Here is a 57,671-nt window from a genome sequence, read left to right on the forward strand (position 1 = left end):
CGGTGCGCGCGAGCGTGATCCCGTGCTCCCGGCAGGCGTCCTCGACGTCGGTGGAGCGGATCGACCCGCCGGGTTCGGCGACGGAGGTGACCCCGTGCCGGTGCGCGTGGTCGACGTTGTCCCGGAAGGGCAGCGCGCCGTCCGAGGCGAACGCCACCCCGGTCAGCTCCGCTAGGGCGTGTGGCGAAAGTCCCGCCTGCCCGACGGCGCCTGGCACGCACGCTCGCCGCGTTGTCGGGATCACCCCGATACATCCAGTATCGGGGCGACCCTCCGCCTTGCGATCGCACGCACCAGGCGCCGTCGGGCCCGCCCTTCGGGCGGCCGGCGCTACTTTCGCAACACGCCCTAGCCACCCGGCACGCTGCTCGTCGGTGAGATCGGGGGCGGGCACGGACAGGGCCCCGGACAGGCGTGCGCGCTCGTCCGGGGTGAGGTCGCCCTCGACGAACCGGATCTGCCAGTTGATCCGGTCCTGCCGGCGGACGCCCGGCCGGAAGGCGAGCGCGCGGACGGCGGGGTGGCGGCGCAGCCACCACGTGTCGGTCTTCGCGCCCGCCAGCCGGGTGCAGTCGACCCGGGACTGCCGCCCGGCGCCGATCCCCAGCGTCGCCCCGCCGCGCACGTAGCAGACGGAGTTGGACTGGGTGTGGCGCAGCACCGCGAGTCCGAGCAGCAGGTCCTCCGCGGCCGCCGTCGTGAGCTCACCGCAGACGAGGTCGTCCAGGAGGGCGGGGGAGAGCGGCACGTCGTCGCGCTGCTGGGTCAGGCGCATGCCGAACACCTCCCGGGCCTCCTGGCCCGGCGGGGTGAAGCTCTCCTCGGCCTCCATGACCAGGAAGCGGCCGCTCTTCTTCCGGCTGAGGGTCCCGACGGTGCCGGGTGCGTAGCCGGGGGCGATGACACCGTCGCAGACCACCCGGGTCAGCAGCTCGGCGAGCTCGGCGTCGACCGGGTGCGAGACGGCGGCGAAGTCGCCGTACGAGGACTTCGGATCGGCGTCACGGGCCCGCAGATAGGCGCTCGTGAGCGCGCCGACGCCGTCGCGGTCGACGCCGTACAGCTCGGCGGTCACCTCGTCGACCGGCCCGGCCACCGCCGCTCCGGCCGGTGAGACGTGCTTGAAGGAGGCGGCGGCCGGCCGGCCCAGGACACGGCTCGCCTCCCGGGCCAGCTGCCAGCCGTTCAGCGCGTCGAGGAGGTTGATGTAGGACGGGCTGCCGTTCACCACCCGGACCGGCCGGCTCCCGGGCTCCACCGGCACGGCGGTCGCCACCAGCTGCTGGGGATTGATGCCGTAACGCAGTTCCATCTGAGGACCTCCTGGGTCAGCGGGACATCACTGACGCAGGCGCCCAGGCGGTCGACGCGCACGCGGGGAAAGCGACCAACTGCCGCTCCCCGGTGGTGATCCACCTTCGCCAGTCGCGGCGGGCACGATGCTACCCGCGCGCCGGAAACGCGGCGCGCCGCACCCCCCCCGTTCGGGAGGTGCGGCGCGCCGCCGTGCTGTCGGTGCCGGGGATCAGACCGCCGGGACCGGGAAGGTCGGGTACTCCACGCCGGAGACGTGCTGGACGACCCGGATGACCTGGCACGAGTAGCCGAACTCGTTGTCGTACCACAGGTAGAGGATCGCGTTGTCGCCGTCGACCTTGGTCGCACCGGCGTCGACGATGGACGCGTGGCGCGAGCCGACGAAGTCCATCGAGACGGCGTCGGGGGCCGTGGTGAAGTCGATCTGGCGCTTCAGCGGCGAGTGCAGCGAGACGTCGCGGAGGTACTCCAGGACCTCGTCGCGGGTGGTCTCGCGGCCCAGGCGCAGGCTCAGGATGGCGATCGAGACGTCCGGGACGGGGACGCGGATCGAGCTGCCGGTGATGGGGGCCTTGAGGTCCGGCAGCGCCTTGGCGACGGCCGAGGCGGCACCGGTCTCGGTGATCACCATGTTCAGCGGCGCGGAGCGGCCGCGACGGTCGGCCTTGTGGTAGTTGTCGAGCAGGTTCTGGTCGTTCGTGAACGAGTGGACCGTCTCGACGTGGCCGCGGAGCACGCCGTACTCGTCGTCCATGGCCTTGAGCGGCGGGACGATCGCGTTGGTCGTGCAGGACGCGCAGGACAGGATCTTCTCGTCCGGCTTGACCGTGTCGTGGTTGACGCCGTGCACGATGTTGGGCACGTCGCCCTTGCCGGGCGCGGTGAGGACGACCTTGTCGATGCCGGGGCGCAGGTGCTTGGAGAGGCCCTCGCGGTCGCGCCACTTGCCGGTGTTGTCGATGAGGATCGCGTTGTCGATGCCGTACGCCGTGTAGTCGACCTCGGAGGGGTCGTTGGCGTAGATCACCTTGATCGTGTTGCCGTTGGCGACGATCGTGCTGTTCGCCTCGTCGACCGTGATCGTGCCCTGGAACTGGCCGTGGATCGAGTCGCGGCGCAGCAGCGAGGCGCGCTTGACGAGGTCCTGCTCGCCACCGCCGCGGACGACGATCGCGCGCAGCCGCAGACCGTTGCCGGAGCCGGCCTTCTCGATGAGGAGGCGGGCGACGAGGCGGCCGATGCGGCCGAAGCCGTAGAGGACGACGTCGCGTCCGTCGCGGCGCTCGATCTTGTTCTCACCGATGGCGCCGGCGACGGCCTCGGCCGTGAACTCGGCGACGGAGAGACCGCGGTCGTCGGTCTTGTAGTCCGCGGCCAGCACGCCGATGTCGATCTGGCACGGGCCCAGGTCGAGGGTCGTGAGCGTCTGGAGGAAGGGCAGCGTCTCGGTGACCGAGAGCTCCTCGCCGTCGATCTGCCGGGCGAAGCGGTGGGTCTTGAGGATGCTGACCACCGACTTGTTCACCAGGGAGCGGCTGTGGACCAGGACGGTGACGTCCTGCTCCCGGTGCAGCTTCCCGATGATCGGGATCATCGACTCCGCGATCTCCTCGCGGTTCTTCCAGCTGGTGAACGAGTCGTCATTGACAGTCACAAGTTTATCTTTCGAGCTAGGCGGCGCTCATATGGTAACCCCAGGTCCCCGCCGTGCTTCAGAGGGGTGGCGCATCACACGTTCGCCCGCGGTGAGCAGGCTCGCAGAGTCCCGCCGCGCGAGCACCTCCGTTCCACGGGCTGGTCACCACCCGCCGGGACACGACCCCGCCGTCAGCGGAACGCGAGCGTCCGGAAGGCGTCGCGGACCCGGGCCAGCGGACCGGGGTCCCGGGTGAAGTACAGCCGGTTCGTCAGGAGCACCGCCCAGCGCCCGCGCGCGGGCGAGACCCACAGGCCCGTGCCGGTGAAGCCGAAGTGCGCCCAGACGTCGTCCGCGGGGTCCGTGCCCGGCGCCGGGTGCCAGAAGAGTCCGCGCTGCGGGGTGAGCGGGCCGGTGCGGACGCGCAGCGAGGCCGCCGTCCAGTCGGCGGAGAAGGTGCCGGGCACCGGGACGAGGACGTGGCGGAGGAAGCGGCCGATGTCGCCGGCGGTGGTGAAGACGCCGGCGATCCCGCAGGCGCCGCCGAGCAGCCGGGCCGAGAAGTCGTGCACGGTCCCCCGGAGCGGGGCGCCGCTCTCCTCGTCGTACTCGGTGGGCGCGCACCGCTCCACGTCCCCGGCGGGCAGCGGTCCGTACCGCGTCTCCGTCATCCCGAGCGGCGTCCAGACCCGGTCTCCCGCCAGCCGGGTGAGCGAGCGGCGCGTGAGGTGCTCGGCGAGGTAGCCGAGGATCAGGGCCGCCCGGTCGGTGTAGGCGACGGCCTCCCCGGGCCGGTGCCGCAGCGGCTCGGAGAGGACCCCGTCCCGGACGTCCTGCGGGTCGGAGCCGTACAGGGGCCGCAGATTGGCGCGCAGCGGCAGCCCGGCAGTGTGGGTGAGGAGGTCGAGGGCCGTCACGCCGGCGAGGGGCCGCCCCGCGGCCTCCGGCCAGTACGCGCCGAGCGGCGCCTCCGGCTCCAGCTTCCCCGCGTCGACGAGGGTGCCGATCACGGCCCAGACCGCGAGGATCTTGGTCAGGCTCGCCACGTCGAAGAGCGTGTCCCGGACCATCGGCTCGCCCGGCCGCGCGGGGTCGAGCGCCCCGGCCGCCCCCTCGGAGAGGGTGGTACGGGCATCGCCCACGGCCCACACGGCGCCGGGGTACACGCCCGCGCGCACCCCGTCGTCGAGGAGCCGCTCGTAGGGGTCGCTGCGCTGGGCCAAGGCGTGCCTCCCGCGGGTCCGGGCGGGCCTGACCGGGCGAGCGGGCGGGCGGGACCCGTCCGCTCCCTGACGGGCCGCGCTCCGGAGTCATGCCCGGACGGTGGGGGAAGACACCCTTCCGTCAGCTTCTGTCCCAGGACCTCACTTGCACGTGACCTCGTCACGCGGGGTGTAGTGCGTCGTGAAGGTCTCGCGCTTCACCTCCGCGCCGCCGTCCTTGAAGACCCGGTCCACCGAGATGTCGAAACCCGCCAGCGGCGGCTGCGGCACACAGGCCTCGCCGGTGCCCTCGCGCTTCGCGGGCTCCTTCTCGTTCGTGTGCGGGCCCGCCACCGCCTCCACGGAGTCGTACTTCTTCGTCCCGAGGAAGCTCACGGTGACCGAGGAGTCCGTCGCGCCGGCCTTGATGTAGATCGGCTTGCCCGAGTCGTTGCGGAACTTCAGGTCCAGGCTGCCCCAGGCGACGGTGGCCTCGCGGCCGGCCGGGTAGCGCTCGATGTAGAAGGAGTGGGCGCCGTACTCGACGGGCTTCACCCCGGCGAAGAACATCGCGTTGAAGACGGTGGTCGCCATGGCCGAGACGCCGCCGCCCGGCGCGGACTGGTACCGGCCGTCGAGGATCATCGTGCCGTCCACGAAGCCGTTGTCCGGGGTGCGCTCCCCGACCGTCTCGTTGAAGCTCCACACCTCGCCGGGCTTCACCACGGAGCCGTTGATGAGCTCGGCGGCCCGGCCGATGTTCGTGGTCCGGTAGGGCGCGGTGGGGAAGTTCACGGTGAAGGTCGACATCTGCTCGGTGATCCCGAGGCGGGCCAGCGAGTCGGCGGTCAGCTCCGGCTGCGTGACCTTGGTGGCCACCGCGGCCGTACGGGCCGCGGCGCCGTCCTTGGCGAGGAGCGGGCGCACGGCGTCGCCCAGCGCCTTCGCGGTGACCTCCTGCCCCGGCCTGCCCTCCGACTCGACGACGACCTTGCCGTCCCGGACGCCGAGGGTCGCCTCGACCGGGGCGCCCGTCATGGCCGCGAGCGGCTCCGCGACGTCCGGGTCGCGCAGCAGGGCCTCGGCGTCGAGCGCGGCGCCGAGCCGGCCGTTCTCGGCCTTCACGGAGAGGTGGTCGCCGAGGGTGGCGGGGGAGATCCGCAGCCGCTCGGTCCCGACGGTGAGCGTCACCGGACCGGAGACGGCCTGCTTCGCGTACGCGTCGAGGAAGCGGGTGACCTCGGAGTCGCCCAGCTTCGGCTCGGTGAGAGCGACGGGCAGCGTCACGGCGGCGGCGCCCGAGGTGGCGGGGTAGGCGGCGCGCAGGGTCTCGACGGCCCGCCCGGTCTCCAGCTTCTGGCCGGTCACCGCCCGGGTGGCGACGGCCTCGCCCGAGCGGAAGGCGACGGAGCCCTCGCGGACCTTCCGGTCGTTCTTCTCGGCCAGTTCGGCCACGGCGGCCTTCGCCTTGGCCTCGTCGTAGGCGAACACCGGCCGTATCTCCCGCTCGCCCGAGGAGAACAGGCGCCCGATGACGGTCACGGGATCACGGGACGGGTCGGCCGCGAGCTCGGCGGTCTTCTCCACGTCCACGGTCAGGCCCGCGGCGGCGGGGGAGACGGTGGTCTCGCGGTCCCCGACCTGGACCGGTATCGGCGCGGTCCAGGCGGCCGGGGCCTCGGCCGCGAGCTTCGCCCGCGCCTCGGCGCGGCTCATCCCGCCCACGTCCACGCCGGCGACGCTGGTGCCGGCGGATATGTCGTCCCCGGCGGTGAGCAGCCCCGCGACGTACAGTCCGCCCGCGGCGACGGCGACCACACCCGTGGCGATCGCCGCCGTCCGGAGGCGCGGACTGCGCCCCTCACGGGGCGTCGGGACATGGTCGGTCCTGGAGCGGGGCACACGCTCTCCCGGGGCATCGAGGATGGAGGGATCTCCACGACGGTACGCCGAAAGAGTGTCAAATGCACATAAGGCAGGTTTGGCCTGCGGGGATACGGTGCGGATCGACGCCTGTACGGAGCGTGCCGACGGCTCCGCGGGAAGAACCCGCGACGAGGCCCCGGAGGCGGCCCCGCCGGGTGGCCCGCCGTCCGGCCGCGACCCTCGGAGGGGCTGCGCCGCACAGGCCCTAACCTGGAACGATGCCCGCCACCCCCAGCCCGAGCCCCGGCCCCCGGACCGTCGACCGGGCCCTCGCCGTGCTCGACGCCGTCGCCGACGCCGACCGGCCCGTCACGGCGAAGCACCTGGCCCGTCGGCTCGGCTGCGCGCTCTCGACCGTGTACCACGTCACAGGGCCGCTGCTCGCGCGCGGCTACCTCGTCCGCACCGCCGAGGGGTACGCCCCCGGGCCCCGCGTCCCCGCCCTCCACCGCTCCCACCAGCGCCACCACGGACTCGGCACCGGGACCGGTGAGCTCCTCGGCCGGCTCCGCAGGGCCACCGGAGCGGAGGCGTACCACACCGCCTACCGCGACGGCCTGATCACCGTCGTCGACACCACCGCCCCCGTGACCGACGCAGGCCACCCCTTCACCCCCGGCCCCGAGGACCGCGCCCACGCCACCGCCCACGGCAAGGCACTCCTCGCCGCGCTCCCGCGCCCGCTCCGCCGCCGCTACCTCGCGGAGCACGGCATGGCCCGCTTCACCGAGCGGACCATCACCAGCGCCGAGCGCTTCGAGGCCGAGGCCACCCGGGTACGCGACCAGGGCTTCGCCGTCTCCGTCGGCGAGGCGGACCTCGCGTACACCTGCCTCGCCGTCGCCCTGCCCGAACGCGGCGACGGCATCGTGCACGCGCTCTCCGTCTCCCTCCCCACCGCCGGCTTCGCGCGCCGGCAGGGCGAGCTCCGCGCGGCGCTCGCCCGCGCCGTACCCGAGTTTCCGGCCCTGTCGGAATCCTGACCGGCCCGGCTGGTCCGCCCCGGCGGGCCGGCCGCACCGTGGACGCATGATCTTCATCGCCGTTCGCTTCACCGCCCGCCCCGACCACGCCGACCGCTGGCTCGACCTCGTCGCCGACTTCACCCGCGCCACCCGCGAGGAACCCGGCAACCTCTTCTTCGACTGGTCCCGCAGCGTCGACGACCCCCACGTCTTCGTCCTCCTGGAGGCCTTCGCCGACGCCGAGGCCGGCGCCGCCCACGTCGCCTCCGCCCACTTCGCCGCCGGCCTCGCCGCCATGGCCGGAGCCATCGCCACCACCCCCGAGATCATCAACGTCGAGGTCCCGCAGCAGGGCTGGGGCGCCATGGCCGAGCTCTCCCCGACCGGCGCCTGAGCACCCGGGGCCGCCGCCCGCCCGCCTGATAGGTTCACGGCAGACGCAGGCGGGGCGGCGGCCCGAGGGGAGAACCGGCACATGGCGGGGAGCGGACGGCAGACCGGCAGGCCCACCCTGGAAGAGGTCGCGGCCCGGGCCGGAGTCGGCCGCGGCACGGTCTCCCGCGTCATCAACGGATCCCCGAAGGTGAGCGAGCAGGCCAAGGCCGCCGTCGAGCGGGCCGTCGCCGAACTCGGCTACGTCCCCAACCGCGCCGCCCGCGCCCTCGCCGGCAGCCGCACCGACGCCGTCGCCCTCGTCATCCCCGAGACCGAGGCACGGCTCTTCGCCGAACCGTACTTCCTCGACATCATCCGCGGCGTCAGCGCCGAACTCGCCGAGGCCGACAAGCAGTTGCTGCTCACCCTGATCCGCAGCGACCAGGAGCGCCAGCGCTTCGAGCAGTACCTCGCAGCCCAGCGCGTCGACGGCGTCCTCCTCGTCTCCGTGCACGGCGACGACCCGCTCCCGGACCAGGTCCGCGCCCTCGGCCTGCCCGCCGTCCTCAACGGCCGCCGCCGCGAGGACGAGCAGGTCTCCTTCGTCGACTCCGACAACACCGGCGCCGGCCGTACCGCCGTCGCCCATCTCGCCGCCCGCGGCCGGCGTTCGATCGCCACCATCACGGGCCCCCTCGACATGTACGTGGCCCGCTGCCGCCTCGACGGCTACCGCGAGGGCCTGGCGGAGGCCGGACTCGCTCCCGACGAGGCCCTCGTCGCCGGCGGCGACTTCACCGAGGAGGGCGGCCGCGCCGCCATGCGCGAACTCCTCGACCGCCGTCCCGACCTCGACGCCGTCTTCGCCGCCTCCGACGTGATGGCCGCCGGGGCGCGCACCGTACTGCGCGAGGCGGGCCGCCGCGTCCCCGAGGACGTCGCGCTCGTCGGCGTCGACGACTCGGCCGTCGCCCGGCACATGGACCCGCCGCTCACCAGCGTCCGCCAGCCCATCGAGGAGATGGGCCGCACGATGGCACGCCTCCTCCTCCAGGAGATCGCCGCGCCCGGCGAACCGGACGAACAGCCCCGCCGGATGCTCCCCACCGAGCTGGTGGTCCGCGCCTCCTCCTGACCGCACCCGCCCCCGGTCCTCCCGGGCTCCGAGGTGCAGCCCGCTCCGGCCCCCCGGAGAATGGACACCGTACGGCGGTCCGAATCCGCGACCAGGGCGCTCCACGGCGTCCGACCCGCTAGGGGGCGGTCGACGATGGCGTTGCGTCAGCCGATCCGGTCACGCAGGACGTCCGGGTCACTCCGCACGTGGACGCTGGTCTATCTCCTGGTCGTGACGCTGCTGACCCTCGCGTACCTGCAGTTCCCCGCCCGTCACACCGTCCTCTGGGCACTCATCGGACTCGGCGGCGTCGCCGCCATCCTCGTCGGCGTCCATCTGCACCGGCCCGCCCGCCGCTGGCCGTGGCTCGTCCTCGCCGCCGCCAACTTCGCCTTCGTCGCCGGCGACACCGCCTACAACGCCCTGGAGTCCTTCTTCGGGCAGACCAATCCCTTCCCCTCCGTCGCCGACGCCCTGTACCTGGCCACCTACCCGCTGTTCGCCATCGGCCTCTTCGGCTTCATCCGCTACCGGGCCGCCGGCCGCGACCTCGCGGTCGTCCTCGACGCGCTGATCCTCACCTCGGGACTCGCGCTGCTCTCCTGGGTCAACCTCATCACCCCGCTCGCCCGGAGCGAGGACATGACCTGGACCGAGAAGGCCATCTCCATCGCCTATCCCCTCGGCGACGTCCTGATGCTCGCGATGCTCGCCCGGCTGCTGTTCCCCGGCGGCCTGCGCTCCCGGTCGGTCCAGCTCCTCACCCTCGGCACCTGCGGCATCCTCGCCTCCGACGTCATCTACGGCACCCTCCAGCTCAAGGGAACCTGGCAGGTCGGCACCCCCCTCGACCTCGGCTGGGTCGTGTTCTTCACCGCCTGGGGCCTCGCCGCCCTCCACCCCTCGATGACCGGACTGACCGAGCGCGCCCCCGAACCGGCACCGCGCGTCGCGGAACGCCGCCTCGCCCTCCTCGCCGGCGCCTCCCTCGTCGCGCCCGCCCTGCTCCTCTTCCAGTCGCTCCGCCACGACAGGGACCAGGACATCGCCGTCATCGCGATCTTCTCGGCGCTGATGTTCCTGCTGGTCCTGGCCCGGCTGTGGAGCATGATGAGCGCCCACGGCAAGGCCGAGGCCCGCGAACGCAGCCTCCGGGTCGCCGCCGCCTCCCTCGTCGCCGCGCTCAGTCCGCGCGAGGTCGCCGGAGCGGTCGAGACGGCCTCCGCCACGCTCTTCGGCCCCGGCACCGACCACCGGGTCCTCCTCTTCACCCGGGACCGCCGGAGCGGCCTCACCGCCGTGGCCACCGAGGCCCACCCGTGGAGCTGCCACACCGACACGCTGACCCGGCCGCCCGCCACGTCGTGGCCCGAGCTCATCGCCCACGGCGCCCGGCTCGTCCCCGTGCACCGCCTCGACCCCGCCGTCGCCGCCGAGGCGGCCCCCGAGTCCCACGTACTCCTCTGCCCGCTGGAGCTCCAGACGCCCGCCGGACGCGAACCGCTGCTCGGCGTGCTGCTCTTCGCCGGACCCGAGAAGAAGCTCTCCGAGATCGGCGGACCTGCCCAGTCCCTCGCCTCCCAGGCCGCCCTCGCCCTGGAACGCTTCGGACTCAGCGAGGAGGTCAACCGCCGCACGAGCGAGGCCTACTTCCGGACGCTCGTGCACAACACCTCGGACGTCATCCTCATCGTCGACGACGACGACACCGTCCGGTACGCCAGCCCGTCCGCCGAGTCCATGTTCGGCCACTCCCTGCTCCCCGGCACCCCGCTCACCGAGCTGCTCGCGCCCACCGACAAGGCCGGCGCCCTGCGCGTCCTCGCCGACGCCCGCACGCGCGAGGAGGTCGACGCCCGGGCCGACTGGAAGCTCCTCCACGGCGGCCCCGGAGGCCCCGGCAGCTCCGCCGACCTCCAGGTCGAGGTCCGGTGCAGCAACCTCCGCAACGAACGCACCGTGCACGGCCTCGTCCTCACCCTCCGGGACGTCACCGAGCAGCGGAAACTGGAACGCGAGCTCACCCACCGGGCCTTCCACGACTCCCTCACCGGCCTCCCCAACCGCGTCCTGCTGCTCGAACGGATCGAGCGCGCCCTGCTCCGCGGCCGTCGCGAATCCACCCTGACCTGCATGCTCTTCGTCGACCTCGACGACTTCAAGGTCGTCAACGACACCATGGGGCACTCCGTCGGCGACGAACTCCTCGTCGCCGTCGCCCGCCGCCTCACCTCCGTCCTGCGCCTCACCGACACGGCCGCCCGGCTCGGCGGCGACGAGTTCGCCGTCCTCATCGAAGGGGCCAGGGAACCCAGCGACGCCGAGACCCTCGCCGCCGAGATCGTGCACACCCTCAGCCAGCCCTTCCACCTCACCGACGGAGCCGTCTCCGTCTCCACGAGCGTCGGCATCGCGACCGTCCTCGACAGCGCGCACGCCGAGGAGCTCCTCGGCCACGCCGACCTCGCCCTGTACGCGGCGAAGGCGGCCGGCAAGAAGCGCTGGCGGCTCTTCCACCCCGAGCTCCACTCCCGGCTCGTCGCCCGGCACGAGCTCCAGGCGGGCATGGACACGGCCATCGCCGACCACGCCTTCGCCCTGCGCTACCAGCCCATCGTGGAGGTCGACGGCGGGGCGCCCGCCGGCCTGGAGGCCCTCATCCGCTGGCCGCACGCCCGGCGCGGGATGGTGCCGCCCGACCAGTTCATCACCCTGGCCGAGGAGAGCGGGCACATCATGCCGCTCGGCGCCTGGGTCCTCGAACACGCCGCGCTCGACATCGCCCGCTGGCAGCGCTCCCATCCGCAGCAGCCGCCGCTGTACGCGAACGTCAACGTCTCGGCCCGCCAGTTCCGCGACCCGGGCTTCCTCGAAGAGGTACGGCGCACCCTGCGCTCCTCCGGGCTGGAGCCGGGCTCGCTCGTCCTGGAACTCACCGAGACCGTCCTCATGCGCCAGGACGCCCAGATCCGGACGACCATGGCCGCGCTGAAGGACCTCGGGGTCTCCATCGCCATCGACGACTTCGGCACCGGGTTCTCCTCGCTCAGCTATCTCCGCGAGTTCCCCATCGACATCCTCAAGGTCGACAAGTCGTTCATCGACGACATCACGACCGACCCCCAGCAGGTCGCCCTGGTGGAGGGCATCGTGCGCATCGCCGACGTCCTCGGCCTGCTGGTCGTCGCCGAGGGCATCGAGCGCGAGGAGCAGCGGCAGCTCCTCGCCGAGATGGGCTGCCGGTACGGGCAGGGCTACCTCTTCGCCCGGCCGATGACCGCCCACCAGGCCGAGTCGTACCTGCACCGCGCGCCGGCCCCCGGCGTTCGCCCGGCCGGGCCCGCCGTCGCGGTCTCCGTGACCTCCTCGGCCGCCCGAGGCTCCCCGGCCGGCCGGGGTCCCTCAGCCGCCCTCGGGCCCGCTGCCGCCGTCGGCGCCGCGCCCGCCGTCGCCGGGACCGCCCCCGCCCGGACCGCCCGGCCGCCGCGCCCGTCCCGCTGGCGCGACCTGGAGCACCTCCAGCGGACCAGTCTCATGTGCGACGCCGTCATCGACCAGGTCGACGGCCGCCGCATCCGCGTCGGCGAGGACTGGCTCGTCGACTTCGCCTCCTGCAACTACCTCGGCTTCGACCTCGACCCCGAGATCATGGCCGCGATCGAGCCGGAGGTCAGACGCTGGGGCACCCACCCCAGCTGGTCCCGGCTCATCGGCAGCCCGCGGCTCTACCCGCGCATCGAGGAGCGGCTCACCGAACTGCTCGGCGCCCCCGACACCCTCCTGCTGCCCACGATCACCCTCATCCACCAGTCCGTCATCCCGCTCCTCGCCGGCACGGGCCAGATCTTCGTCGAGGCACAGGCCCACCGCACCGTGTACGACGGCTGCGTCGTCGCCCGCGGCCAGGGCGCCGAGATCCACCGCTTCCGCGCCGACCGCCCCGACGAGCTGGCGACGCTGCTCCGCGGCGCACCCGGCGACGCCGGCCGGCTCGTCTGCATGGACGGGGTCAACAGCATGACCGGCAACTTCCCGGACCTGCCGGCCCTGGCCAGGGTCTGCCGGGAGAACGGCGCCCTGCTGTACGTCGACGACGCCCACGGCTTCGGCGTCATCGGCGAGCGCTCCGCCGACGAGAGCAGCCCGTACGGCTCGCGCGGCAACAGCATCGTCCGCCACCTCGGCGAGACCTACGACGACCTGGTGCTGGTGGGCGGCTTCTCCAAGGCGTTCTCCTCGCTGCTCGCCTTCCTCGCCGTCCCGAAGTGGCTCAAGGACCACCTGAAGGTGGCGGCGGCCCCGTACCTCTACTCCGGGCCCTCGCCGACGGCCTCGCTGGCCACCGCGCTCGCCGGGCTCGACGTCAACGAGGAGCGCGGCGAGGAGATCAGGGCCGACCTCTACCGCATGACGGCCCGGGTCCTCGCCCACGTCCGGAGCCTCGGCCTCGCCACGCCGAACACCGACGGGCTGCCGATCGTCGAGATCCCGCTCGCCGACGCCGAGGACCTCGACGCCGTCGCCGCGTTCCTCTGGGAGCACGGGATCTACGTGACCCTCGCCTCCTACCCGCTCGTCCCGCGCGACCGGGTCGGCTTCCGCATCCAGATCACCGCCGCCAACACCGACGAGGAGATCGACCAGCTGTGCGCGGCCCTCACGGCGCTCGCCGAGCGGTTCACCCTCCAGCACACCGGGGCCCCCGGCCCCGGTCCCGTCGCGGCCGGCCGCCGGCCGCCGGAGCGGTGATGGACAGGGCCGGCTCGCCCGGCCCGTCGGCGCGTCCGCAGGACCGGGTGCTGGGACCGCGCCGCAACCGGGACGCCGACTGGAACGCCTGGCCCGTCGCCGACTACCTCGCCGAGAACTACCGCAGGCTCCACCCCTGCGACGTCGGCGTCATCCGCCACCACGCCGCCGTCTACCGGACCATCGCCCCCGGCGCCCTGTGCCGCACCCTCGAACTGGGCGCGGGGCCCAACCTCTACCCCCTCATGCAGGCCGGCGCCGCCAGCCTCCAAGTCGACGCCCTGGAGCCGAGCGCCGCCAACGTCCGCTATCTGCGACAGCAGCTCGACAACGGCCCCGACGACAGCTGGCGGCCCTTCTACACCCTGTGCCGCAGTCTCGATCCCGCACTCCCGGAGAGCTCCACGGAGGCGCTCCGCGGGGTACGGGTCGTGCCCGGCGTCGCGGAGGACCTGACGGACGGCACGTACGCCCTCGCGTCGATGAACTTCGTCGCCGAGAGCGTCACCGAGGACTTCGCCGAGTTCACCGCCCTCTGCGACGCCTTCGTCCGGGCGGTCCGCCCCGGTGGCCGGCTCGTCGCCTCCTTCATGGAGCGCATGCCGAGCTACCGCATCGGCACCGGACCGGTCTGGCCGGCCTGCCCCGTCGACGGGGACGCGCTGCGGACCGTCTTCGCCCCGCGCACCACCGGCCTGCGGATCGAGCGGCTCGCGAAGGACCGCACCCTGCCCGAGTACGGCGACACCGGCGTGCTGCTGCTCACCGCGCTGCGGCGCGACCCCGCCACGCGGTAGTTCCGTCCGGTGGGCCGGAGTTCCGTCCGGTCAGCCCAGCAGCTCCCGGTAGAGCGCCGCGTACCGGGCGGCGAACCGCTCGGGACCGAAGTGGTCCTCGGCCAGCGACCGGCCCCGTTCCGCGAGCACGTCCCAGGAGCGCGGCTGGTCGAGCAGCCACGCCAGCTGCTGCCCGGTGCGGCGCGCGTCGCCCGCGGGCGCCCGCAGCACCGCGTGGCCGAAGTCCGCGAACTGCGGCAGGTCGCTGAGGATCGCCGGCCGCCCGGAGGCCAGCGACTGGAGCACGGTCAGGGGGATGTCCGCCTTCCCGCCGAGCGAGTCCGGCGGATGGAGCAGCACGTGCACCGAGGTGATCAGGCTCCGCATGTCCTCGACATGGCCCAGGACCTCGACGTCGGGCAGCCCCGCCGCACCGGCCCGCTCCCGCAGCGCCTCGTCGAGGAGCCCGGCGCGCTGCCCCGGCCGCCCGCGCACCGCGAGCACGAGCCGGAACCGCGCCCCCTCCCGCCAGGCCTCGGCCGCCGCGTCGATCACCGTCTCCGCACCCCCGTGCGGCCCGTGGTGCCCGGCGAAGAGGACCACCGGATAGCCCTTCGGGCGCGGCAGGTAGGGCCAGGCGTCCAGGTCGATCATGGGCGGGACGACCCGAACGTCCCCGAAGTCCGCGGCCCGCAGCCGCCGCGCCATCGACTCCGACAGGGCGACCGTCGTCCCCAGGGGCCGGGAGCGGTCCAGATGGCGGGGGTCCATGATCCCCGTCACGGTGTGGACGACCGGCCGCCCTCCGAGGAACAGCGGGCGGAGCCGGGAGTAGGCGGGGAAGGCACGGCCGATGGTGAGGAAGACGTGGACCAGGTCGACCCGGCGCGCGAACACGACCCCGGCGAGCGCGGCCTGCACCCGGTGCGGGACGTCCGAGGCGCCGCGCCGGACGAGGATGCGGACGGGGCGCCCGCGGCGCGGCGGGTCCTGGTCGTGGTCCGGCCACTGGGCGAGCCGGCGGAAGTCGACGTCGGGCAGCGCGTCGAGGACGTCGGAGGCGAGCCGGACGTCCGAACCCTCCACACCGTCCAGCGGGCGACTCGTCAGGAGCAGGACGCGGGGCCGCTCACGGAGGACCATCACGCACCTCCGCCCCCGTCGGGACCCGGTGGACCGTCACGACACGCCTCCGGCGGTACGGGCCCGGCGCCGGGCCCTCACGGCGGCCGGCCGGGCACGGCCGGGCGCGGTCACCGCCGGATCGGCGGGCGCGGCCTCGGCCGCGGGCAGCAGGTACACCTCGGGGACGCACGGGATCCGCCCCTCGGGGAACAGGGCGTCGGCCTGCGTCCGGTAGCCCCGGACCAGTTCGGCCTTCCGGTCGAGACCCCGCTCCCAGTCGTGGGCCACGAGCCGGTGCAGCGCGGTGAACCCGGCGTCGGCGACGGCGCGCTGGTTGTACGGGAAGTCGCTGTAGTAGACGACCCGGCGGCCGCTGAGCTCGGCGGCGGTGCGCACGAGGACGTGGTCGGCGTGCCCGCCGACGCCCAGCGGGGCCAGGAGGACGCCGCCGGAGCGCGCGGGCAGCAGCGCCTCGACGGTCTCGCCGACCGCCCGCAGGACGTCGGCATCCCGCTCGGAGACCCGGCCCCGGGCCAGGTGGAGCCGGTACGTCGGGTAGACATGGGCCAGTTCGGGCAGCAGCCGGGCGAGCCGCTCCGTACCGGCCCGCGGGCGCGGCAGGCGGCGGAACAGCCCGTCGACGAGCCCGACGTGGCGCGCACCGGCGTCGAGCAGGGCCAGGACGTGCCGGTCCTCGGCCCGCCGGGCGGCGTACAGCTCCTGCGCGTCCTCGGTCCCCGTCCGCCGCAGGTACTGCCGGGCCGCGAGGGTGTACGGCGGTGGCCCGGCCTCCGTGAACAGCGTCGCGACCGTCACCGGCGCCCGCCGCCCCGCCCAGCCGAGCAGCCCGCCGCAGGAGAGCACGGCGTCGTCCAGGTGCGGCGAGAGCACGAGGATCGGGGTGCCCGATCCGACGACGGTCCGGACGAAACCGGTCAGCGGGTCGATCGGCATGACGTCCCCCTCCTCTGCCGCCGTGCGGCCGCGGGTGTGTCGAGGAGCCGGTGGGCCAGGGCCAGATAGCGGCCCGTGGTCTCGTCCCACGTGTAGTGCTGGGAGGCGAGCACGGAGCGCCGCCCCAGGCCGCGGCGGAGCGCCGGGTCGCGGGCGAGCTCGCCCATCCGCTCGCCGAAGGCCACCACGTCGAAGGGCGGGACGGCCACGCCGCCGCCGTCGCGCAGCCAGCGCAGCGCGGGCACGTCGAAGTGGAGGACGGGCTTGCCGTACGCCATGCCTTCGAGGGCCACGCGACCGAACGTCTCGTGGCGGGAGGGCAGCACCAGGAAGGCGCTGTCCCGCAGGAGCTGCCGCTTGCGTTCCTCGTCGGCGTACCCCACCCAGTGGATCCGGGGATCCGGTCCTTGGCCGTAGGCGGCGACGAGCACCGCGAGCCGGCGCTCCTCGGCGGGCGTGCCGCTGCCCGCGAGCAGCAGATCCAGCGGCGGGCGGGCCCGGTCGTAGGCGTCGAGGAGCAGGTCCAGGCCCTTGGCCCAGGTGTCGATCCGCCCCAGGCAGAGGATGAACTGCCCGCTGCCGAGCCGGGACTCGTCGAGCAGCCCGGGCTCCGTTCCCTCGGCGAAGACCTGGACGTCGGCCCGCGGGCTGAGCCGCCGGATCGCCGAGCCGTCCGCAGCGCTCGTCGCCACGATGTGCCGGTAGCGGCGCAGCCCGAGCCGCTCGAACAGGAGGAACGGGACCGGGGCGCGGCGCCGTGGCACATCGGCGCCGCGGCCCCGGTCGATGCCGACGACGGGCGCGCGCGTCGCCAGCGGCAGCAGTCCGGTCGAGAACGGGGGAGTGAAGCTCTCCAGCCACAGGTCGTGCCGGATCCGGCGCGCCACGAACGGCAGCAGCGCCAGGAACGCCAGACGCCCGGCCCGCGGCCCCGCCCGGCGCACCGGCAGCCGTACGTACCGGACGCCGTCCCGGTACTCGGTCCCCGCGCGGCGGCCTGCTGTCACGACCGTCACCCGGAAGTCCTCCGCGAGCCTGCGGGCCACCCTGCCGACGACCAGGGAGTCCCCGTCGCTCGGCCGGTCGCGGTCTCCGACGTCGTCGTAGACGGACACGACGACGTGCGGAGGCACCTCACCTCCGCGCTCGGTGCCTCCGCTCCTCGGGGGTGTCTCGCGGACCGGGCCGGGGTCGCGGCCCTCGGCGCCGCTCCCGGGTCCGGCCTGACCGGCAAGACACCCCCTGGGGCCCCCGAGCCCGGTGCCCGCGCTCCTCGGGCCCCTGTGCTCGGTGGCGCTCCTCGTGCCCCCGCTCGGCCCCCCGTCGGTCTCCTCCTCCTCGGTCTCCCCGCCGTTCGCGGCCCGCTCCCGGACGGTGTCGAGGACCTGCTCCAGGGCGGTGGCGGCGATGAGCGACGGGGCCCGGCCGCCGTCGAGGCGTGCCACCCGAGGCAGCCGTACGGACCAGGACCGGTAGCGGTACCAGCGGGCGGCCGGAGGGTTCGGGAATTCCCGCCGGCCGTGTCCGGGCGGCGTCTCGGGTCCGGTCTCGACGAGCAGCGTCAGACCGTACCGCTCCGCGATCCGGCGGAAGGCCCGCGCGCCCACCGAGGAGGCGGGCGGGTCGAACGTCGCCAGGCCGTCGAGGGGCCCCCGGTCGGTCAGGACCACGGCCTGCCGGCCGTGCGCCCGCGCGGCCGCCGTCAGCAGGGCGGCCGTGATCCGTACCGCCGACTCGGCGGCGTCGAGGGACGCGTGGGCACGGCGGACCAGGGATCCGCGGCGCTCGGGATCCGAGGCCCGTCGTGCCCACCGCTCACCCGGTTCCCCCGTATCCCTCACCCGTGGCGGAACCGGGAACCTGCGGCACAGGAAGCAGCCGTGGCACGGCGCGGTGACGACCGGGACGCTCCGTTCGCGGAGCAGCGTCGCGAGCCGGCGGACCAGCGCGGACGTGCCCGCGCCGTCCGGACCGGACACCGCGACGAGGACGACGCTCCGTGCGCTCCTCACGGCACCCGCCGCCTCACCGGGACGAGCGCCGCCGCACGGCCGCGTCGACGCCGGCCGCCGTGGGCGACCGGAGCGGTCGGGGAAGCAGGACCGGGGGAGGGGGCCGTCGGACCGTCGGATCCGGCCGGACCGCCGGAGCCCGTTGGGCCGCCGGAACCGGCGCGGCGCGGTGCGTGGGTTCTGACCGTACGGGCGCGTCGGCGACGGGCGGCGCCACGGGGCCTGCACGCCCGGCAGGCGGGCGCGGGCGCGGCGGCGCGGATCCGGTCGGAGTCCCGGCGGGCCGGGTGGACGGTCGGACGGTGCGGGGCGCGGCAGACACGACGGCGCCGGGCCTCGGAGAGCGGCCAGTCGGTCACCCGCCGCAGGGGATGCGGAGCGGGTTCCGCCGGCACGCGGTTGATGTGGAGTGAGGTCACGACGAGCCTCTTCCGGCAACCGACCCGACCGAGGGTCTGCACGGGACGAAGATGATGCTGTTTCCAGCCTCAGCCCGCGGGGTGCGATTCGTCAACCGGAGCGGGACGGGGGCCGGTGCGGGCGCGCCGGAGGCCGCCGTGGGCGAACCGCGAGAGCGCGTTGTGGGGCCGTTCGTCGAGGAGCGTGCCGAGGATGCGGGCGCCGTCGCGGACCGTGCGCGGGTGCGAGGGGCCGTGCAGGCGCGGCAGTTCGCGACTGGGCACCTCGGCGACGCGCAGCCCGTAGTGCAGGGCGTGCGTCACGAGTTCGGCGCCGAGCTCGACCCCGTCCTCGCGCAGGTCGAGGAGGTCGACGAAGCCCCGCCGGAACGCGCAGAACCCGTACCAGAGATCGGTCAGCTGCTGACCGTACAGCCGGCGTGCCACGCGCAGGAGGGCGCGGTGGCCGAGGCGCCGTCCGAGCGGATAGTCGGCGACGGCCCCGCCCGCGATGAATCGGGAACCCTTGACGAAGTCGAATCCGCTTTCCAGATAGTGCAGGTAGTGCGGAATCTCGTGCGGCGACATGCTGCCGTCCGCGTCCATCAGCACGATGAGGTCGCCGGTGGCGGCGCGCAGCCCCGCGTGCGGAATGTCGCCCCGGGTGAAGTCCCAGGGCCCGAGCGTCCGGACGGTCATCCCCTCCCGCGCGGGTCCCGTGCTCGTCGGCCGGCCGATCAGGACCACGTCCCGCACGTCCTCCGGGACCTGGCCGAGCAGCAGGTCGAGGCCCTTGCCCGGGTCCTGGCCGTCGGGGCGGACCGTCAGGACGAGGCTCACGGTGGCCTTGCCCGAGCCGGGCACCCGGCCGGTGGACCGGCGGAGCGGATGCGCGTCACTACTCATGGGTACGCCTTCCGCGCGGCGGTCCGCGGCCCTGCCGCACCCTGTGCGTCGCCGCACACCGCGCACTTCAGAATCCTGCGCCGAGGGCGACGGCGTCAAGAAATGCGGAAGAATATGCGGCGGGCGTTGAAGGAATACCGCCGGATCACCGCCGGATCACCGCCGGATCACCGCCGGATCACCGCCGGAACACCGCCGGGAAACGACCGGAATTCCCTTCCCCGGCGGCCCTGTTTCTGCGCCGGAATCCTGAACGACATACAATCCGGTCATGGCAGGGCGAATTGAGGACTACGCCCTCGTCGGGGACCTGGAGACGGCCGCGCTCATCGGGACCGACGGGTCCGTCGACTGGTGGTGCACGCCCCGCTTCGACTCGCCCGCGTGTCTCGCGGCCCTCCTCGGGGATCCCGCCCACGGCCGCTGGCTCCTCGCCCCGGCCGGCAGGACCCGCTGCACGCGCAGGAGTTACCGGGGCGACACCCTCGTCCTCGACACCGTCTGGGAGTCCGCCGCCGGTACCGTCCGCGTCACGGACTTCATGCCCCCGCGCTTCCAGGGCTCCCCGGGCTCCGGGCGGGAGGGCGGTCCGAGCATCGTCCGTGTCGTCGAGGGGATCTCCGGACGGGTCGCCATGCGGGGCGAGTTGAGGCTGCGTTTCCACCACGGCAGCATCGTGCCCTGGACCCGGGTGGTGGGCGGGCGCACCGTCGCCTCCGTCGCGGGACCCGACGCCGCCTACCTCTCCTGCGGCCCCGGCATCGACCCCGTCGTCACCGCCGACCGGACGACCGTCGAGTTCACCGTCCCCGCCGGGAGCCGCGTCGCCTTCGTCCTCGGCTGGCGCCCCTCGCACTTCGCCGTGCCCCCCACCGCCTCGCCCGCCGAGACCGACGCCACCCTCCTGCGCACCCTCGCCTTCTGGAACGACTGGGCGGGCGCGCTCCGTTACGAGGGACCGGCCAGGGACGCCGTCCTCCGCTCGCTCCTCACCCTCAAGGCCCTCACCTACGCCCCCACCGGCGGCATCGTCGCCGCCGCCACCGCCTCCCTCCCCGAGAGCATCGGCGAACAGCGCAACTGGGACTACCGCTTCTGCTGGCTCCGCGACTCCACCTTCACCCTCTCCTGCCTGCTGCGCGGCGGATTCCACCGGGAGGCCATGGCCTGGAAGGACTGGCTGCTCCGGGCCGTCGCCGGCGACCCGGCCGACCTCCAGCCGCTGTACGGCGTCGAGGGCCAGCGCCGGCTCCCCGAGACGTACGCCGACTGGCTGCCCGGCTACGAGGACTCACGCCCCGTCAGATTCGGGAACGCGGCCGTCGACCAGTTCCAGCTCGACATCTACGGGGAGGTGCTCAACACCGTCTACTCGGCGGTACGGGCCGGGGTCACCCTCGACCCGCCGGCCTGGGCCCTGATGGCCGAGCTCCTGGAGTACCTCGGCACGCGCTGGCGCGAACCGGACGAGGGCATCTGGGAGGTCCGCGGCCCACGCCGTCACTTCGTGCACTCCAAGGTCATGGCCTGGGTCGCCGCCGACCGGGCCGTCCGCCTCGCCCGCGTCGCCGGCCTGCGCGGCTCCGTACGCCGCTGGCAGGCCCTGCGCCACGAGATCCACGCCGAGATCTGCGCCCGCGGCTGGAGCGAGGAGCAGCAGTCGTTCACGCAGTACTACGGCGGCCACGAGGTCGACGCCACCGCCCTGCTCATCCCCAGGCTCGGCTTCCTGGCCGCCGACGACCCCCGCGTCCTCGGCACCGTCAAGGCGATGGAACGCCTCGACGAGCAGGGCTTCCTCCGCCGGTACGGCGACGTCCGGGACGGCGGCACCCACCAGCTCGACGACCTCGGCGGCACCGAGGGCGCCTTCGTCGCCTGCACCTTCTGGTACGCCGACGCCCTCGCCGCGACCGGCCGCGCCGAGGAGGCCCGGGCCGTCTTCGAGCGGGTCCTCGCGATCCGCAACGACGTCGGACTCCTCGCCGAGGAGTGGGACCCGGTGGCCGGCCGCCAGCTCGGCAACACCCCGCAGGCGCTCAGCCACGTGGCCCTGGTGAACACGGCCTTCACGCTCTACGGCACGCGCCGCCACGGCCGCACGGCCACCCCCCGCCTCGCCGTGGCCTGACCGTGGCGCCCCGGCCCGCGCCTTCGGCGTGTCGTTCGGGTGCATCCAGCGGGCGGGTCCGCCGCGCGTGGGTTCGAATCGGGGCATGGCTTCCTACGACAGGCTCCGCGCCGGCGGCACCCCGAGGCCGCTGGAGACCGGTGACACCTGGTGGTACGCCGCCGTGGCCGGCGAAGCCGCCGGCTCCTTCAGCGCCAGGGTCCGCACCCGGACCCGGCGCGCCTGCCTCGGGGCCGTCCTCCTCCTCACGATCGTCTACGCGGGCCTCGTGCTCACCGCGACCGGCCGCCGCTGGGGCGACGCGGCCCTCACCGGACGCCGCGCCGACACCGCCGCCGCCACCCTGCTCCGCGAGCACCCCTCGCTCGCCGGGCTCACCACGCTCTCCCTCGTCCTCGGCTGCGCCCTGCTCCTCGCCACCGGCCTCCTGCGCAGGCGCTACGCGCTCACCGGAGCCGTCGCCGGCGCCCTCGTCACCTCCCTCGCGCTGACCGGGCTCCTCCAGCGGTACGCCCCCCGCCCCCGGCTGCTCGACTCCGGAGGGGCGCTCCTCCAGAGCGGCTTCCCCAGCGCCCAGAGCACCCTCGCCCTCGGCACCGCCTTCGGCCTCGCCCTCCTCGTCCCGTACCGGCTCCGCGGACCCACCGTCCTCGCCGGCACCCTCTGGGCCGGAGCCGTCGGCGCCTACACCGTCGCCGCGGGCGACCACCGGCCCGGCGACCTCATCGCCGCGACCCTCGTCGTCCTGGCCGTCTTCTGCGGACTCGCCGGCTTCCTCGCCCGCAAGGGCAAGGTCCGCCCCGCCCGCAGGGCCCCCCTCCCGCACGCCCTGCTCACCGCCGTCCCGCTCGCCGTCCTCGCGGCCGCGGGGCTCGGCGCCGGCTTCTGGATCCTCGGCGACACCCTCTCCCTGCCCGCCGCCGCCCCCTACGACCCGGCCGAGCTCCGGCTCGCACACCGCTGCGGACAGGCCCTCGCCGCCGGCGTCACCGCCGCCGCAGGACTCCTCCTGCTCGCCCTGCTCCGCCGTGTCGACATGGACCGGGCCCCCTCCCCGTACCGGCTCGGCGGCCCCTTCGTGGAGGCCGCCGGGGCGCCGCGCGACGGTGAGGTCGTGGGGCCCTTTACCGAGGACCGCGATCACGAGATATCTTGATGTCGAGCAATCTCGCATACGCAGACGTGGAGCTGGAGAACCCTGGTGACTGACTCGACCATCATCTACACCCACACTGACGAGGCGCCCGCCCTGGCGACGTACTCGTTCCTGCCCGTGATCCAGGCGTATGCCTCGCAGGCCGGCGTCACGGTCGAGACGCGGGACATCTCCCTCGCGGGCCGCATCATCGCCGTCTTCCCGGAGTACCTGGAGGAGGGCCAGCGCATCCCCGACGCCCTCGCGGAGCTCGGCGCGCTCGCCAAGACCCCCGGCGCCAACATCATCAAGCTGCCGAACGTCTCGGCGTCCATCCCGCAGCTGAAGGCCGCGATCGCCGAGCTCCAGGCGCAGGGCTACGCCCTCCCGGACTACCCGGACGACGCGCAGACGGACCAGGACAAGGACGTCCGCGCCCGCTACGACAAGATCAAGGGCTCGGCCGTCAACCCGGTCCTGCGCGAGGGCAACTCCGACCGCCGCGCCCCCGCCTCGGTCAAGAACTACGCCAAGGCCCACCCCCACCGCATGGGTGCCTGGACCCCCGAGTCGAAGACGAACGTCGCCACCATGAGCGACAACGACTTCGCCTCCACGGAGAAGTCCGTCGTCATCGCTCAGGACGACACCCTCCGCTTCGAGTTCACCTCGGCCGACGGCACCGTCTCCGAGCTCCGCGAGCCGCTGAAGGTCATCGCCGGCGAGGTCGTCGACGCCGCCGTCATGCGCGCCGCCGCCCTGCGCACCTTCCTCAGCGAGCAGGTCGCCCGCGCCAAGGCCGAGGGCGTGCTCTTCTCCGTGCACCTCAAGGCCACGATGATGAAGGTCTCCGACCCGATCGTCTTCGGCCACGTCGTCCGCGCCTTCTTCCCGGCGACCTTCGCCAAGTACGGCGAGGTCCTCGCCGCCGCCGGCCTCTCCCCGAACGACGGCCTCGGCACCGTCCTGAACGGCCTCGACGCCGTCCCGCACGGCCTCGGCGCCGAGATCAAGGCCTCCTTCGAGGCCGAGCTCGCCGCGGGCCCCGCCCTGGCGATGGTCGACTCCGACAAGGGCATCACCAACCTGCACGTGCCGTCCGACGTCATCGTCGACGCCTCGATGCCGGCCATGATCCGCACCTCCGGCCACATGTGGGGCCCGGACGGCCAGGAGGCCGACACCCTCGCGGTCCTCCCGGACCACAGCTACTCGGGCGTCTACCAGGCCGTCATCGAGGACTGCCGCGCCCACGGCGCCTTCGACCCGTCGACCATGGGCTCCGTCCCGAACGTCGGCCTCATGGCGCAGAAGGCCGAGGAGTACGGCTCCCACGACAAGACCTTCGAGATCGCCGAGGCCGGCACCGTCCGCCTCGTCGACTCCGCGGGCACGGTCCTCCTGGAGCAGGAGGTCGCCGAGGGTGACCTCTTCCGCGCGTGCCAGACCAAGGACCTGCCCATCCAGGACTGGGTCAAGCTCGCCGTCACCCGCGCCCGCGCCACCGGCGCCCCGGCCGTCTTCTGGCTGGACGCCGCCCGCGCCCACGACGCCCAGCTGATCGCCAAGGTCGAGCAGTACCTGCCGCAGCACGACACCGAGGGCCTGGACATCAAGATCCTGTCCCCGGTCGAGGCCACCACGTTCTCCCTGGAGCGCATCCGCCGCGGCGAGGACACCATCTCGGTCACCGGCAACGTCCTCCGCGACTACCTGACCGACCTCTTCCCGATCCTGGAGCTGGGCACCAGCGCCAAGATGCTGTCGGTCGTCCCGCTGATGGCGGGCGGCGGCCTCTTCGAGACCGGCGCCGGCGGCTCCGCCCCGAAGCACGTCCAGCAGCTCGTCAAGGAGAACTACCTCCGCTGGGACAGCCTCGGCGAGTTCTTCGCCCTGGCCGCCAGCTTCGAGCACCTCGCGACGACCACGGGCAACGGCCGCGCCCAGGTCCTCGCCGACACGCTGGACCGCGCCACCGGCACCTTCCTCAACGAGGACAAGTCGCCGACCCGTCGCCTCGGCGGCATCGACAACCGCGGCAGCCACTTCTACCTCGGCCTCTACTGGGCCCAGGAGCTCGCCGCCCAGACCGAGGACGCGGAGCTGGCCAAGGCCTTCGCCCCGCTCGCCGAGACGCTGGCCGCCAACGAGCAGAAGATCGTCGACGAGCTCGTCGCCGTCCAGGGCTCCCCGGCCGAGATCGGCGGCTACTACCAGCCCGACCCGGCCAAGGCCGCGGCCGTGATGCGCCCGTCCGCCACGCTGAACGAGGCCCTCGCCTCCCTCGCCTGATCAGGCGCGACGCGGTTGCCGCCCCGGCCGGAAGGATTCCGGCCGGGGCGGTCCCGTCGGTGGCGCATCCGACGTCCGGGTGTGAACCTGGATGGATGAGCTGGGCATCTTGGACGACCGCCGGTGTCTACACCGGGCGAGGTGGGGTGCTGACCGACGAGGCCGGCGTCGTCACGGGCGATCTGACCGTGCACACGACCTGGACCGAGGGCGAGGCACGCGTGGCCGTGCAGTACAGCGGCGCATCCGACTGGTTCACCATGTCGGGCAGTCCCGTTCCGTGCACCACGGAGGAGGAGAGCCGCGACCTCCACGAAGCCGTCGTGGAGGCCGTCCGGAAGGGCGCCGGGGCCACCGTCCCGATGCCCCGACCACAGATGTAGGGTCTGTCCGCCGGACGGACCCGGCCGTGACGCCCCCGGGCGATCACGCCGCACAGACCGAGAAGTGTTATCCCTCCCGCGCCCACGGGTCTCCGAACGACGGGGGACTCGGGCCACGGATGAGGGAGCAGACCCATGCACAGCGACGAGCGCCGCACCAGCGCACTGGTGGAGGCGGCCCGGGCCGGTGACACGCACGCCAGGGACGAGCTGGTACGGGCGTACCTGCCCCTCGTCCACAACGTCGTCGGCCGCGCCCTCGACGGACACGTCGACACCGACGACATCGTCCAGGAGACGATGGTCCGCGCCCTCGACGGCCTCTCGGGCCTGCGGGACCCGGACCGCTTCCGCTCCTGGCTCGTCGCCATCGCCATGAACGGCATACGCCGCCGCTGGCGCGAGAACCGGCAGGCCCCCGTGCCCGGTCTCGACCGGGCCGCCGACCTCGCCGACCCCGCCGGCGACTTCACCGAGCTCACCATCCTGCGCCTCCGCCTCACCGGGGAGCGCCGCGACGTGGCCCGCGCCACCCGCTGGCTCGACGACGAGGACCGCGAGCTGCTCTCCCTGTGGTGGCTGGAGGCCGCCGGAGAGCTCACCCGCGCCGAACTCGCCGACGGCCTCGGCGTCTCCCCGGCACACGCCGCCGTCCGGGTCCAGCGGATGAAGGAACGCCTGGAGACCGGCCGGGCCGTGGTCCGCGCCCTCGACGCCGACCCGTCGTGCCCCGGGCTCGCGGACTCCCTCACCGCCTGGGACGGCCGGCCCTCACCCCTCTGGCGCAAACGGATCGCCCGCCACCTGCGCACCTGCGCCGCCTGTACGGGTCTGACGGCCGCCGGCCGCGGCCTCGCCCCCGTCGAGGGCCTGCTCGTCGGCATCGGCCTCGTCCCGCCGCTGGCCGCGGCGGCGGTGGCCCGGCGCGGCGCGGAACCCCTGGCGGCCGAACCCGTGGGCCGGTGGACCCCGATCCGGCGCGCCTGCCTCGCCGGAGCCGCGACCGTCGCCGTCCTCGGCGCGCTGGCCGTGCTCGTACCGCGGCAGGAGGAGGTCCGCGTGGCACCCGACGTGCCCCGCGCCGCGACCCCGGCACCCGCGCCCCCGGTCACCTCGCCGCCCCCCACGACCCGGGCCGCGACCGTCGCCGCCCCGGCCCCCACGACCCGCACCCCGGCACCCCGCCCCACCACACCCCCGCCGCCCCCACCCACCGCCGAGGAGCGGGTGACGGAGAAGGTCAACACGCTCCGGGCGGCGGCGGGCTGCGCCCCGCTGCGGACCGACCCGCGGCTCGTCGCGGCGGCCCGGGGGTACGCGCGCGACATGGCCGCGCGGGGCTACTACGCGCACAACAGCCCGGAGGGAGAATTCGCGGACGCGCGGATCACCGCCTCCGGGTACGACTGGAGCGCCTGGGCCGAGAACCTGGCCCAGGGGGCGAAGGACCCGGCGACCGTCGTCGACGACTGGATGGACGGGTCGATGCACGAGGAGAACATGCTGGACTGCCGGTACCGGGACACCGGTGTGGCGTCGGCGCCGAGTCCCCGGGGCACGATCTGGGTGCAGAAGCTGGCGGCCCCGGCCTCCTGACCCGGGCCGCGCCCCGGAGGGCGCGGGCCGGGGGCGGACCGGCCGCGGGTCAGCGCCTGGCGCCGAAGTTCTGCACCCACCAGGGGCCGTTGGAGGTGAGGGTCACCCCGACGCCGATGTCCTTGAACGAGCAGTTGAGGATGTTCTCCCGGTGGCCGGGGCTCTCCATCCAGTCCGCCATCGCCTCGGCCGGGGTCTTCGGACCGCGGTGGATGTTCTCCCCCCAGGTCGACCAGGAGTACCCGGCGCCGGTCATCCGATCGCCCGCGGAACGGCCCTCCGGGCTGTCGTGCTCGTAGTAGTCCCGTGCGGACATGTCGTCGGAGTGCCCCTGGGCGGCGGTCCGAAGGTGGCTCTCCGCGCGGAGCGGTCCGCAACCCGCCTTGTCGCGCTCGGCATTGGCGAGGGCGACGACCTGCTGGACGTACTCGGCGGCCTTCCCGCCGACGGTTTCGGAGCCGGAGCCGGAGCCGGAGCCGGAGCCGGAGCCGGACCCCGTCCCGGTCTCCGTGCCGGACTTGGTCCCGGAACCGCTGCCGGACCCGGCATCGGAACCCGAACCGGAACCGGAGCCGGAGCCGGAGCCGGAGCCCGAACCCGTCCCGGACCCGGGGCCGGTCGAATCGCCCGAATGCCGCCCCTGGCCGGTCCCGTGACCGGACTGCTCCCGCCCGGGGGAGGAGGGAGCGGGCGTCGTCGTCGCCTTCGTCCTCGGTGCGGTCTCGGACCGGGGAGGCGTGGTCCGGGCCGCCGGCGCCTTCGACGCGGAGCCCGCGGGCGTGGGCGCGGTCGAAGGGGGCGGCGTGGAGGGCAGCGCGGACTCCCGCACCGCGCCGCCCGTACTCGGCGAGGCTCCTCCCAGGGTGTCCGGTGCGGTTCCGGGCGCGGCGACGGCCGCGGGACCGGCGGCCGGCGCGGGGGCGGCGACGTACCACCCGGCGGCCACCGTCAGGACGACGGCCGCGGCCCCGGCGGCGGTGACGGCGGCCCGGAAACCGGGACGCTCCGGGGCGCGCCGCCGCGAGCCGCGGCCCTTGACGCCCTTCCGGTGGCGCCCGCCGTCCCGCGCGGGGCGATCCCCGCCGTCCCGCACAGGGTGATCGGGCAGCATGACGTGCTCGGCGTGGTCCAGGTGCCCGTTCAGAGCGACGTGTTCGGGGTTCTCGGGGTGACCGGGGTGGTCGTGGTGCCGCATGGAGCTCCGCTCTCTCGCCGAGGCCGCCGGACGGTCCGGCGCTAGGGAGAGCCACCGGGGCGACGGCGTTAACACTTTCCGGCCCCGGCCGCCCCGACACTCCTTGTCAACCCACGTCAGAGCCTTTCAGCCCTGCGGGATCACCGCCACCGGGCACGGCGCGAGATGGAGCGCCGCGTGGGCCACGGAGCCGATCCGCGGGCCCACGGCGCCGCGCTTGGCCCGCCGGCCGACCACCAGGAGCTGCGCGGCCCCCGAGGCGGAGAGCAGCACCTGGCCCGCGCTGCCCAGTTCGACGTGCTCCGTCACCGGTACCTCGGGGAACCGCTTCCGCCAGGGCGCCAAGGCCTCGCGCAGCGCCTTCTCCTCGTACGGGACGAGACCGCCGGCCTCGTCGGCGAGCTGCATCGACCCCGGGCTGTACGCGTAGAGGGGCGGCAGGTTCCAGGCGCGGACGGCCCGCACCGAGGCCCCGCGCGCGGCGGCGGTCGCGAAGGCGAAGCCGAGGGCCGCGGCGCTGTCCTCGGGAGTGCCGAGCTGCCCGACGAGGACGTCGCCGGCCGGCGGCTCGGTGGGCTGGCCGTCGCGGGACCTGACGGCGACCACGGGCCGGCCGGCGGCGGCGATGATCTGCTGGCCGTACGAGCCGAGCAGGAAGCCCAGGATGGCGCCGTGGCCCTGCGAGCCGATGACGACCATCTCGGCCCGCGCCTCGGTGCTGAGCAGTGCCGCGACCGGGGTGTCGTGCAGCACCTCGGCCAAGAGGACGACGTCCGGGTGGTTCCGTGCGACCGTCGCCTCGGCCTCGCGCAGGACCGCCTCCGCCGCCCGCTCCTGGCCCGCCTTGTCCTGGACCAGCGGGATGTCGAGGGGTTCCCAGCGCCAGGCGTGGACGAGCCGCAGCGGGAGCCCCCGGTGGAGTGCCTCGCGGGCGGCCCAGTCGGCCGCCGCCAGGCACTCCGGGGAACCGTCCACTCCTGCGACGATCTCACGACTCATCGGACTGCCTCCGTCGGTAGCGTGCCGGGGCCCCACCGGCCGGCCGGGCCCTCCTTCCTCCAGCTTGGGCCCTTCGGCAGCGCGAGGAGAGGGACGTAGGTCCCGACATGCCGGACCGTCCGTCCCTTCTGCCGTGCGGTGTTCGCCCCGGGCGGGCAGGGCACGGGCAGGGGACGTCGCCGGCCGGGCGGTCGGACGGGCGGTCGACGGGTGGTCGGACGGGTGGTCAGGCGGGCAGGGTGAGGCGTGCGTGGGTGCCGTTGAGGTAGTGGTCGCCGATGTCGCGGAGCCGGTGCGCCGGCTGCGTATGGGCCGTGAGCGCACGGGCGTTGCGCCAGAAGCGGTCGAAGCCGGGCCCTCCTGACTGGGCGTCGGCGCCCTCGGCTCCGTCGACGAGTTCGAGGACGCGCGTCGTGACGCGGACGGCGGCGCGGCTGCTGACCGTCTCCGCGGCGGAGACCAGGACGGCGATGTCGGCCCGTTCCTCGGGGCTCAGCGTCGGTCCGGTGAGCAGGCCGCGGGCCAGGGCGTCCGTCGCCCGCTCGACGACCGCCGATGCGGCGTGCGCCGTCGTGGCCAGTTCGCCGTACGCGAGGAGGAGGTAGGGGTCGTCGCCCGTGCCCTGCGGAACCGCGCCGCCGGTGTACGGGCCGCCGCCCGCCGGGTGCGCCGGGGAGGGTCCGGCCTGCCCGGCGCGGCTGATGTCCCGGGCCTCGGCGAGCGCCCCCTCGGCGATGCCGAGCCCGACCTGGACGAGCAGCAGCCGCAGGGCGAGCGGGGCGAGGCCGGCGAAGGGGGCGACGGCGTGTTCGTCGTGGGGGAGTACGCCGAGGACGTCACAGGACGGGACCGGGACGTGGTCGAAGGTGACGGTGCCCGCGCCGGAGAGTCGCTGTCCGACCCGGTCCGTGCCCGCGTCGGTGAACACACCGGGGTGCGCCGGGTCCACCAGGACGATCAGCCAGTCGCCGGTCCCGCCGGGCCGGGCGCCGACGACCAGCCGGTCGGCCACGGCGACGCCGGAGGCGAAGGTGCGGCGCCCGTCCAGGATCCAGCCGCCGGCTTCGGGGGTGAGCCGGAGCCCCTGGTCCTTCTCGGTGCGCGGCGGTACGACGGCACCGGCGAGCAGCCAGTGCTCCTCCGCGGTCCGCACGTCGAGGGCGCCCGTGCCGGGTCCGGTGACGGCGCCGGTGCGGGCGGGTTCCGCGTCCTCCGCCGGGCCGAAGAAGCGGCTGCTCCAGGACAGGACGTAGTGGTGCGCGAGGAGTTCGCCGACCGAGCTGTCGGCGGCGGAGATCTCCCGTACGACGGCGGACGCGGCCCGCCAGTCCGCGCCCCGCCGGTTCACCCCGGGCGCCGTGAGGAGGGCGGGCAGTCCGGCCTCCTGGAGCCGGGCGACCTCGTCGAAGGGCGCCTTGCCGGCCCGGTCCCGCGCGGGCGCGTCGACGGCGAGGTCGTCGGCGAGCTCACGGGTGACGCGGGGCCAGATCTCGTCGTCCGCGGGCCGGTCGGCCGGTGCCGGGACGATGCGTATCGCGGTTCTCCTGACCGACTTCCTCGGCGTGCTCACGTCACCTCACCCGATCCCTGGTATTCCCACTGAATTACTAGGAATAGTGGCAGAGGCCGTCGCCCGCCCCCAAGGGGTGTCCGAGGGGTGGACGTGGGCGTCTTGATCGGCGGGATGCCGTCATGTCGCCGCAGGTCGTACGGAGTTCACCGCGTCGAGAATCGACCGGACAGGAGATTTCCGGCCACCCCGTCACGGGTTCGTCCAGGCCTCCGGATCGTCCGCGAGGGCGGTGATCGAGGCCGGGAGCTCGGCCGACGCGACCTCCGCGAGGGAGACCCCGAGCACCTCGCGCACGCTGGCGCGCAGCGCGATCCAGAGCGGGAGCAGCGACTCGGCGGGTCCCGTGTACGCGAGGTCCGGCGGCCGCTCCCCGCGCACGGAGACCAGCGGGCCCTCCACGCAGCGGATGACGTCCGCGACCGAGATCGACTCGGCCGGCCGGGCCAGCCAGTACCCGCCGTTGCCGCCGCGCTGGCTCTGGACGAGTCCGCCCTTGCGCATGTCGCCGAGGATGCCCTCCAGGAACTTGTGCGAGATCCCCTGGACTTCGGCGATGGCCTCGGCCTTCAGCGGCCCCGAGTCCTGGGCGGCGGCGAGCTGGAGGGCGGCCCGCACCGCGTAGTCGGCCCTGGCTGAAATGCGCATGCGCGCATTATTCCGCACGCCCCCGCCCGAACCGTGCGCCCCGGAGCTGGCGCGTCCCGCACCCTTGACGTCACGGGTGACCGGCCGGAGACTCGTCAAAGGAAGAAACCCAGCGAACGGGTAGGGAATCATGGGACGCACCGGCCGGCGGGACACCGCACACGCCGTGCCGCTCCCGCGCCCCGTGCCCCTCACCTCGCGGCGTCACATCGACCTGCTGCGGGTCTGCAGCGCCGCGGGTCTCCTCATCCGCTGAGCCCGTCGCCCCCGCCCGTTCGGCCCCACCGCCGGCCCGGCCCCGTCGGCTCCGCCCTGCCGGTCGCTCCGCCCCGTGCCGCTCCGGCGTCCCGGTCCGGACACCCGCCACACCTCGGATTGTCCGCCTCCGCCTCCTCCTTCCCGTTCTTCTGCCGCCTCCGGCCCCGCGCGGCAGCCGACGCCGTCGTGCCCCCTCGACCGCGCCGCCGCCGCGCGCCGCCGGACCCGGCACCGAGCACCCTCCAGGGAGAAGCATGTCCGTCGTTCCGTCCTCGCTCCTGCCCGCCTCCGCCGTGCCCGCCTTCCGGGGCCGGATCGGCCGCGACGTGCGCAGCGGCCACTACGCCGTACCGCACCGCTACCGGCTCCATCTGGCACCCTCGGGCCCCGGCTGTCTGAGCATCGCCCTCACCCACGGCCTGCTCGGCCTCGACGACACGCTCCCGCTGACCGTGCTCCCCGAGACCCCCGACACGCCCGACGGGGGGTACGCGGCACTCCGCCCGCTGTACGAGGCGAGCGCCCACCTGTACGGGGGTCCGGCCGCGGCGCCCGTCCTGAGCGACGGGTGGACCGGGCGGATCGTCAGCACCCATGTGCCCGACATCCTGCGGGACCTCGCCCTGCGCTTCCGGGGCGACGGGCCCGACCTGCTGCCCGAGGAGCACCGGGGCGAGATCGAGGCCGTGGCCGACCTGTGCGAGCGGAGCATCAACAGGGCCGCCCAGCGTGCCGGGGAGCTCGGCCTCGACGACGCCGCCGCCCACCGCGACCCGCTCGGCGTCCTCTTCGCGGCGCTCGGCTCCCTGGAGCGGCGCCTCACCGGCAGCCCGTACGTCCTCGGCGACCGCCCGACCGCCGCCGACGTGCAGGTCTGGGTCACCCTCGTCCAGCTCGACACCGTCCACCGCTGGCACCTGGACGCGGAGGCGATGGACCGCGTCGCCGGCCACCCGGCCCTCTGGGCGTACGCCCAACGCCTCTCCGCCCGGACCGAGTTCGCCCGGCACCTCGACATCGACGCCGTACTGCGCCGGCACCGCGCCCACTGCCGCGGCCACGAGGCGGCGGGCGCCGGGATCCGGATCGTCGACTGGCCGAGCCCCTCGGCCTGACGGCGGCTCCCCGGCCCCGCCCGCTCTCAGCCGATGCGGTGCCCCGCCAGCGGGGCGGTGTCGTCGCCCGAGCCCGCGCGGACCCCGCGCAGGAAGGCCTCCACGGCCTCCAGGGAGCTCGCCGACGGATGCCACTCCAGCTCCCGCCGGGCCCGCTCGGTGGCGAGCAGGGGCATCTGGAGCAGCGCGTCGAAGAGCCCGGGGGAGGCCGGGGCGAGCCGCAGCCGCCAGGCCGCCGACAGTGCGCCGCGTACCGCCCCGGCCGGGACCTTGACCGGTCGCGCGTTCAGCAGCCGGCCGAGGGTGTCGGCGTCGAGCACCGGGTCGGCGGCGAGGTTGAAGGCGCCGCGGACGTCCCGGACGACGGCCCGCACATAGGCGTCGGCGGCGTCCTCGGTGTGCAGGACCTGGAAGCGGAGACCCTCGAACTCCGGGAGCAGCGGCAGCAGTTCCGGACGCAGCAGCTGGCCGGGGAAGAACCGGCCCGCGAAGATCCGCCGCTGCCCGCTCGCCGACTCCTCCTTGAAGAGGAACGCCGGGCGCATCCGGACCACCCGGGTCAGCGGATGGTCGCGCTCGAAGGTGTCGAGGACCCGTTCCAGATAGGCCTTCTCCCGGGTGTACGCGGCGCCGGGCCAGCCGTGCGTCGGCCAGGCCTCGGACACCGGCGCGCCGCCCTTCGGGCCGGGGGAGTACGCGCCCACCGAGGAGGCGTGCACGAGGACCGGCACCCGGGCCGCCGCGACGGCGTCGAAGACCCGCACCGCGCCCAGCACGTTCGTCCGCCAGGTCTCCACCGGATCGTGCGTCGGGCCGAACCGCCAGGCCAGGTGCACGACCGCGTCCGCGTCCGCCACGTACTGCGCCAGCCGGGGCTCGTCCCCCTCCAGGGAGAGGTCCACCTCGGCCCACTCGACGCCCGGCAGCTCCAGGCCGGGTCTGCGCCGGGCGAGCCCGAGGACGGAGCCGACCTGTGGCTCGCGGGCCAGCGCCCGGACCAGGCTCGTGCCGACATTGCCGGTGGCGCCGGTGACGACCACCCGCTGCTGCGCGCTCGGGTTCATGTCTCCGACCCTCCGCCATGCGCGGCGGAACCGCACTCCGGGAAGGGCTCCGTCACGCACCGTGCCCGTGCGGGTCGCGGACGTGGTCGGCGACCGGCAGGATGGAGCGACTCGGGAGCCAGGAGAGACAGGAGGACCCCGATGCTGCTGCCCGACGCGAACACGGTCGACCGGCTGCTCCGCCACTACCGGGCCCAGGAGCGGTCCGTGCTCGCCAGGCCGTGCGACCTGTCGGTCCGCCGGCGCTTCGAGGACACGGCGTACACCCTGTGCGTGCTGATGGGAGAACGGACCGCGCACGAGGCGGTCCGGGCCGCCGAGCGGTACGTCGCCCGGGGCCGCCCCGCGCCCAGGGAGGCGCTGGAGGGCATGGCGGGCAGCTGACCCGCGGGCCCGGTCAGGAATCGAGAAGCGTGGCCGTCGGGCCCCGACTAGCGTGGCCGTCGTGGACATCGCGATTTCCCGGGTGCCCGGGACGAAGCGGTGCAATGATCACGATGATCATCATTCGGGCCGTCCGACAGAGGAGAAACGATGAGCCAGGCTGCCCCGAGGACGGGTGCACCGAGGACGGGCAAGCGGGCGGCGGCGGCGCCCGCCGCCGACAGCCACGACACGATCCGGGTGCTCGGAGCCCGTGAGAACAACCTCAAGGACGTCAGCATCGAGATCCCGAAGCGCCGGCTCACGGTCTTCACGGGCGTCTCCGGCTCGGGCAAGAGCTCCCTCGTGTTCGACACGATCGCGGCGGAGTCCCAGCGGCTGATCAACGAGACGTACAGCGCGTTCGTCCAGGGCTTCATGCCGACCCTCGCGCGCCCGGAGGTCGACGTCCTCGAAGGGCTGACGACCGCGATCATCGTCGACCAGCAGCGCATGGGCGCCGATCCGCGCTCCACCGTCGGCACCGCCACCGACGTCAACGCGATGCTGCGGATCCTCTTCAGCCGCCTCGGCAAGCCCCACATCGGCCCGCCCAGCGCCTACGCCTTCAACGTCCCCTCCGTCCGGGCGAGCGGCGCGATCACCGTCGAGCGCGGCGGGAGCAAGGCCGTCAAGGCGACCTTCGAGCGCACCGGCGGCATGTGTACGCGCTGCGAGGGCCGGGGCACCGTCTCCGACATCGACCTCGGCCAGCTCTACGACGACTCCAAGTCGCTCGACGAGGGCGCCCTCACCATCCCCGGCTACACCGCGGGCGGCTGGAACTACCGGCTCTACACCGAGTCGGGCCTCGTCGACCCGGACAAGCCGATCCGCAAGTACACCAAGAAGGAACTGCACGCCTTCCTCCACCACGAACCGACCCGGATGAAGATCGCGGGCATCAACATGACCTACGAGGGCCTGGTCCCGCGGATCCAGAAGTCCTTCCTGGCCAAGGACAAGGAGGGCATGCAGCCGCACATCCGGGCGTTCGTCGACCGGGCCGTCACCTTCACCACCTGCCCCGAGTGCGACGGCACGCGGCTCAGCGAGGGAGCCCGCGCGTCGAAGATCAAGAAGGTCAGCATCGCCGACGCCTGCGCCATGCAGATCAGCGACCTGGCCGAGTGGGTCCGCGGCCTCGAAGAGCCCTCGGTCGCGCCGCTGCTGACCGCCCTGCGGGACACCCTCGACTCGTTCGTGGAGATCGGCCTCGGCTACCTCTCGCTCGACCGGCCCGCGGGCACGCTCTCGGGCGGCGAGGCGCAGCGCGTCAAGATGATCCGCCACCTCGGCTCCTCGCTGACCGACGTGACGTACGTCTTCGACGAGCCCACCATCGGTCTGCACCCGCACGACATCCAGCGGATGAACGACCTGCTGCTCCGCCTGCGCGACAAGGGCAACACCGTCCTCGTCGTGGAGCACAAGCCCGAGACCATCGCCATCGCCGACCACGTCGTCGACCTCGGCCCCGGCGCCGGTACGGGCGGCGGCACGGTCTGCTTCGAGGGCACCGTCGAGGAGCTGCGGGCGGGCGACACCGTCACCGGCCGGCACTTCGACGACCGCTCGTCCGTCAAGGACTCGGTCCGCACGCCCACCGGCACGCTGGAGATCCGCGGTGCGTCGGCGCACAACCTCCGCGACGTCGACGTGGACATCCCGCTCGGCGTGCTCGCGGTCGTCACCGGGGTCGCCGGCTCCGGCAAGAGCTCGCTCGTGCACGGCTCGATCCCGCACGGCGACGAGGTCGTCTCCGTCGACCAGAGCCCCATCCGCGGCTCGCGCCGCAGCAACCCGGCCACGTACACGGGGCTGCTCGAACCGATCCGCAAGGCCTTCGCCAAGGCCAACGGCGTCAAGCCGGCGCTGTTCAGCGCCAACTCCGAGGGCGCCTGCCCGACCTGCAACGGCGCGGGGGTCGTCTACACCGACCTGGCGATGATGGCCGGGGTCGCGACCACCTGCGAGGACTGCGAGGGCAAGCGGTTCCAGGCCTCGGTCCTGGAGTACCACCTCGGCGGCAAGAACATCAGCGAGGTGCTCGCGATGTCGGTGACCGAGGCCGAGGAGTTCTTCGGCGACGGCGAGGCGCGCACCCCGGCCGCGCACAAGATCCTCGACCGGCTCGCCGACGTCGGTCTCGGCTATCTCAGCCTCGGGCAGCCGCTCACCACGCTCTCCGGCGGCGAGCGCCAGCGGCTCAAGCTGGCCACGCACATGGGCGACAAGGGCGGGATCTACGTCCTCGACGAACCCACCACCGGCCTCCACCTCGCCGACGTCGAACAGCTCCTCGGCCTGCTCGACCGGCTCGTCGACTCCGGGAAGTCCGTCATCGTCGTCGAGCACCACCAGGCGGTCATGGCCCACGCCGACTGGATCATCGACCTCGGCCCCGGCGCCGGCCACGACGGCGGCACGATCGTCTTCGAGGGCACGCCCGCGAAGCTCGTCGCCGACCGCTCCACGCTCACCGGCGAACACCTCGCGGCCTACGTGGGCGCCTGACCGCAGTGCCCAGGGGGTGCCCGGCGGATCAACGGGCACCCCTCCGGCAGCCGGACCGTGCGACGCCCACCGGACCGTCGCCGACGCGACCGTCCGATGTCTCCAGTGGCGCCGCACGACCGGCGGTTCCCGGCCCCCCGGCACCCCTCCGCGGGGTGCCTCGTGCCGACGTGTACGCCAGGCCGTGGCTTGTGCCCGGCACGGACGCCAGTGGCAGTGCCTGGTGCCCGGCGCGTACACCGTCAGGCCCGGTGGGCCGCCCTGCGGCGCAGCGCCCACAGCGCGAGGGCCGCCGCGCAGGCCGAGCCGACCAGCGCCAGCGGCAGCCCGGCCGACGCACCCGACGAGGCGTCCTCGCCCGTCGAGCCCTTGCGGGGCGCGGCCGCCACCTCCGCCCCCGCGCGCGGCGCCCCGCCGGCCGCGACCGGGACGTCCTCGTCCCGGCGGCCGCCGCCCCGCGCCGCCGCCACGGCCCGGGTGCCCGCCTCGGCCGCGGCCTTCGTCCGCTCCGGCAGCAGCGAGCCCACCGGCTGCACCCGCCCCGCCGCCTCGAAGCCCCAGTCGAGCAGCGAGCGGGCCTCCTCGTAGACGGACAGCCCGCCGCCCCACTGCGGGTTCATCACCGAGACGACCAGCGTCCGGCCGCCCCGGCGCGCGGCCGAGATCAGCGTGTTGCCGGCGTTCGACGTGTAGCCGTTCTTGATGCCGATGAGCCCGGGGTAGCGGGCCACGCCGTCCGCGCCCGTGAGGAGCCGGTTGGTGTTGGCGATGCCGTACGACCAGGAACCCGCCGGGAAGTCCGCGTACGGCGTGGAGCAGTACCGCGTGAACGCCGGGTCCTGGAGCCCGGCCCGCCCGAAGACGGCGAGGTCGTACGCGGAGGACACCTGGCCCGGCGCGTCGTACCCGTCGGGGGAGACCACATGGGTGTCGCGGGCGCCGAGGGAGCGGGCCTTCTCCTGCATCTTCCGGGACATCGACTCCCAGCCGCCGTTCATCGCGGCGAGGACGTGCACGGCGTCGTTCCCCGAGCTGAGGAAGACGCCGTTCCACAGGTCCGACACCTTGTACGTGTACCCCTCCTTGATCCCGACGAGGCTGCTGCCCGCCCCGATCCCGGTCAGCTCGGAATCGGCCACGGTGTGCTGCTCGGAGGGGTCGTGGTGGGGGAGCGCGGTGAGCGCGAAGAGCGCCTTGAGGGTGCTGGCGGGCGGCAGCTTGCGGTGCGCGTTCCGCGCGGCGAGGACCTCGCCCGAGGAGGCGTCCGCCACCAGCCAGGAGAGCGCGGAGACCTCCGGGACGGACGGGGCACCGGGCAGCCGCTCCACCTGGGTGCCCCGCCGGTCGAGCCGCTTGGTGTCGACGAACCTCGGCGCGGGCGGGGTCGGCTCGTCCAGGGAGGAGCCGGGGGAGAGCGGAGGAGCGGGGGAGGCCGTGGCCGCCGGCGCGGGCAGCACGAACAGCAGCGCCGCGGTACCGGCGGCAACATGACGGACAGCTGACGTGACGATCATTCAGCCACCGTAGGAAGGAGGGGTGCCCCGCGCAGATCGGAGTGCGCCGACCGGCGTAGAGGTTCCGGCGTACGGCCGCACGGCGTGCGCCCGCCCGGGGGAGGACGGGACCGCACCGGCACCCGCGGACGCTGTCGGTGCCACAGGGCATCCTGGTGACGTGCCCTCACACCCGAACCAGAACAACGCCGTTCCGGCCGCGAGCGCCGGCGCGACACCGGCCGGAGCGACTCCCGGAGCCTCCCTCGGAGCGTCTCCCGGAGCGGCCCCGCCCGCCGGAGGGTCGCAGGTCACCGCCGCGACCGCCCGGCCGGTGCCCGCTCCCGCGCGCGCCCCCGGGGGCCCGTTCGGCGCGCCCTCCTCCAGGACCGAGCGGCAGCCCCGGGCCGCCCCCGCCGGACACATGATCGTCTGCGGGGACGACGCCCTCGCCCACCGCCTCGCGGGCGAGCTGCACGGGGTGTACGGAGAGCGGGTCACCCTCCTCGTCCCCGTCCGGACCGACGCCCCGCCCACCCCCGCCGCCCGCGCCGGCGGCCGGGCCCTCGCCCTCTTCGGGCGCGTCACCGCCGCCGTCACCCGCACCACCGCCGCGAGCGGGACCGCGGCCACGGGAGCGGCCGGCGACGCGGCCGACGGCGAGCCGGCCGGCACCCTGCGGGTCGTCGAGGCCGCGGAGGCCGACGACCGGGCCCTCCTGGACGCCGGGATCGAGCGGGCCGCCGCGCTCGCGCTCGTCCACGACGACGACGAGACCAACATCCGGGCCGCGCTCACCGCCCGCCGCCTCAACCCCCGGCTGCGCCTGGTCATCCGGCTCTACAACCGCAAGCTCGGCCAGCACCTGGAGAACCTCCTCGACCAGGCCGCGGCCGTCGCCGAGCCCGGCCTCGACCCCGAGAAGCTCGACGCCGCCACCACCGTCCTCTCCGACGTCGACACCGCCGCCCCCGGCCTCGCCGCGGCGGCCGTCGCCGGCACCAGCAAGGTCGTCCAGGCGGGCGGACTCCTGCTGCACGCCGTCGAGCGGACCCCGCCCGCCGGCGAGGCGCCCGACCCCGGCCGGTGCACCCTCGCGCTGCTCTCCGCCACGGCGGGCGACCCGGCCGGCTGCGAGGGCTCCGAGCGCAGCGGCGACGACGGCCCGCGGCTCCTGCCCGACGACCGTACGGTGGCCGCCGCGACCGGCCGGGCCGCCGTCACCCTCGAAGCGGTCACCGCGGCCGCCCCCACCCTCCCGGCGGGCCGCCTCGGCCGCACCGGACTGCCCGTCGGCTCGCTCTTCTCCCGCCGTCTGCGCTGGTCCCTCGCCGGAGCCGTCGGCGCCGTCCTCGCCCTGACGCTCGCCTCGACGTTCACCACCGGCGACCACCCGCTGCACGCCGCCTATCTGACGCTCCTCGACATCTTCGCCATCGGCGACCCGGCGGTCGGCGAACCGACCGGCCGTCAGGTCCTGCAGATCCTCGCCGGATTCGTCGGACTGCTCCTGCTCCCGGTGATCGTCGCCGCCCTCCTCGAAGGCCTCGGCACCTTCCGCACGGCGACCACCCTGCGCCGCCCGCCGCGCGGACTCCACGGACACGTCGTCCTCCTCGGCCTGGGCAAGGTCGGCACCCGTGTCCTCGCCCGGCTCCGCCGGATGGACATCCCCGTCGTGTGCGTCGAGTCCGACCCGGAGGCGCGCGGCATCGCCCTGGCCCGGCGGCTGCGCGTCCCCACCGTCATCGGCGACGTCACGGAGGAAGGCGTCCTGGAGGCCGCCCGCGTCCACCGCGCACACGCCCTCCTCGCGCTGACCAGCGTCGACATCACCAACCTGGAGGCGGCGCTCTCCGCCCGCGCCGTCGCCCCCGACCTGCGGGTCGTGCTCCGGCTGTTCGACGACGACTTCGCCACGGCCGTCTACCGCACCCTGCGCACCGCCCACCCCCGGGCGCTCACCCGGAGCCGCAGCGTCTCCCACCTCGCCGCGCCCGCCTTCGCCGGGGCGATGCTGGGGCGACAGGTCCTCGGGGCCGTACCCGTCGAGCGGCGGGTCCTCCTCTTCGCCGCCGTCGACGTCGCGGACCATCCGCTCCTGGAGGGCCGCACGGTCGCGGAGGGCTTCACGCCCGGAGCCTGGCGGGTCATCGCCCTCGCCCGGAGCGCCGGCGCGTTCGGCGTCCCTCACGGCGCCGGGGCGTCGGCCCAGGACTGGCGTCTCGCCCCGGACCGGGTCCTCGGACCGGGCGACCGGGTGATCGTGGCCGCCACCCGCCGGGGCCTGGCGGAACTCCTGGGCCGCGGCGGCGCGACCGGCCGGACCTCCGACAACCCCTCACCCCTGCCCGGCGGTTGATCGTAGGATCTGACCGCCGGCGTGCCGCATCGGCCCGCCTCCGCAGTCAGGAGTGCCTTCCGTGAACACCTCGCAGAGCGCCGCCACCGGCCGGCCGCCGTACCGCCCGGACCCGGCCGGCGGCTGCCCGCACGCGGCCAACGCCCGGCTCCTCGCCGAGGGCGCCGTGACCCCCGTCGTCCTGCCCGGCGAGATCGAGGGCATGGCGGTCCTCGGCCACGACGCCCTCCGCGACTTCCTCTCCCACCCCGACGTCGCCAAGGGCGCCCGGCACTTCACCGCCCTCACCGAAGGCCGGATACCCGAGGGCTGGCCGCTGCGCACCTTCGCCACCGTCCCCGGCATGACCACGGCCGACGGCGCCGACCACCGCCGCCTGCGCGCCCTGGTCAGCAGCGCCTTCACCGCACGCCGGGTCGAGGAACTCCGCCCGCGCGTCGAGGCCGTCACGGCGGGACTCCTCGACGGACTCGCCGAAGCGGCCGACGCCGGCGGAGGCACCGCCGACCTGCGCCGCCACTACGCGCTCCCGCTGCCCCTCGGCGTCATCTGCGAACTCCTCGGTGTCGACCCCGCCCACCAGGACCGGCTGCACCACCTGTCCAGCCTCGTCGTCGCCACCGACACCGAGCCCGCGCGGGCCGTCGCCGCCAACCGCGAACTCGTCGAGCTCCTCGCCTCCATCGCCGGCGACAAGGCCCGCGACCCCGGCGACGACCTCACCAGCGCCCTCATCGCCGCACGGGACGAGGACGGCGACCGGCTGAGCCATCCGGAGCTGATCGGCACCCTCCTCCTGATGATCATCGCGGGCCACGAGACCACCCTGAACCTCGTGACGAACGCCGTACGGGCGCTCTGCGGCCACCGCGAGCAGCTCGCCCTCGTCCTCGAAGGCCGGGCCGCCTGGGCGGACGTGGTGGAGGAGACCCTGCGCTGGGACAGCCCGGTCAGCTACTTCCCGTTCCGCTACCCCACCCGGGACCTCACGGTCGACGGCACCCTCATCCCCCGGGGCACACCCGTCCTCGCCGGCTACTCGGCGGCGGGCCGCGACACGAAGGCGCACGGCCCGGACGCCGACCGCTTCGACATCACCCGCGGCACGGCGACGAAGCACCTCTCCCTCGGCCACGGACCCCACTACTGCCTGGGCGCCCCGCTCGCCCGCATGGAGGCCGCGATCGCCCTGGAGGCGCTCTTCACCCGCTTCCCCGACCTGGACCTCGCCGTCCCGGAGACCGAGCTGACGCGCCACGCCGGATTCGTCGGCAACAGCGTCCGCGCGCTCCCGGTCCGCCCGACCCCCTGACGACCCGCCGCTCACCCCTCCGTCCCCTCCCCGACGACCCGCCGCCGAACGTGCCGCGGGGCGGAGCTACCCGCTCCGCCCCCATACGCTCGCGGGAGAGGCCCGCAGCGAGGAGACGAGGCGCAACAGCCGGTCCTCGTTCCCCGAGAGACCGGCCGCGCGAAGCGCCTCGTCGGCCTCCGCCATCGGATGGGTGAGCATCACCCCGGCGTACGGGGCGAGCTGCGGATCGGTCAGCACGGCCTGGGTGGACTCCAGCAGACGCAGGTACGCCTGGGCCGCGGCGCGCTCGGTGGCGGTCATCGTGATCATGTCGGGCTCCCTCTCGACAGTTCTACGCACACCACCCTCTCGCACGGGTCTGACAACGGGCCTCAGGCAGGCGCGCCCAGGTGCTCCGTCAGCCGTTCCAGGAACACCCGCTGTCCGGCGACGAGCAGCGGAGCGGCGTCCGCCGGGCTGAACCAGCCGACCCGGTCGATCTCCGGGAACTCCTGGTAGGTGCCCGACCGGGGCGGCCACTCCATGGTGAAGGTGCCCGGGACCACCGCCTCCAGGTCCAACCCGCCCTCGACCGCCCAGACCGTGACGAGCTTCCCGTTGCGCTGCCGGGACTCGCCGAGGGCGATCCACGCGCCCTCGGGAGCCGGAAGCCCCAGTTCCTCCGGGAACTCCCGCCGCGCCGCCGCCTCGGGAGCCTCGTCCGGCCCGTACTCCCCCTTGGGGATCGACCAGGCCTCCCGTTCCCGGGAGGCCCAGAAGGGGCCGCCCATGTGACCGATGAGGACCTCGACGTCCGTGCCCGCCGTACGACGGAAGACCAGAAGACCCGCGCTGCGTTTGTCCGACATACGGGCCAGTCTGACCGAACGCCCCTACCGTGCGTACTCCTCCGCGCCGACCAGCACCGGACCGCCCGCCGGATCGACTCCGCTGGTCCACTCCGGCCCCAGCCGCACCGATCGCCACGGCACCGGCTCCCCGCGCAGCCGCTCCCGCCGGAGCGGCGAGCCGTCCTGGGAGACGGTCAGGAGCGGTCGGACGAGCCGCCGGTCCGGCCGTACGAGCAGGGGAACGGCCGTCGGGCCGAGGAGCCCCGGTGTCACCCATCGCACGGGTCCCGCCGTCAGCACCGGCACTCCCGCCGCCGGACCGGGCCGGCCGGAGAGCAGGTCGAGGACGGCTCCGGCGGCCGCGCGGCCCTCGGCGGCGGCCACCCGCGCCGGTTCCACCCCGCGCAGGAGGTTGCCGGCGGCGAAGATCCCCGGCTCGGCCGTGCGGTACGCGCCGTCCGTGACGGGCCCGAGCGTTCCCGGCGCCGGGGCGAGACCGCGGGCCCGGGCCAGCTCGTGGTCGGGGATCCAGTCCCCGGTGAACACCACGGTGTCGCAGCGCAGCACGGACGTCCGCCCGTCCCGCCCCCGCACCGCGAGCCCGGTCGCCCGCCCCCGCCCCAGCAGCTCCACCACCGTCGTCCGGGTGAGGACCGGTACGGCTCCGAACCCCTGGGCCGCCGCGCACGGGAGTTCGGTGACCACCGCCGCCACCTCCACGCCCGCCGCGCGCAGCGTGCGTACCGCGTGCCGGGCCACCGGCTCACCGCCGACGACCACCGCCCGCCGTCCGAGCGGCTCGCGCGCGACAGCGCCGCCGGGCCTCGACGCCCACACCGTTCCCGACGTTCCGGTCGTCCCCACCGTCCGCAGGAGTTCACCCGTCGTGAGCACCCCGGCCGGCCGGGTGCCCGGGACGAGCCGGGCGCTGCGCGGCCGTTCGCGGGCCCCCGTCGCGAGGACCACGGCCCTGGCCCGGATCCGTTCGAGCCCGGTCGGCGCCGTGACGTCCAGGGCGAGCGGCCCGGCCCAGCCGGTGGCGGAGACCCCGGTGCGGACGACGGCCCCGGCGCGGAGCGCCGCCCGGAGCGCGCGCCGCGCGTAGGCCGGGCCGTCCAGCGGCCGTCCCCGGTGGTCCGCGCCGAACCCGGCGTGCCCACAGTGCCGCGGTACGCCACCGGCCGCACGCTCCCGCTCCAGCACCTCGACCCGCCCCGCGCTCGCCGCCGCGAGCCGCGCGGCGGCGGCGAGGCCGGCCGGGCCCGCGCCCACGACGAGCACGTCGACCACGCGGTTCACCGTGCCCCCCTCCCGTACTCCTCGCTCAACGCCCGTAACTCCGCGCCGCAGAAGTTCCCCTGGCACCGCCCGCCCCGGGCGCGGGTCCTGCGGCGCAGCCCGTCGAGTCCCGCCGGGGGGATCTCCGAGGCGTACGCGGCCCGGATCTCGCCGCGCGTCACGCGCTCGCAGTGACAGACGATCATCCCGAACTCCGGGTCGCGCGCGATGAGTTCGGCGTCGCGGTACGGGCGGGGGAGGGTCTCGCCGAGGCTCGGCATGCGGACCGGGGCGAGCGGTCGCTCGGGCCCGGGGTCGAGACCGCAGTCGGCGAGGAGCCCCAGCACGTGCTCGGCGAGCGCCAGGGAGGCGGAGAGGCCGGTGGAGCGGATCCCGCCCACCGTGACGTACCGCAGCGCGGGGTGGGCCGCGCACCGGTAGTCCTCCTGGCCGGTGGCGGCCCGCAGACCCGCGTAGACCGCCGTGACCTCCTCGTCGAGCAGCGCGGGCACGATCCGGCCGCCCTGCTCGCGGAGCCCGGCCAGCCCCTCGGCGGTCGTGCCGGTCGCGGTCTTGTCGTCGAGGTCCTCGGCGGTGGGCCCGAGCATGACGTTCCCGTACACCGTGGGCGAGACGAGCACGCCCTTGCCGAGCGGCCCGGGGACGGGCAGGAGGATGTGCCGGACCAGGTCGCGGGCGAACTTGTCGAAGACGAGCAGCTGGCCCCGGCGCGGGGTGACGGTGAAGTCGCGGCGGTCCAGGAGTGCGTCGAAGGCGTCCGCGTGGAGGCCGCAGGCGTTCACCAGGTACCGGGTGCGCAGCACCCCGCGCCGGGTGACGAGCCGGTGCCAGGGATCGCCCGTGCGGACCTTCTCCACCCGGCAGTCGAGATGCAGGTCGACCCCGGACCGCACGGCCTGCGTCGCGTACGCGAGGGTGGTCGTCCACGGGCAGATCACCGACTCGCCGGGAACGGCGAGCGCCGCAAGCGCGCCCGGCCCCAAGTGCGGCTCACGCAGCCGCAGTTCCTCCGCGGACAGCAGTCGGGTGGTGCGGTGGCCGTTGCGTTCCGCCTTCTCCGCCAGACGGGGGAGCGCGGCCCGCTGCTGCTCGTCCCAGGCGACGAGCAGCGCGCCGAGCGGTTCGACGGGGATGCCCGCCTCGCCCGCGAACGCGCCGAGCATCCGGTGCCCCTCCCGCACGAGCCGGGCTTCGAGCGTGCCCGGAGCGGCGTCGAAACCGGTGTGCAGGATGGCGGTGTTGGCCTTGGACGTCCCTTCGCCGACGTCGCTCGCGGCCTCCACGAGCGCCACCCGCAAGGGGTGGCGGGCGAGTGCGCGCGCGACGGCGCACCCGACGACCCCGGCGCCGACGACCACGACGTCGTACTCGGCCTCGGCCCCCGTGGGCAACGCCCCGGTACGGGTGACACTCACCCGGCACCTCCGTGACTCTGCGCGCCCTGGGCGACTCCTGCGCCTCCGGCGTCGCCCGCGTTCTCCCGGCCCGTGGGCGGCGGACCACCACGAGAGGCACTCACCCGGCACCTCCGCCGCTCTCCACGCCCCCGGCGGCTCCGGCGCTCCCCGCGCCGCGGTCCACCAGCGCCGAGACCTCCGCGCGGAACGCGGCCAGGCGAGCGGCGGCCTCGTCGGCGCCGATCCGGGGCTCGTAGACGGCCGAGGGCTTCCACTCCGGGACCGCCTCGTGGAGCGCGAGCCCCGGGTGGCGGCCGAGGCGGGCCACCGCGCCCACCCCGAGGGCCGTGGCGTCGGGCGAGGACGCCACCTCGACGGGGAGCTGCAGGAGGTCGGCCTGGGTCTGCATGAGCAGCGCCGACCGGGTCAGGCCCCCGTCCGCGCGCAGCGAGGTCAGCGGCGCGCCCCGGTCGGCGGCGACCGCCGCGGCGAGCTCCACCACCTGGGCGGCGATGCCCTCGCACAGGGCGCGCACCAGATGCCCGGGGGAGGTGTCGAGGCCGAGCCCGGTGAGCGAGCCGCGCACGTCCCCCCGCCACCACGGCGCGGCGAGGCCGGCGAGCGCGGGTACGAACGTGACCCCGCCGGTGTCCGGCACCCCGCCGCCGACCGCGTCGATCTGCTCGGCCCCGGTGAGCACGCCCAGGTCGGTGAGCCAGCGGACGGCCGAGGCCACCGTGTACACCTGGCCGTCCAGGCAGTGTTCGACGCGCCCGCCGAGCCGCCAGGCGACACAGCTCACCAGGCCCGAGGTGACGCGCCGGGGCTCCGGACCGGTCCGCGCGAGCAGGAAGGCGCCCGTGCCGTAGGTGCACTTGGCGGCGGACGGCTCGCTCGCGCTCTGCGCGAGCAGCGCGGCCTGCTGGTCGACGAGGAGGCCGGTCAGGGGCAGCGGCGGACCGAAGGCCGTCGTGGTGCCGACCGGCGTGTCGCAGTCCACGACCCGCGGCAGCCGCTCGCCGCCCAGGCCGTACAGGTCGAGGGCGGTCTCCGACCAGGCGACCGTGTCCGGATCGAGCAGTCCGGTACGCCCGGCGGTCGCCGCGTCGGTGACGAAGGCGCCCGTCAGCCGGTGGACGAGCCAGGCGTCGCTGGTGGTGACGACCCCGGCCCCGGTGGCATGACGGCGGATCCAGGCCATCTTGGGCGCGGCGAAATAGGGGTCCACGGGCAGACCGGTCAGCCGGTGCAGCAGGTCCGCCTGGTCGGCGAGTCCCTCGCAGACGGAGGAGGCCCGGCGGTCCTGCCAGACCAGCGCGTCCGTCAGCGGATCGCCGGTCGCCGGATCCCAGGCGAGGACCGTCTCGCCCTGGTTGGCGAGACCCACGGCCGTCACCGGCGTACCGGCCTCGGCCAGCGCCGCCCGCCCGGCCGCGACGACGGAGTCGTACAGCTCACGGGGGTCGACCTCGACGAGGCCGCCGGGGAGGTGGCGGGGCCGTACCGGAGCCGCACCGGTGCCGATCACACCCCGCTCCGGGCAGAGGACGAGCGCCTTCGTGCCCGACGTTCCCTGGTCCACGGCGAGTACCGGGCCGCCCGTCATTCCGCTGCTCCCGTCGCAGGATCGGAGCGTGATCGTCCGATCACCGAAAAGGGTCAGGGTGCCCTCGCCCGGAGGCCGCGTCAAGCGTCGGCGAACGACAGCGTCAGGTCGGCCCGCACCACCTGACAGCAAGTCAAATCCAGTCGCTGTCTTAATAGTTACCGTCGTCGAGAAGAGTGGACTGGTCGAGTCCAGTGCCCTCTATAGTGATCGCCGATCAACGGCAGGAAGGCCGTCGGGGGACTGACCACCCCCCTCCATCCACCGAGGAAGCATGTCACCCTACCCAGGCTCCACCCCCTGATGGCCGCTCAGGGTTTCCGGCCCGTCTACCACCCCGCGGGACACGACCACGCCCTGCGCAACGCCGTCCAGGACCTGCGCACCGGCCGCTGGGTGGCCATGGCCCGGCTGCTCGACGAGACCTCCGGGTGGGACGGCTGGACCCGGCGTACCCAGGTCCTCGCCGCCGTCGCCGCCGGCACCGACGTCGTCCACGCCTGGCGCACCGAGCAGCCCGGCAGCATCGCCGCCACCGTGATGCACAGCCGCGTCGCCGTCGAGCGGGCCGTCCGCGCCCACCGCGCCGGCCACGCCCGCACCCGCGAGCTCTGGCAGGAGGCCTGGACCGGGTGCCGCGAGGCCGCCGAACTGGCCCCCGCCGACCCCGTGCCCTGGGTCGGCCTCCTCGCCCTCGCCGCCCTCGACGGCCGCCAGCGCATGGCCGAGCACCGGCTCGCCCCGCCCGCACCCATGCTCGCCCCCGGCCCCTGGGGGCTGCTCGCCGAGGCGGAGAAGCGCGACCCGTACAACCGCGAAGCCCACCACCGTATGCTCCAGTTCGTCTACGCCCGCAGCCCCGGACCGCTCTCCGAGGCCGTCAACTACGCCCAGTGGGCCGCCACTTCCGCCCCGGTCGGCTCCGCCCTGCACGCCCTGCCGCTCTATGTGCGGGTCGAGCGCTACCGACGCGAGCGCGGCCACGAGCGCGCCCTGGACCTCCACTGGGTCGCCGAGGACGCCGTACGCGACGCCGAACGCGCCCTGGACGCCTGGTTCCTCTTCTGCGCCACCGAAGAGGCCTCCCTGCTCGACCTGAACCACCTGGCCCACGCCCTCTACGGAGCCCTCCGCTTCGACGACGCGGCCCGGGTCTTCACGGCGCTGGGCCCCTACTGGGCGACGCTGCCGTGGGCCTACCGCACCGCCAGGCCGGACGACCGGGCCCTGGCGGAGGACATCTTCGTACGCGCCCGAGCCCGCTGCCTCAACGGCTGAAGCGGACCACGGCACCCCCCGCTCGCACGTGCACGACCCGCTCCCGCTCCACCGCCCGTCCCCCCCGGAGGTCCCCATGTCCCGCACCGCAGCCCCGACCGACTCGATACGCAAGCCACCCCCCGCCCAGGACGAGGAGGCGCGGCTCAGAGAACTCGGCTACCAGCCGGTCCTGGCCCGCCGCATGGGCGGCTTCGGCAACTTCGCGATCAGCTTCTCCGTCATCTCGGTCCTCTCCGGCTGCATGACGCTGTACGGCTTCGGTCTGGGCACCGGCGGCCCCGCCGTCATGCTCTGGGGCTGGGCCGGGGTCGGCCTCTTCGTCCTGTGCGTGGGCCTCGCCCTCGCCGAGGTGACCAGCGCGTACCCCACCTCCGGTGCGCTCTACTACATGGCCGACCGGCTCGGCGGTCGGCGCTGGGGCTGGTACACCGGCTGGCTGAACCTGCTCGGCCTGCTCGGCGCCATCGCCGGCATCGACTACGGAGCGGCCCTCTTCACCGGGGCCTTCCTCAACCTCCAGTGGGGCTTCGAGCCCACCGCCGGCTCCACCTTCCTCATCTTCCTGGCGATCCTCCTCCTGCACGCCGTCCTGAACCTCTTCGGTGTCCGCCTCGTCAGCGTCCTCAACTCGATCAGCGTCTGGTGGCACCTCGCCGGCGTCGCCGTCATCGTCGGCGCGCTCGCGTTCATCCCCGACCGCCACCAGTCCGCCGAGTTCGTCTTCACCGAGTTCGTGAACGACACCGGCTGGGCCAACCCCTTCTACGTCGCCGCGATCGGCCTGCTGCTCGCCCAGTACACCTTCTCCGGCTACGACGCCTCGGCCCACCTCTCCGAGGAGACCTCCAACGCCTCCGTCACCGCCGCCAAGGGCATCGTGCGGGCCATCTGGGTCTCCTGGATCGCCGGCTTCGCCCTCCTCGCCGGACTGACCTTCGCCATCCAGGACTACACCGCCACGCAGAACACCCCGACCGGGGTGCCGCCCGCCCAGATCCTCCTGGACGCGCTCGGCTCGGGCGGCGCCACCGCCCTGCTGCTCGTGGTGATCGTCGCCCAGCTCTTCTGCGGCAACGCCGAGGTCGCCGCCGCGAGCCGCATGGTCTTCGCCTTCAGCCGCGACAACGCCCTTCCGGGCTCCTCGATCTGGCGGAAGGTCAGCACCCGCACGCAGACCCCGGTCCCGGCGGTCTGGCTGGCCGTCGCCGTGGCGGCGCTGCTCGCCATACCCTCCCTGTACTCCGCCACCGCCTACGGTGCGGTCACCGCGATCAACGTCATCGGCATCACCCCCGCCTACGCCATCCCGATCTACCTCCGCCTGCGCGCCGGGGACCGCTTCACCCCCGGGCCGTGGAGCCTGGGCCGGTGGAGCAAGCCGATCGGCTGGACCGCCGTCGTGTGGGTCGCCCTCGTGACCGTCCTCTTCTGCCTGCCGCAGAAGTCCCCCGTGACGGTCGACACGATGAACTACGCCGTGATCGCGCTCGCCGTCGTCCTCGTCCTGGCCAGCGTCTGGTGGTACGTGGCCCGCCGCTCGTACGGCACCCCGACGACGTACGGCACGGCCCGCGAGGAGGCCGACATCGCCGAGGGAATCGTCTAGGGCGTGTTGCGAAAGTCCCGCCTGCCCGGCAACCGGCGTCGGGACCTCATCCCGGAACCCCCTCGGGCGAACGTCCCGCCCCGCACACCGTGAACTCCCGCACACCCGCCGGGGGTTCACGGTGCATCCGGCGTTCACCACGGAGTCCCCGGGGCTCCACCCTCCGTCCGTAGCGTCTCGCCCGTCCGTACACGCTACCGAGGAGTACCGTGAGCGCTTCCGCTCTGACCGCTCTCGCCGCCGCCGCCCTCGCGGCGGTCACCGCGGCCGCGACGACCCCCCAGCCCGTCCCCGCGCCCGTCACCGTCACGGCGCGCGTCGAGACCCCCGCCGTCTACGACGACGAGGCGGGCGGCAGCGCGAACGCCGACGACCCCGCCGTGTGGGTCGACCCGACGCGCCCCGGCCGCAGCATCGTGATCGGCACCCTGAAGGAGGCCGGACTCGACGTCCACGGCCTCGACGGACGCCGGATCCAGCACATCGCGGCGCCGCAGGCCCCCGGCGAGGACGCCGCGCCCGGCCGCTTCAACAACGTCGACATCGTCTACGGATTCGACCTGGCCGGCCGGAAGACGGACCTGGCCCTCGTCAGCGACCGGGGCCGGGACCGCGTCCGGGCCTACGCCATCGACCCGGTCGCCGTCGCCAAGGGCCGTCCGCCCCTGCGCGACGTGACCGCCGCCGACGTGGCGCCCGTCTTCGCCGCCGACGAGTCGGAGGTCGACGAGCAGCGCACCGCGTACGGTCTCGCCGCGTACCGCGACGGCGACGAGGCGTACGTCGTGGTCTCGCGCCGCGAGGAGACGAGCCTGCGCCTCCTCGAACTGGAGGACCGCGGCGGCCGGGTCGGCTACCGCACCGAGGACACCCTCGACCTGCCCGCCTCCTTCACCCTCCCCGACGGCACCTCCTGGCGGCCCTGCGCCGACCCCGGCGAGCGCCCGCAGGTCGAGGGCATGGCGGTCGACCAGGAGGAGCACGTCCTCTACGCGGCCCAGGAGGGCGTCGGCCTGTGGCGGGTCGCACTCGACGACGCCCGGTTCGAGAAGCCCGTGCTCCTCGACCGCGTCCGCGAGTACGGCACCCCGTGGACGTACGACAGCGCCGAGGAGGAGTGCGTCCTCGACACCGCCCACGACCCCGGCTTCGGCGGTGAGCACCTGAGCGCCGACGCCGAGGGCGTCACCGTCTACCACGCGGGCGACGGCAAGGGGTACGTCCTCGCCTCCAGCCAGGGCGACAACACCTTCGCCGCGTACGACCGGAGGCGCGGCAACGCCTACCTCGGCTCGTTCGCGATCGGCGACGGCGCCGCCACCGACGGGGTCCAGCACTCCGACGGCAGCACCGTGGTGAACGTCCCGCTCGGCCGGAACTTCCCCCAGGGCCTGCTCGTCACCCACGACGGCGAGGCCGCGCCCGCCGACGGCGACCGGGAGAGCACGAACTTCAAGTTCACGCCCTGGGAGTCGGTGGCCCGCGCCTTCCCGCGGCCCCTCCGCGTCGACACGGAGTCCTTCGACCCGCGCGACACCGACTGACGGGGGAGCGGCAGCCGACGGGGGACATCCCTCGACTCAGGCGCTGAACTCGTAGGTCCAGGCCGCCGAACGCGCCGAGAAATCGATGTCAGTGATCTCCAGCGCGTGCCCGTGCTGGTCGCTCACCACCCGGTGGACGAACAGCCGGGCCGCGCCGCCCACACCGTCGCCGGCCGCCCCCGAGGGGCCCGCGCCGGTGGCGGGGAGCGATCCGAAGGGCGGCACGCCGACGGATTCCCGGTGGGTGACCCGCAGCCCCGCCTGGTGCATCCAGTGGTAGAGGAGCCGCAGGTCGGGCTGGTGAAGGCTGTCCTTGATCCGCCGGTAGCGGGCGAGTTGGGGAATCTCGGAGAGCGCCGGCCGGGAGAACCACGACACGGCCCGCTGGAGCGCCGCTCCCTGGGGTCCGAACACCAGGTGGCGGTGGACGAGCGTCGGCTCGCCGGGGGCGAGCAGCAGCCGGGAGGTGAGCGGCGTCGGCGGCGGCTCCCAGGTGAGCGAGGCCCGCACCAGGGCCTCGCTCACGCGCGGCCCGCCGGGGAAGGTCGGCCGGCGGGCGGTGAGCGGCGGCGGCGCCACGGGTTCGGCCCCCGCCGCCGCGGCGAAGGTGCCGCGCCGGTCGGTCACCACGAGGCGCTCGTCCCGCAGGAGCTGGAGCGCGCTGCGGACGGTCTGGCGGTTGACGTGGTACCGCTGGGACAGACACCGTTCCGAAGGGAGCCGGCTTCCGGGGGAGATGCGCCGGTGGGCGAGATCCTCGCGCAGGACGGCGGCGACCCGGAGGTAGAGCGGCACTTCCGTCGCCTCGGCATCGGGCTCGGCCATGATCAAACCCTCTCTAAGCACAGCGTGACCGCATGGGCCGTATCGGTGATCAATTCCTATCATTGGTCTAAACCATTCCGCTAGAGCGGCCCGGCAGAGTGGCCGAAACGAGCGTCGCGCCGTGTAATGGGGTCCAGGCGGCGGGCACAGTGCCGTGGCGACGGAGAAGGCGGGTGAGGCCGGATGACGACACCGTCGGAGCGTGCGGCGCGGGGCAGGGCGGCCCGCAAGCGCGTCCCCCGCTCCTCCCACGGCCGCTGGATCCCCTCCTCCCAGCGCCCCGACCCGCTGGTCGTCCTGGAGCGCGAGTCCAAGGACCGGGTGCCCGACCTCGTCCCCCTGCGCTACGGGCGCATGGCGGTCTCCGCCTTCGCGTTCTTCCGCGGCGCCGCCGGCATCATGGCCGCCGACCTCGCCGCCCAGCGCCACACCGGACTCACCGTCCAGCTCTGCGGCGACGCCCACCTGCTCAACTTCGGGGTGTACGCCTCACCCGAACGGACGCTCCTCTTCGACGTCAACGACTTCGACGAGACCCTCCCCGGGCCCTTCGAGTGGGACGTCAAGCGGCTCGCCGCCAGCGTCACCGTCGCGGCCCTCCAGAACGGCAGCACGAAGTCCAAGGCCCACCGGGCCGCGCTCGTGGCCACGGAGTCGTACCGCACGGCCATGCGACGCCTCGCGGAGCTCGGCGAACTCGACGTCTGGTACGAGCGGATAGCCGCCGACGACCTGCTTCCCCTGGTCCGTCGCGTCGACCGGGCCCGCGTCGCCGACCGGATCGCCAAGGCCCGCCGCCGCACCAGCCTCCAGGCCATCGGCAAGCTCACCGAGACGGACGCGGCCGGCACCCGGCGCCTCGTCGAGGACCCGCCGCTCCTGGAGCGGATCGCGGACCTCGACCGCGTCTCCCTCGGCAAGATCTTCAGCGACTACCGCAGCTCGCTCCCCGAGGAGCGGCGCATCCTGCTCGACCGCTACCGCTTCGTCGACGCGGCCCGGAAGGTCGTCGGCGTCGGCAGTGTCGGCACCCGCTGCTTCGTCCTCCTCCTCGAAGGCCGCGACGACGGCGACCCCCTCATGCTCCAGATCAAGGAGGCCGGCCGTTCCGTCCTGGAGCCCTACCTGCCGGCGACGGCCTACGAGCACCAGGGACGCCGTGTCGTCTGCGGACAGCGCCTCACCCAGGCCGCCAGCGACATCTTCCTCGGCTGGATGACCGGGCCCGAGGAACGCCACTTCTACTGGCGCCAGTTGCGCGACATGAAGGGCTCCGCCGAGGTGGAGACCATGTCCCCGGACACCCTCCGGACCTACGCGCGGCTCTGCGGCAGGGCCCTGGCCCGCGCGCACGCCCGCTCGGGCGACCGGATCGCCATCGCCGGCTACCTGGGGTCCTCGGACGTGTTCGACCGCGCCGTCGCCGACTTCTCGCTCGCCTACGCCGGCCAGAACGCCGACGACTACGCGGCGCTCGGCGCGGCCATCGCCGCCGGCGTGCTGACGGCGGCCCCGGGCGCCTGAACCGAAAGGCGCCCCGAGCCGCTGTGCCCGGTCCCTACGCGTCGCGGCGCAGGGGCGGTCCGGCCGGGGAGTCGGCGACCGGTCCGAAGAGCACCGCGCGGGCCACCGCGGGGGCGAACAGCCTCGTCATCGGGGCGGTGAGGTGGAGGGCCTCCCGGAAGGCCGCGCCGACGGCGGGGTCGCCCGCCGCCCGCTCCTGCACCCGGCCCATGTACCAGCCGACCGCCTTGTCCAGCGGCCCGGGCTTCGTCGCGTCGCCGACGGCGCCGGGCATCTTCTTGTCGGAGCCCGCCGAGATGTCCCAGGCGGGCTTCGAGGCGTCGAGGAGCGCGCGCTGCACCCGCCGGGTGGTCGGGGTGCGCTTCGGGTCGGCCAGCGCCCGGCGCAGCGCGACGGCGGAGATCGCGGCGACCGCCATGCCCTGCCCGTAGATCGGGTTGAAGGCGCACAGCGCGTCGCCGGTGGCGAGGAAGCCGGCCGGGCGGCGGCCCGGACGGTCGTACCTGCGGCGGATGTTCGCGGTCTTCCGGAAGCCGTAGACGGGGGAGAGCGGCTCGGCCGTCGCCAGCCACTCGCTGATCACCGGGTGGGGCATCCGCTTCGTGTACTCCTCGAAGCCGCCCTCGTCCGTCGGCGGCCGGTCGTCGCGCAGCCCCGACAGGGTCACGAGGTGGTGCCCGTCACCCATGGGCAGCACCACGGCGCCGTACTGCTGGGCGGGGTTGGGCACGATGAAGTACCCCATGGTGTCGCTGTCCAGGGCACCGGACGGTGCCCGGTAGACCCGGGTGCTGTACGCGAGACCGGTGTCGAGGGTCTCCTCGTGCGGGGCCTCGGCGCCGATCGCCGCCAGCCAGTCCGGGGCCTTCGTGGACCGGCCGGAGGCGTCCACGACCAGGTCGGCCTCCAGGACGCGGGTCTCCTTCTCGTTGCCCGCGCCGCGCTCCCGGAGCCGTACGCCCCGGACGCGCGAGGAGTCGCCGATCAGGCCGACCGTCTCGTGGCCCTCGACCAGTTCCACGCGGGGGTCGGCGAACACCCGCTGCCGGACGAGCCATTCGAGCTGCGGGCGCGGGCCCGCGTAGAAGTTCAGGGGTGAGGGTGTCCGGTTGAACCACTTGCCGTTCTGCCACTGGACCATGTCCTGGGGCACGCCCACCTTGGGCGCGCCGAGCTCCCGCAGCTCGTCCGTGAACCCCGGGAGCAGCTCGTCGAACGCCCGCTGTCCGCCCGAGATCAGGACGTGGATGTGCCGCCCCTGCGGGACGCCCGGCCGGGCCTCCGGGCCCTCCGGGAAGCGGTCGCGCTCGACGACCGTCACTCTCTCCGCGTGCTCCGCGAGGACCCGTGCCGCCAGGAGTCCAGCGAGACTTCCCCCGATGACCACCGCATGACGTGTCGCGCGGCGCCCCAAGTCGTCGGCCATGCCCGCCCTTTCGTTGCGTGGAATTACAACTGACCAGTATCCACGGCGGTGCGGGCCGCGTCGCGCGCCCCGAGGCGCAGGTGCTCGATGTGGTAGACGGCTTCGTCGAGGAGCTGGGCGACGTGGTTGTCGTAGAGGCTGTACTCGATCCGGCGGCCCTGGCGGACTCCGCTGACCAGGCCGAGCGCGCGCAGCAGCCGGAGCTGGTGGGAGACGGCGGACTGCTCCATGTCGACGGCGGCGGCGAGCTCGGTCACCCCGCAGGGGCCCTGCCGGAGCTTGGTCAGGATCATCAGCCGCGACGGGGTGGCGAGGGCCTGGAGGGTGGCGGCGATGGTCGCCGCGGACTCGGCGTCCAGGTGGGTTGCGGGGGTCGTCTCGCCGTTCACTCCGTGTCCCATGCGCTCATCGTAGCCGCGCTTGTATGTCAATACGTGAAGACCTCTTCATGTATTCGGGTATGGTGGTGCGCCGAGGCTTCCGCACGCCCCCACGCGGTCCCCGCCCCCGTCCCCACGCCCGCCTCCCCGTCACCCTCGAATGAGGTGCTCGCCCCATGGCCCTCCCGGAGCTGGACACCGCCCAGGCCGCGCCCCACGCCCCGGCCTCGGTCCGAGCCGTCCGGCGTACCCGCGCCACCGCCCTCCCCGAGGTGCGCTGGGCCGCGCTCGCCGCCCTCGCCTTCCTCGTGGCCTTCCCCCTCGACCTGGCGGGAGCACCCGCCTGGGCCTGGGGGCCGCTGTACGCGGTCTGCTACGCCGCCGGAGGCTGGGAACCGGCCCTGGAAGGCCTTCGGGCGCTGCGCGAGCGGACGCTCGACGTGGACCTGCTGATGGTGGTCGCCGCGCTCGGGGCCGCCGCCATCGGCCAGTACCTCGACGGCGGGCTCCTCATCGTGATCTTCGCCGTCTCCGGAGCGCTGGAGGCCCTCGCCACCCGCCGGACGGCCGACTCCGTACGAGGCCTCCTCGACCTCGCGCCCGCCACCGCCGTACGCCTCACGGGAGCCGGGGCGTACGAGGAGACCGTCGAGGCCACCGCCCTCAGACCCGGCGACACCGTCCTCGTACGACCGGGGGAACGCCTCCCGGCCGACGGCACCGTCCTCAGCGGCGCGAGCGACATCGACCGGGCGGGCATCACCGGCGAACCGCTCCCCGCCCCCGCGACGCCCGGCGACGAGGTCTTCGCGGGCAGCCTCAACGGCACCGGGGCGCTGCGCGTCCGCGTGGACAAGGACCCCGGCGACTTCGTCGTCGCCCGGATCGTCGCCCTCGTCGAGGAGGCCGGCGCCACCAAGGCCCCCACGCAGCTCTTCGTCGAGAAGATCGAACAGCGCTACTCCGTCGGCGTCGTCGTCGCCACCCTCGCGCTCTTCGGCCTGCCCGTCGCCTTCGGCGAGGACCTCACCGAGGCCCTGCTGCGCGCGATGACCTTCATGATCGTCGCCTCGCCCTGCGCGGTCGTCCTCGCCACCATGCCCCCGCTGCTCTCCGCCATCGCCACCGCCGGGCGCCACGGCGTCCTCGTGAAGTCCGCGGTCGTCATGGAACGGCTCGGCGCGGTCGACCGGGTGGCGCTCGACAAGACGGGCACCCTCACCGAGGGCACCCCCCGGGTGACGGCCGTACGCGGCGACGCGACCGCCCTCGCCCTCGCCGCCGCGGCCGAACTCCCCAGCGAGCACCCGCTGGCCCGCGCCGTGGTCGCCGAGGCCCGCGCGCGAGGCCTGCGCCTGCCCGAGGCGACCGACTTCGCCGCTGAGCCGGGGAAGGGCGTACGGGCCGTGGTCGACGGCCACGAGGTACGGGTCCACCGGGCCTCCGGCACCCACGGCGACACCGCCGTCGAGGTCCTCGTCGACGGAGCCCCGGCCGCCGTACTGGAGTTCTCCGACCGGCTCCGCGAGGGCGCCCCGGGGGCCGTCGCCGCCCTCGGCCGGCTCGCCGGCACCGCCCCCACCCTGCTGACCGGCGACAACGCGGGCGCGGCCGCCCGGGTCGCCGCGGAGACGGGCATCGACGACGTCCGCGCCGGACTCCTCCCGCACGAGAAGGCGGAGGCGGTACGGGAGTGGGAGCGGGCGGGCGCGAAGGTGCTGCTCGTCGGCGACGGCGTCAACGACGCTCCGGCCCTCGCCGCCGCCCACGCGGGCGTCGCCATGGGCCGGGCCGGCTCCGACCTGGCCCTGGAGACCGCGGACGTGGTCGTCGTCCACGACGAACTCGGCGCGATCCCCGCCGTCGTGGCCCTCTCGCGCAGGGCCCGCCGCCTGGTCGTCCAGAACCTGGTCATCGCGGGCGTCTGCATCGGCGCCCTGGTCGTCTGGGACCTCGCCGGCCACCTGCCGCTGCCCCTGGGCGTCGCCGGCCACGAGGG

The 57,671-nt window shown here is 74.5% G+C and carries 43 protein-coding genes and 1 riboswitch (2 of these 44 cut by a window edge); of the genes, 21 read left to right on the forward strand and 22 right to left on the reverse strand.

Annotated features, from left to right (window positions below; genetic code table 11):
• The 4 genes from ACF08F_RS28675 to ACF08F_RS28690 all read right to left on the reverse strand — a co-directional run.
• On the reverse strand, positions 1-1,312 hold the 5' portion of the coding sequence (locus tag ACF08F_RS28675; protein WP_392301421.1) for a phosphoribosylaminoimidazolecarboxamide formyltransferase. 23 nt of this gene lie to the left of the window's left edge; only the first 1,312 of its 1,335 coding nucleotides appear in the window; its start codon is at positions 1,310-1,312; its stop codon lies off the left edge, out of view.
• A 34-nt stretch (positions 1,313-1,346) separates the two neighbouring features.
• A riboswitch (ZMP/ZTP riboswitch) is annotated at positions 1,347-1,439 on the reverse strand.
• 86 nt (positions 1,440-1,525) lie between these two features.
• A complete protein-coding gene (locus tag ACF08F_RS28680; RefSeq protein ID WP_189508881.1) occupies positions 1,526-2,971 on the reverse strand; it encodes a glyceraldehyde-3-phosphate dehydrogenase in 1,446 nt (481 codons plus the stop codon).
• Positions 2,972-3,144: 173 nt separating this feature from the next.
• Positions 3,145-4,176: a serine hydrolase domain-containing protein gene (locus tag ACF08F_RS28685; protein WP_392301422.1), complete on the reverse strand. Its 1,032-nt coding sequence runs from the start codon at positions 4,174-4,176 to the stop codon at positions 3,145-3,147.
• Between the two features lie 141 nt (positions 4,177-4,317).
• Positions 4,318-6,057 (reverse strand): VanW family protein, encoded by a 1,740-nt coding sequence (locus tag ACF08F_RS28690; protein ID WP_392301423.1) that lies wholly within the window; start codon positions 6,055-6,057, stop codon positions 4,318-4,320.
• A 242-nt stretch (positions 6,058-6,299) separates the two neighbouring features.
• On the opposite strand from ACF08F_RS28690, the gene ACF08F_RS28695 reads away from it, so the two are divergent.
• From ACF08F_RS28695 to ACF08F_RS28715, 5 genes are all read left to right on the forward strand, one after another.
• The gene (locus ACF08F_RS28695) at positions 6,300-7,064 is read left to right on the forward strand and encodes an IclR family transcriptional regulator (protein ID WP_392301424.1); all 765 of its coding nucleotides are present in this window, start codon (positions 6,300-6,302) and stop codon (positions 7,062-7,064) included.
• A 46-nt stretch (positions 7,065-7,110) separates the two neighbouring features.
• Positions 7,111-7,440: a putative quinol monooxygenase gene (locus ACF08F_RS28700; RefSeq protein WP_392301425.1), complete on the forward strand. Its 330-nt coding sequence runs from the start codon at positions 7,111-7,113 to the stop codon at positions 7,438-7,440.
• An 81-nt stretch (positions 7,441-7,521) separates the two neighbouring features.
• Positions 7,522-8,556 carry a LacI family DNA-binding transcriptional regulator gene (locus ACF08F_RS28705; RefSeq protein WP_392301426.1) on the forward strand — a complete coding sequence of 345 codons (1,035 nt, stop codon included), beginning with the start codon at positions 7,522-7,524 and terminating at the stop codon, positions 8,554-8,556.
• A 213-nt stretch (positions 8,557-8,769) separates the two neighbouring features.
• Complete coding sequence (locus ACF08F_RS28710) at positions 8,770-13,287, forward strand: aminotransferase class I/II-fold pyridoxal phosphate-dependent enzyme (protein ID WP_392301427.1); 4,518 nt, start codon at positions 8,770-8,772, stop codon at positions 13,285-13,287.
• Entirely contained in the window at positions 13,287-14,084 is a 798-nt protein-coding gene (locus ACF08F_RS28715; RefSeq protein WP_392301428.1) for a class I SAM-dependent methyltransferase, read from the forward strand. Before ACF08F_RS28710 ends, ACF08F_RS28715 begins: the two co-directional genes overlap by 1 nt.
• Positions 14,085-14,114: 30 nt before the next feature.
• Here the strand turns inward: ACF08F_RS28715 and ACF08F_RS28720 are convergent, their stop codons facing one another.
• The 4 genes from ACF08F_RS28720 to ACF08F_RS28735 form a co-directional block, all read right to left on the reverse strand.
• Positions 14,115-15,206, reverse strand: a complete 1,092-nt coding sequence (locus ACF08F_RS28720; protein ID WP_392301429.1) for a glycosyltransferase family 4 protein — start codon at positions 15,204-15,206, stop codon at positions 14,115-14,117.
• A gap of 36 nt (positions 15,207-15,242) precedes the next feature.
• Positions 15,243-16,142, reverse strand: coding sequence for a PIG-L deacetylase family protein (locus ACF08F_RS28725; protein WP_392301430.1), 900 nt, complete (start codon positions 16,140-16,142; stop codon positions 15,243-15,245).
• Complete coding sequence (locus ACF08F_RS28730; protein WP_392301431.1) at positions 16,124-18,154, reverse strand: glycosyltransferase; 2,031 nt, start codon at positions 18,152-18,154, stop codon at positions 16,124-16,126. The genes ACF08F_RS28725 and ACF08F_RS28730 overlap by 19 nt, the downstream gene beginning before the upstream one ends.
• A gap of 488 nt (positions 18,155-18,642) precedes the next feature.
• Entirely contained in the window at positions 18,643-19,458 is an 816-nt protein-coding gene (locus ACF08F_RS28735; protein WP_392301432.1) for a glycosyltransferase family 2 protein, read from the reverse strand.
• Between the two features lie 271 nt (positions 19,459-19,729).
• On the opposite strand from ACF08F_RS28735, the gene ACF08F_RS28740 reads away from it, so the two are divergent.
• The 5 genes from ACF08F_RS28740 (at position 19,730) to ACF08F_RS28760 (ending at position 26,995) form a co-directional block, all read left to right on the forward strand.
• Entirely contained in the window at positions 19,730-21,589 is a 1,860-nt protein-coding gene (locus tag ACF08F_RS28740) for a glycoside hydrolase family 15 protein (protein ID WP_392301433.1), read from the forward strand.
• A gap of 85 nt (positions 21,590-21,674) precedes the next feature.
• Positions 21,675-22,745: a phosphatase PAP2 family protein gene (locus ACF08F_RS28745; protein ID WP_392301434.1), complete on the forward strand. Its 1,071-nt coding sequence runs from the start codon at positions 21,675-21,677 to the stop codon at positions 22,743-22,745.
• Positions 22,746-22,790: 45 nt separating this feature from the next.
• Entirely contained in the window at positions 22,791-25,016 is a 2,226-nt protein-coding gene (locus ACF08F_RS28750; RefSeq protein ID WP_392301435.1) for an NADP-dependent isocitrate dehydrogenase, read from the forward strand.
• Positions 25,017-25,111: 95 nt separating this feature from the next.
• Complete coding sequence (locus ACF08F_RS28755; RefSeq protein WP_392301436.1) at positions 25,112-25,399, forward strand: hypothetical protein; 288 nt, start codon at positions 25,112-25,114, stop codon at positions 25,397-25,399.
• Between the two features lie 135 nt (positions 25,400-25,534).
• On the forward strand, positions 25,535-26,995 hold the full coding sequence (locus tag ACF08F_RS28760; RefSeq protein ID WP_392301437.1) for a sigma-70 family RNA polymerase sigma factor: 1,461 nt from the start codon (positions 25,535-25,537) through the stop codon (positions 26,993-26,995).
• Positions 26,996-27,044: 49 nt separating this feature from the next.
• Here the strand turns inward: ACF08F_RS28760 and ACF08F_RS28765 are convergent, their stop codons facing one another.
• The 4 genes from ACF08F_RS28765 to ACF08F_RS28780 all read right to left on the reverse strand — a co-directional run bounded on the left by ACF08F_RS28765 (position 27,045) and on the right by ACF08F_RS28780 (position 31,407).
• Complete coding sequence (locus tag ACF08F_RS28765; RefSeq protein WP_392301438.1) at positions 27,045-28,190, reverse strand: CAP domain-containing protein; 1,146 nt, start codon at positions 28,188-28,190, stop codon at positions 27,045-27,047.
• Between the two features lie 126 nt (positions 28,191-28,316).
• Positions 28,317-29,189 carry a universal stress protein gene (locus ACF08F_RS28770; RefSeq protein ID WP_392301439.1) on the reverse strand — a complete coding sequence of 291 codons (873 nt, stop codon included), beginning with the start codon at positions 29,187-29,189 and terminating at the stop codon, positions 28,317-28,319.
• 226 nt (positions 29,190-29,415) lie between these two features.
• Positions 29,416-30,759 carry an acyl-CoA dehydrogenase gene (locus tag ACF08F_RS28775; protein ID WP_392301440.1) on the reverse strand — a complete coding sequence of 448 codons (1,344 nt, stop codon included), beginning with the start codon at positions 30,757-30,759 and terminating at the stop codon, positions 29,416-29,418.
• A 192-nt stretch (positions 30,760-30,951) separates the two neighbouring features.
• On the reverse strand, positions 30,952-31,407 hold the full coding sequence (locus tag ACF08F_RS28780; RefSeq protein ID WP_392301441.1) for an RrF2 family transcriptional regulator: 456 nt from the start codon (positions 31,405-31,407) through the stop codon (positions 30,952-30,954).
• A gap of 130 nt (positions 31,408-31,537) precedes the next feature.
• On the opposite strand from ACF08F_RS28780, the gene ACF08F_RS28785 reads away from it, so the two are divergent.
• Positions 31,538-31,663, forward strand: a complete 126-nt coding sequence (locus tag ACF08F_RS28785) for a hypothetical protein (RefSeq protein ID WP_392301442.1) — start codon at positions 31,538-31,540, stop codon at positions 31,661-31,663.
• A 256-nt stretch (positions 31,664-31,919) separates the two neighbouring features.
• Entirely contained in the window at positions 31,920-32,780 is an 861-nt protein-coding gene (locus ACF08F_RS28790) for a glutathione S-transferase C-terminal domain-containing protein (protein ID WP_392301443.1), read from the forward strand.
• Positions 32,781-32,806: 26 nt separating this feature from the next.
• Here the strand turns inward: ACF08F_RS28790 and ACF08F_RS28795 are convergent, their stop codons facing one another.
• Entirely contained in the window at positions 32,807-33,844 is a 1,038-nt protein-coding gene (locus tag ACF08F_RS28795; protein WP_392301444.1) for an NAD-dependent epimerase/dehydratase family protein, read from the reverse strand.
• A gap of 141 nt (positions 33,845-33,985) precedes the next feature.
• Here ACF08F_RS28795 and ACF08F_RS28800 point away from each other — a divergent pair, with 141 nt between their 5' ends.
• A complete protein-coding gene (locus ACF08F_RS28800; protein ID WP_392301445.1) occupies positions 33,986-34,228 on the forward strand; it encodes a DUF5133 domain-containing protein in 243 nt (80 codons plus the stop codon).
• A gap of 150 nt (positions 34,229-34,378) precedes the next feature.
• Positions 34,379-36,784 (forward strand): ATP-binding cassette domain-containing protein, encoded by a 2,406-nt coding sequence (locus tag ACF08F_RS28805; RefSeq protein ID WP_392301446.1) that lies wholly within the window; start codon positions 34,379-34,381, stop codon positions 36,782-36,784.
• Positions 36,785-37,026: 242 nt separating this feature from the next.
• Here ACF08F_RS28805 and ACF08F_RS28810 read toward each other — a convergent pair whose 3' ends face one another.
• A complete protein-coding gene (locus ACF08F_RS28810) occupies positions 37,027-38,298 on the reverse strand; it encodes a D-alanyl-D-alanine carboxypeptidase family protein (RefSeq protein ID WP_392301447.1) in 1,272 nt (423 codons plus the stop codon).
• A 160-nt stretch (positions 38,299-38,458) separates the two neighbouring features.
• On the opposite strand from ACF08F_RS28810, the gene ACF08F_RS28815 reads away from it, so the two are divergent.
• The gene (locus ACF08F_RS28815) at positions 38,459-40,639 is read left to right on the forward strand and encodes an NAD-binding protein (RefSeq protein ID WP_392301448.1); all 2,181 of its coding nucleotides are present in this window, start codon (positions 38,459-38,461) and stop codon (positions 40,637-40,639) included.
• Between the two features lie 61 nt (positions 40,640-40,700).
• Positions 40,701-41,951, forward strand: coding sequence for a cytochrome P450 (locus ACF08F_RS28820; protein WP_392301449.1), 1,251 nt, complete (start codon positions 40,701-40,703; stop codon positions 41,949-41,951).
• A gap of 66 nt (positions 41,952-42,017) precedes the next feature.
• Here ACF08F_RS28820 and ACF08F_RS28825 read toward each other — a convergent pair whose 3' ends face one another.
• The 5 genes from ACF08F_RS28825 to ACF08F_RS28845 all read right to left on the reverse strand — a co-directional run bounded on the left by ACF08F_RS28825 (position 42,018) and on the right by ACF08F_RS28845 (position 47,086).
• Positions 42,018-42,254, reverse strand: coding sequence for a hypothetical protein (locus ACF08F_RS28825; RefSeq protein WP_174867204.1), 237 nt, complete (start codon positions 42,252-42,254; stop codon positions 42,018-42,020).
• Between the two features lie 71 nt (positions 42,255-42,325).
• Positions 42,326-42,802 (reverse strand): NUDIX domain-containing protein, encoded by a 477-nt coding sequence (locus tag ACF08F_RS28830; RefSeq protein WP_392301450.1) that lies wholly within the window; start codon positions 42,800-42,802, stop codon positions 42,326-42,328.
• Positions 42,803-42,826: 24 nt separating this feature from the next.
• Positions 42,827-44,083, reverse strand: coding sequence for an FAD-dependent oxidoreductase (locus tag ACF08F_RS28835; protein ID WP_392301451.1), 1,257 nt, complete (start codon positions 44,081-44,083; stop codon positions 42,827-42,829).
• On the reverse strand, positions 44,080-45,498 hold the full coding sequence (locus tag ACF08F_RS28840) for an FAD-dependent oxidoreductase (protein ID WP_392301452.1): 1,419 nt from the start codon (positions 45,496-45,498) through the stop codon (positions 44,080-44,082). Before ACF08F_RS28840 ends, ACF08F_RS28835 begins: the two co-directional genes overlap by 4 nt.
• Before the next feature lie 100 nt (positions 45,499-45,598).
• Complete coding sequence (locus ACF08F_RS28845) at positions 45,599-47,086, reverse strand: FGGY family carbohydrate kinase (RefSeq protein WP_392301453.1); 1,488 nt, start codon at positions 47,084-47,086, stop codon at positions 45,599-45,601.
• Between the two features lie 303 nt (positions 47,087-47,389).
• Between ACF08F_RS28845 and ACF08F_RS28850 the strand changes: the two genes are divergently transcribed.
• The 3 genes from ACF08F_RS28850 to ACF08F_RS28860 all read left to right on the forward strand — a co-directional run bounded on the left by ACF08F_RS28850 (position 47,390) and on the right by ACF08F_RS28860 (position 51,517).
• Positions 47,390-48,364, forward strand: coding sequence for a hypothetical protein (locus ACF08F_RS28850; RefSeq protein WP_392301454.1), 975 nt, complete (start codon positions 47,390-47,392; stop codon positions 48,362-48,364).
• Between the two features lie 76 nt (positions 48,365-48,440).
• On the forward strand, positions 48,441-49,973 hold the full coding sequence (locus tag ACF08F_RS28855; protein ID WP_392301455.1) for an amino acid permease: 1,533 nt from the start codon (positions 48,441-48,443) through the stop codon (positions 49,971-49,973).
• 209 nt (positions 49,974-50,182) lie between these two features.
• The gene (locus tag ACF08F_RS28860) at positions 50,183-51,517 is read left to right on the forward strand and encodes a phytase (RefSeq protein WP_392301456.1); all 1,335 of its coding nucleotides are present in this window, start codon (positions 50,183-50,185) and stop codon (positions 51,515-51,517) included.
• 36 nt (positions 51,518-51,553) lie between these two features.
• Here ACF08F_RS28860 and ACF08F_RS28865 read toward each other — a convergent pair whose 3' ends face one another.
• Complete coding sequence (locus ACF08F_RS28865) at positions 51,554-52,342, reverse strand: GntR family transcriptional regulator (protein ID WP_392301457.1); 789 nt, start codon at positions 52,340-52,342, stop codon at positions 51,554-51,556.
• 183 nt (positions 52,343-52,525) lie between these two features.
• Between ACF08F_RS28865 and ACF08F_RS28870 the strand changes: the two genes are divergently transcribed.
• Positions 52,526-53,866, forward strand: coding sequence for a DUF2252 domain-containing protein (locus ACF08F_RS28870; RefSeq protein ID WP_392301458.1), 1,341 nt, complete (start codon positions 52,526-52,528; stop codon positions 53,864-53,866).
• Between the two features lie 34 nt (positions 53,867-53,900).
• Here ACF08F_RS28870 and ACF08F_RS28875 read toward each other — a convergent pair whose 3' ends face one another.
• Both ACF08F_RS28875 and ACF08F_RS28880 read right to left on the reverse strand, forming a co-directional pair.
• Positions 53,901-55,292, reverse strand: a complete 1,392-nt coding sequence (locus tag ACF08F_RS28875; RefSeq protein WP_392301459.1) for an NAD(P)/FAD-dependent oxidoreductase — start codon at positions 55,290-55,292, stop codon at positions 53,901-53,903.
• 23 nt (positions 55,293-55,315) lie between these two features.
• Positions 55,316-55,693: an ArsR/SmtB family transcription factor gene (locus ACF08F_RS28880; protein WP_392301460.1), complete on the reverse strand. Its 378-nt coding sequence runs from the start codon at positions 55,691-55,693 to the stop codon at positions 55,316-55,318.
• Positions 55,694-55,848: 155 nt separating this feature from the next.
• On the opposite strand from ACF08F_RS28880, the gene ACF08F_RS28885 reads away from it, so the two are divergent.
• On the forward strand, positions 55,849-57,671 hold the 5' portion of the coding sequence (locus ACF08F_RS28885) for a heavy metal translocating P-type ATPase (RefSeq protein WP_392301461.1). 82 nt of this gene lie beyond the right edge of the window; the window shows 1,823 of its 1,905 coding nt (coding positions 1-1,823); the start codon lies at positions 55,849-55,851; its stop codon lies off the right edge, out of view.

The organism is Streptomyces sp. NPDC015130 (genome assembly GCF_043080005.1).
GTDB lineage: Bacteria > Actinomycetota > Actinomycetes > Streptomycetales > Streptomycetaceae > Streptomyces.

What these genes read in the sequence shown, in the direction of transcription:
- ACF08F_RS28695 (WP_392301424.1), top strand. Translation starts at nt 6,300, where the DNA reads ATGCCCGCCACCCCCAGCCCGAGCCCCGGCCCCCGGACCGTCGACCGG.
- ACF08F_RS28700 (WP_392301425.1), top strand. Translation starts at nt 7,111, where the DNA reads ATGATCTTCATCGCCGTTCGCTTCACCGCCCGCCCCGACCACGCCGAC.
- ACF08F_RS28705 (WP_392301426.1), top strand. Translation starts at nt 7,522, where the DNA reads ATGGCGGGGAGCGGACGGCAGACCGGCAGGCCCACCCTGGAAGAGGTC.
- ACF08F_RS28715 (WP_392301428.1), top strand. Translation starts at nt 13,287, where the DNA reads ATGGACAGGGCCGGCTCGCCCGGCCCGTCGGCGCGTCCGCAGGACCGG.
- ACF08F_RS28720 (WP_392301429.1), bottom strand. Translation starts at nt 15,206, where the DNA reads ATGGTCCTCCGTGAGCGGCCCCGCGTCCTGCTCCTGACGAGTCGCCCG.
- ACF08F_RS28725 (WP_392301430.1), bottom strand. Translation starts at nt 16,142, where the DNA reads ATGCCGATCGACCCGCTGACCGGTTTCGTCCGGACCGTCGTCGGATCG.
- ACF08F_RS28735 (WP_392301432.1), bottom strand. Translation starts at nt 19,458, where the DNA reads ATGAGTAGTGACGCGCATCCGCTCCGCCGGTCCACCGGCCGGGTGCCC.
- ACF08F_RS28740 (WP_392301433.1), top strand. Translation starts at nt 19,730, where the DNA reads ATGGCAGGGCGAATTGAGGACTACGCCCTCGTCGGGGACCTGGAGACG.
- ACF08F_RS28745 (WP_392301434.1), top strand. Translation starts at nt 21,675, where the DNA reads ATGGCTTCCTACGACAGGCTCCGCGCCGGCGGCACCCCGAGGCCGCTG.
- ACF08F_RS28755 (WP_392301436.1), top strand. Translation starts at nt 25,112, where the DNA reads ATGAGCTGGGCATCTTGGACGACCGCCGGTGTCTACACCGGGCGAGGT.
- ACF08F_RS28760 (WP_392301437.1), top strand. Translation starts at nt 25,535, where the DNA reads ATGCACAGCGACGAGCGCCGCACCAGCGCACTGGTGGAGGCGGCCCGG.
- ACF08F_RS28765 (WP_392301438.1), bottom strand. Translation starts at nt 28,190, where the DNA reads ATGCGGCACCACGACCACCCCGGTCACCCCGAGAACCCCGAACACGTC.
- ACF08F_RS28770 (WP_392301439.1), bottom strand. Translation starts at nt 29,189, where the DNA reads ATGAGTCGTGAGATCGTCGCAGGAGTGGACGGTTCCCCGGAGTGCCTG.
- ACF08F_RS28780 (WP_392301441.1), bottom strand. Translation starts at nt 31,407, where the DNA reads ATGCGCATTTCAGCCAGGGCCGACTACGCGGTGCGGGCCGCCCTCCAG.
- ACF08F_RS28785 (WP_392301442.1), top strand. Translation starts at nt 31,538, where the DNA reads ATGGGACGCACCGGCCGGCGGGACACCGCACACGCCGTGCCGCTCCCG.
- ACF08F_RS28790 (WP_392301443.1), top strand. Translation starts at nt 31,920, where the DNA reads ATGTCCGTCGTTCCGTCCTCGCTCCTGCCCGCCTCCGCCGTGCCCGCC.
- ACF08F_RS28795 (WP_392301444.1), bottom strand. Translation starts at nt 33,844, where the DNA reads ATGAACCCGAGCGCGCAGCAGCGGGTGGTCGTCACCGGCGCCACCGGC.
- ACF08F_RS28800 (WP_392301445.1), top strand. Translation starts at nt 33,986, where the DNA reads ATGCTGCTGCCCGACGCGAACACGGTCGACCGGCTGCTCCGCCACTAC.
- ACF08F_RS28805 (WP_392301446.1), top strand. Translation starts at nt 34,379, where the DNA reads ATGAGCCAGGCTGCCCCGAGGACGGGTGCACCGAGGACGGGCAAGCGG.
- ACF08F_RS28810 (WP_392301447.1), bottom strand. Translation starts at nt 38,298, where the DNA reads ATGATCGTCACGTCAGCTGTCCGTCATGTTGCCGCCGGTACCGCGGCG.
- ACF08F_RS28825 (WP_174867204.1), bottom strand. Translation starts at nt 42,254, where the DNA reads ATGACCGCCACCGAGCGCGCCGCGGCCCAGGCGTACCTGCGTCTGCTG.
- ACF08F_RS28830 (WP_392301450.1), bottom strand. Translation starts at nt 42,802, where the DNA reads ATGTCGGACAAACGCAGCGCGGGTCTTCTGGTCTTCCGTCGTACGGCG.
- ACF08F_RS28845 (WP_392301453.1), bottom strand. Translation starts at nt 47,086, where the DNA reads ATGACGGGCGGCCCGGTACTCGCCGTGGACCAGGGAACGTCGGGCACG.
- ACF08F_RS28850 (WP_392301454.1), top strand. Translation starts at nt 47,390, where the DNA reads ATGGCCGCTCAGGGTTTCCGGCCCGTCTACCACCCCGCGGGACACGAC.
- ACF08F_RS28855 (WP_392301455.1), top strand. Translation starts at nt 48,441, where the DNA reads ATGTCCCGCACCGCAGCCCCGACCGACTCGATACGCAAGCCACCCCCC.
- ACF08F_RS28865 (WP_392301457.1), bottom strand. Translation starts at nt 52,342, where the DNA reads ATGGCCGAGCCCGATGCCGAGGCGACGGAAGTGCCGCTCTACCTCCGG.
- ACF08F_RS28870 (WP_392301458.1), top strand. Translation starts at nt 52,526, where the DNA reads ATGACGACACCGTCGGAGCGTGCGGCGCGGGGCAGGGCGGCCCGCAAG.
- ACF08F_RS28875 (WP_392301459.1), bottom strand. Translation starts at nt 55,292, where the DNA reads ATGGCCGACGACTTGGGGCGCCGCGCGACACGTCATGCGGTGGTCATC.
- ACF08F_RS28880 (WP_392301460.1), bottom strand. Translation starts at nt 55,693, where the DNA reads ATGGGACACGGAGTGAACGGCGAGACGACCCCCGCAACCCACCTGGAC.